Genomic DNA, 57,671 nt, shown 5'->3' with positions numbered 1-57,671 from the left:
GCTCGACAACGTGGTGGTTACTCCGCACCTTGGAGCATCAACGGATGAGGCACAGGAAAAGGCCGGCGTTTCCGTGGCCAAGTCCGTGCGCCTTGCCCTGGCCGGCGAGCTCGTGCCGGACGCCGTGAACGTCGCCGGGGGAGTCATTGCACCGGATGTCCGTCCGGGCATTCCGCTGATCGAAAAGCTGGGCCGCATTTTCACAGCCCTGACCCATGCTTCCCTCACGCAGATCGACGTTGAAGTGGCAGGCGAGATCGCTGCGCTTGACGTCAAGGTCCTTGAACTCGCTGCCCTGAAGGGCGTTTTTGCTGATGTGGTCACCGAGCAGGTTTCCTACGTCAACGCTCCTGTCATCGCGGAGCAGCGCGGCATCAACACCCGCCTCATCACCACACCGGACGCTGAGGACTACCGCAATGTCCTGACGATCCGCGGAGCCCTCAGCGATGGGTCGCAGATCTCTGTTGCCGGAACCCTGACGGGCCCCAAGCAGGTGGAGAAGCTCGTGGGCGTCAACGGATACGACGTTGAAATTCCCATCAGCGAACACCTGGTGGTAGTGGCATACGCCGACCGCCCGGGCGTTATCGGCACCATTGGGCACATCCTGGGCATGAATAACATCAACATCGGCGGCATGCAGGTTGCCCGCCAGACCGAGGGCGGGCAGGTCCTTGCCCTCCTGACCATCGACAGCTCCGTTCCGCAGCAGGTCCTGGAAGCCATCAAGGCCGGTATCGGTGCAGACATGGTCCGGGAAGTGGACCTGGAGGACTAGGACTGATCCGTATCAGCTGATGTTCGCGTGCCTGCGACACACCCTAAGGCACGCAGGAGTGGCCGGTCTGCTTACAATGGCTGGGTCCGGGATTCGGACCCGGCAGCAGGCCGGCCACAAACTTTTTGCACATACAGCCCGGTGTTTCCCGCGTTTTTCGCAAAATGCCGGACCATGTGTGCGCGCCCGCAATCAAGGTCTCAGGGAGCCCAATGAACGCCGTCCAAAGGTTCATCAGAAGCCGTGTGCTGCTGCTGACCGCGGCCATTTTGATCGTCGCCATGTGTTTGTCCGTCCTAGTTCAGAGCCAGTCACAGGCAGCCCTGAACCGTACAGTGGACGAGAACTCGCGGGGACTCTACGACATCCTGGTCCAGGCAAAGCCTGATCAGTCCCGGAACGGGGACGGCGGTGCATTGATCCAGCCGGAGATTGCCAATGGTCAGGGCGGCATCAGCTTTGATCAACTGGACAAGATCCGCGGCATGGGCCAGACGGCCGTAGCGGCTCCCATCAGCCTGGTCTCGCGCGTATCCCAGAACCTCGAAGCCCCCCGGCTTAACGCGATGGACTACCTGGGATACAACGCCGGCCTTGCCGGCGCTATCACTGCGGGCGACCCCTCTGCCATGGATTCAAGCAAATGGCCTGCGGCCGAGTCCGTGCTGTCCGATTCACCGAAGAAGTACCGCCTGACAGCATCGGCAACCAGCTCGGACGGAGTCAACCAGCAGACCCTTTTCAAGACCAGTGCCGAGGGCACCCTGGGTAAGGGCCGCTTGGTGCAGGAGCAGGCAGCTGGCGGCAGCAACGTCCGGATCGCCGGTCCTGAGGGGGAGACCGGCGTCAAGTTCCCGGCCCCGGCCCTCGGGTCCGAGCACAACCTGTTCAACCTTTCTGTCGCGCTTCCCCTGGCGCCTGAGGTGACTGAGTCCGTCGTCGCCGTCGATCCTGCTGCCGAAAGGGCCCTGCTGGGCTCAGCGGGCGACTTCCTGGCGCCGCTTGAAAAGGCACCCCCGGCCGATGCCCGCGACGCGGGAGCCATCGGCCGCCACTTTGAGAGCCTCTTCACCACAGGCCTGAGCATGCAACAGCTCGAGGAGGGCCCCGATTTCCTGGGCGTCAAGCTCAAGTACTGGGCACCGCTCATGACGCAGTACCAGCAAGCCAAGCGCGATGGCCTGCTGACGAACGACTCCAAGGCGATCCCGCTGATCGTGCGCACGGGTACTTCCCTGGACCTGCAGTACTCGGTCAAGATCGAGGAAATTGACGCAAGCGGCAAGGTCGTCAAGGACGTCGGCACGGTCACCCGTTCTTTGGACAAGGACTACCTCCCGTTCGTTTCCAAGTCCCCGTTTGCCCTGGAGTGGCCCGGTTCCACCGACCACAGCCAACTGCTTGGCAGCACGGCCTCGTTCAGCCAGGGTTTGTACAACCCGGCCACGTGGAGCACCGCTTTCGCAGCTGCGCCGAAGTACAAGGACGGCGAGGACGCCGCCAACGGCGCTTCGGACAAGAGCGCCACGCCGGGGGACTGGGTCACTGTGAACCGCTTGCCGGAGAAGTCCTCCTTCGGTGCGCCGGTGGACCAGACCCAGCGCAAGCCGGTCGACGAACGGTCGTACCGGGAAGACCTCGAAACGGGCAAGAAGCCCGCTGCCCCCTTGCCCATGGTTTACGGCACCTTTGATCCGGCCGCCGTCCAAGCAGCAGCCGGTGACGTCAACAAGCTGCCTTTGGGTGGCTACGACCCCGCGCCGATGACACTGAGCAAGGACGCCAACGGCAAGGACGTCCAAGGCACGGCCCTGAAGCCTTCCTTGAGCGCTACAGGCCTGGTCAGCCAGTCTGCCGGCGCCATCACTGACTACTACGGCCTTGCCGCTGCCCGCGGTTACGATTCCAACGCCAACGTGATCGACGCCGTCCGCGTCCGTGCCAACGCCGCGGGCAACTGGAAGACAGCCCAGCCCGAGGTTGAGAAGCTGGCCACCCAGATCCGCGAACTCGGCCTCGAAGCCACCGTGGTGGCTGGATCCGCCCGCGAAGACGCCAACATCTTTGTTCCCGGCTACAGCAAGGACGACGCCGGCAAGGAGTCGCCCCTGGGCACCGTCCAGCAGTCGTGGGTACGCCAGGATGCTGCAGATGCAGTCTCCGGGTCTCTGACGGGAACCAACATCACCCTCCTGTTCCTGACCCTGTTGGGCGCCACGCTCCTGACCGGTGCCTCGACGGTGAGCTACATACGCCAGCGGAGAAGCGAGGCCGGCATCCTGCGGGCCATGGGTTGGACCCAGAAGCGGATCCGGTCCTGGGTCCTTGAAGAGTTCGCCGTGGGTGCCGCTGCACTGACGGTGGCCGGAGTGGTGCTCAGTCTCCTCAGCTGGAACATTGCCACCGTGATCGTCTCGGCGACCATGCTGGTCATCTACATCGGAGCGGCCTTGTTGGCCGCCCAGCAGTTGCGCCACCGCGTCGTGGTTGACCAGGAACCGCAGCATGATGAACGCCTGGTTACCGTGGATTCCCCGTTGACGTTCGCCAACAGGCAGCTCACCACCAACAGGTTCAACTCCATCTCGCTGGCTGTCGCCGTTGGGGTCTTCGGTGCCGCAGTAGGTGCCTTGATCGCCCTGTTGATCGACATTCCCCGTGCGGCAGGGGCCAGCGCGCTGAGTGGCCTTGCGGCTGCCAGCATTGCGGCTCCCAGCGTGATCCTCGCCGTCTTTGGCGTGGTGGTTGGGCTTCTCCTGACGCTTGTCACCGGCCGCTTTGAGCTCCATGCCAAGCGTGAGTACCTGGGCACACTGCGTGCCATGGGCTGGAACCCGGACATGCTGGGACAGGTCCGCTTCTTCGAAAATGCACTGGTGGGCACCGTGGCTCTTCCTTTGGGCGTCCTTGGCGCACTGGGATTGGGTCTGCTCCTTGCCCCCTACGCGGCCCTTTGGGCCGGCCTGGCCGGGTTGCTGGCCGTTATTTGCTGGATTCCGATCGCAACGAAAGTAGTCAAATGACCGAGACTCCCAACCCCGAGCTGGCGGCCACCCCGGAATCCCCCGAAGAGTCGCTGCAGACCCGCGCCAACACGATCGTGCGGGCAGCGGACCACGCCACGCCCCTGGAACTGAGCCGCGTCACCATCCACTACGGTGGCGACAAAGGCGGAGCCGAGGAAGTCGACGTCGTCGACGACTTCAACCTGACGCTGCACGCCGGTGAGATGCACTGCATCGCCGGCCGAAGCGGTTCCGGCAAGACCAGCATCCTGACGGTCAGCGCCGGACTGACGCTGCCGACGTCGGGCAAGGTCTTCTGGGAAGGCGTCCCCCTGGACACGATGGGCGACGACGAAATTGCCGACCGTCGTCGTGCCCTCATCGGTTACGTGGACCAGGGCGGCGCCCTGATCGATGGCATGAGCGCCTTGGAGAACGTCCTGCTTCCTGCCGTTCCTGACGGCGAGGTGGAACAGCGCACGGAAATGGCCAAGGACCTTTTGGACCTGGTGGGACTTGGCCGCCGAATGCGGCACCGTCCGGCCCAGCTCTCGGGTGGTGAGCGCCAGCGCGTGGCCATTGCACGCGCACTGATCCTGGGCACCCGGGTCCTGGTGGTGGACGAGCCCACAGCCAGCCTCGACCGTGCCGCGGCCAACCGCATCATCGGAATCCTGAAGGACACCACCAGCGACGGTATCGCCGTCATGGTGGCTTCCCACGACCACGAGTTGGTACGCCTCAGCGATACGCTGACCGAACTTAACTAAGCTCTTTCATCCGAAATAAAGGTAACTTTTTAGAGTGACGTCTCCAGAGAAATCCCCGTTCTACATCACCACCGCAATCAGCTACCCCAACGGCGTGCCGCACATCGGCCACGCCTATGAGGTCATTGCGACCGATGCCATGGCGCGCTTCAAGCGGCTTGATGGTCATGAAGTCTTCTTCATGACCGGAACGGACGAGCACGGGCTCAAAATGCAGCAGTCCGCGGAGAAGGAAGGCATCACTGCCAAGCAGCTCGCGGACCGGAACTCGGCGGCGTTCAAGCAGATGAGCCAGGACCTGGGCATCTCCCATGACCGCTTCATCCGCACCACGGACCAGGACCACTACGCCGCATCGCAGGCCATCTGGAAGAAGATGGAAGCCAACGGCGACATCTACCTGTCCAAGTACGAGGGCTGGTATTCGGTCCGCGACGAGGCGTACTACGTCGAGGACGACACCGTGGTCAAGGAGGACGGCCTCCGTTACTCCAAGGAGACAGACACGCTTGTGACCTGGACGGCTGAGGAAAGCTACTTCTTCCGGCTCTCCAACTACCAGGACAAGCTCCTGGAGCTCTACGGCGAGCAGCCGGAGTTCGGTGCTCCCCAGTCCCGTTTCAACGAGGTCATCAGCTTCGTCAAACGCGGCCTCGAAGACCTGTCCATCAGCCGCACCACCTTCGACTGGGGTGTTCCGGTCCCGGGCGACGAGAAGCACGTCATGTATGTCTGGGTGGACGCCCTGACCAACTACCTCACGGGTGTGGGGTACCCCGACGTCGAGTCTGAACAGTTCAGGAAGTTCTGGCCAGCCGATGTTCACGTGATCGGCAAGGACATTTCGCGGTTCCACGCCATTTACTGGCCTGCCTTCCTGATGAGCGCAGGGCTTGAATTGCCCAAGCGCGTCATGATCCACGGCTTCCTGACCAACAACGGTGTCAAGATGTCCAAGTCCTTGGGCAACGTTGTGGCACCGCAGGATTTCGTGGCGCAGTACGGCCTTGACCAGTGCCGTTACTTCTTCCTGCGCGAAGTTCCGTTCGGCGCTGACGGCAATTACAACCACGAAGCGATCGTGGGCCGGATGAACTCCGACCTCGCCAACAACTTCGGAAACCTGGCCCAGCGTTCGTTGTCCATGGTGGCAAAGAACTGCGAAGGCAAGGTACCCACGCCCGGTGCGTTCACCGACGAGGACAACGCCCTGCTGGCCCGGGCCGGTGGACTGTTGGACATCGCGCGTTCTGCGTTCGAAAAGCAGGAATTCAGCCGCGCCCTTGAAGCTATTTGGGCTGTGCTCGGTGATACCAACGCCTACTTCGCAGAGCAGGCCCCCTGGGTGCTGCGCAAAACAGACGTGGAACGGATGAACACGGTCCTTTACGTCACGTTGGAAGTGGTCCGAATCGTGGCGATCCTGGCCCAACCCGTGATGCCGTCGTCGTCGGCCAAGCTCCTTGAGGTTCTCGGACAGCCGGAAGGTGACGCGCGCCAGTTTGCTGCGATCGCCACGCCGATTGTCGCTGGCACTGAACTGCCGGCACCTGCCCCTGTCTTCCCGCGCTTCGAGGAACCCGCAGAGGCCTAGCTCTCAAACCATCCCCATCAGCGCAACGCTCCCGCATTTCCACCGGCAGGACCGGAGAAAATGCGGGAGCGTTCGGCTTTAAGCGCTATTTGGTGATGGAGCGTCAGGCAGTGGCGAGTCCTTCCACCGGCGACAGACGCGCGGCTCGACGGGCCGGAATCACCGACGCGAGGAGACCGGCCACCACAGCCACGCCAAAGACTGCCAGCAGCTGGAGCCATGGCACGGCGGGAACCACCGTCGCCATGCCGCCGAGGGTAGCCTGCGCGCCGAGCCAGCCATAGACAATGCCCATGCCTGCGCCCAGGAGGGCTGACACTCCCGCCACCAGCGCAGCTTCGATGGCCAGCATCCCGCGGAGTTGGCCTTTGGTCAGCCCCAGGGCACGGAGCAGCGAGTTTTCGCGGGTCCGTTCAAGAACCGAGAGCGACAGGGTATTGGCCACGCCGATCAAGGCAATGACCACGGCCACGCCCAGCAGCCCTGTGACCACGAGCAGCAGGACATCGATGATGCTGTTGAACGTCACACGTTCGATCGCTGCGCCGCTGACTGTGCGTTCCTGCACGCCGAGGGCCGACGCGATCTCCTTCTGGATGGCCTGGACCCGGTCCGCCGGGACGGAGTCGTCCAACTTCACCCACACCATGCCAGGGGTCTCCGGGAGCGCCGCTGAGGTGATGCTGCTTGCGTTGACGAAGGCAGGGACGTTCCGGGTGCGCAGGACCTTTGCGTCGAGTGAAACATCGCCGGAGGTCGTGCCGATACTTGCGCGCCCGGCGGCGGAGTCTTCGGGCAGGTACAGCACGCCTGGCGCCGGCTTCAGGTTGGCATCGCGCAGCACCGATCCTGCGTCAGCTCCAGGGAGGGCGTACACGGTCTGTCCGCCATCGGGGGTGGACGCGTCCTTCAAGGTTCCCACGGCCTGCAGCAGGACCGCCGCGCTGACGCCGTCGAAGGTTTTGATCCGGGCCACCGCCTGGGAAGGGTCTGCTGTGCCGTCCACGGACGTTGGGGCAGAGAGGTCAACAGGGTAGTTCTCTGCCAGGGTGTCGTTGAACGCCTGCCGGGACGTTGCAGCGCCCGTCATCATGAGGGACACCAAGGTCACGCCAATCAGCAGGGCCGCGGCCGTCGCGGACGTACGCGCCGGGTTGCGGGTGGCATTGACGGCGGCAAGCTTGCCGGGCACGCCGGCCGGTGCCGCGAGCCGGCCTGCCAAGGCGACCACAGAGGGGATGAAAAGGGAGGAGCAGAGCAGGATGCCCACGAACGATGCGGCGCCACCCAGCAAGGCAACGGGCAACGACACGTCTACGCTGCCGTAGACCAGCAGGCCGGCACCACCAAGAAAGGCCAGCAGCCCGATGAGGAGCCGGAGCTTGCCACGCCGGTTCCGGACGGACGCGTCATCGGCGGGACGCAAGGCGGCAAGAGGCGCGACGGCGGTTGCCGCCTTGGCCGGAACCAGCGCCGCAACGACGGTCAACAAGGTGCCTGCCACCAGTCCGGCAACAATGGCCGACGGCGGGACTGCCAAGGTCGCGAAAGCCTGCTCCGGTTGGGACTTGGCCCAGGCGATCAGCGCCGACATCAGGCCAGTGGCGGCAACGACACCCAGCACTGAGGAAACGAACCCGACCACGAGGGCCTCAAGCATGACAGAGCCGCGGATCTGGGAACGCCCGGCGCCCAGACAACGCAGCAGGGCCAATTCCCGGGTCCGTTGGGCCACCAGCACAGAGAACGTATTGGCTACCACCAAGGTTGAAACAAGGATGGCCACCCCGGCGAAGGCGAGCAGGACCACCGTCAACTGGTCCTGCCCGGCGCTGAGCATCGCGACCGTTGAGGTGACCTTCTCCTGGGCCGTTTCAACGACGGGCGACACCACCCCGGCAGCGTCCATTCGGCGGGAGATGTAATCCTTCGCCGCGGACACGTCCTCGCCCGGTTTCAGTGCGAACTGCAAGCCCGTATACCCGGCTCCGGCGTCTTGCACCGCGTTGAGTACCGACTCGGAGGCAAGCAGTTGGGCTGCCGAAGAAGAGAAGGGGTCATTTGTGGCCTGCGTCAGCCCGGTAATGGTCACCTTGGCGTTCTTGACCGGACCGGCCCCGTGCAATTCCAGGGTGCTGCCGACGGTAAGACCCAGGTGCTCTGCGGTCTTGACATCCACGGCCGCTTCCAAAGGCTGCGAGGGCATGGACCCCGATGAAAGGACAGCGCCCTCCAAGGAAGCAGGGGCAGCATTCCGGAGCCGGCCGAATTGCTCACCCCCGCCGGCCTGGAAGGTCACATACGTCGACCGTTCCGCGTAGCTCTCAGCCACAGCGGGCGAAGAAGCAGCAGCGTCCACGGCGGCCTGGGTGAAAGGTTCGCCGTTCTTGGACGTCGCCACGAGGTCCGCTTTACGGTAGGCCTCGCCAATACTCGCACCCAAGGACGCGTTGGTGCTTGCGCCCACCATGAGGGTGGCAGCGAGGAACATCACCGACAACATCACGGCAAGGCCGATCGCCACGAAGCGCCGGTAATGCGTAGTCAGTTGGGACAGTGCAACGCGCAACATGCCTTACGCCCCCAGCTTGCCAAGGGCCGCCAGGACAGAATCTGCCGTGGGATCGTGGATTTCCCCCACCAGGCCGCCGTCGCTCATCAGCACCACACGGTCCGCGTAGCTTGCAGCCACGGGATCATGGGTCACCATGATGATGGTCTGGCCCATTTCCTGGCTGCTCCGGCGAAGCAGAGCAAGAACTTCGCCGCCGGCCTTCGAGTCCAGGTTGCCAGTAGGTTCGTCACCGAACACGACGTCGGGACGGGTCAACAGTGCCCGGGCTACTGCCACGCGTTGCTGCTGGCCCCCGGAGAGCTCATGTGGACGGTGCTTCAGGCGATCCTTCAGTCCAAGCGTGCTGACAACGGTATCCAGCCATCCGGCGTCGGCCGTTGTACCCGCCAACGCAAGCGGAAGCGTGATGTTCTGCTCGGCTGTCAAAGTAGGCACCAGATTGAAAGCCTGGAAGACAAAGCCAATCCGTTCCCGCCTCAGTGCCGTGAGCTGGCGGTCGTTGAGGCCGGTCAGCTCCGTGCCACCCAGGACAATGCGCCCGGAATCCGCCGAGTCCAGGCCCGCCAGGCAATGCATGAGGGTGGACTTGCCGGATCCGGAGGGGCCCATGATGGCCGTGAACTTCCCGGCGTCGAAACTCACGGACACCTTGTTCAGGGCCGTAACGCTTGTATCGGCGCGTCCGTAGCTTTTGGTCAGCTCAAATGCTTCGACGGCGGGACGGGCTTGGGCGGCATCCGATCCCTGCGGCGGGTTCGTTCCTGAAGGGTGGGGGAGAGGCGTGAATGTTGTCATGGTTCCACGCTAGGTTTCGGTGCACCCTTGCCGGATCGGGCCGGGGACCGATTCCCGGGGACACCAACTCATACCGTGGTCTGAGCCTGGCAGGAACCCGGGATGAGGCTAGGCCCCAGGCGCAACCACACCGGTCTCATACGCGATGACCACAACCTGGACGCGGTCCCTGGCGCCGAGCTTTGCCAGGATGTGCCCAACATGCGTTTTCACAGTGGCCTCGGATAAGAACAAGCCCGCCGCGATCTCCGGATTCGACTGCCCCTGGGCGATCAGCTGGAACACTTCGCGCTCGCGGGCGGTGAGGCTCTCGACGGCCGCGGCGTGCTCGCTCTGCTCAGGCGTCTGCGTTCTCAAAAGGGGCGCCACATGGTCCAGCAATCGACGGGTGGTGGACGGTGCGATCACGGCGTCACCACGGTACACGGTGCGGATCGCCTCCAGGAGCTCTTCGGGCGGGGCATCCTTGAGCAGGAACCCGCTCGCGCCGGCCTGGATGGCAGCCAAGGCGTACTCATCAAGATCGAAGGTGGTGAGCACCACGATCTTGACCTCTGCGCGCTGCGATCCCGCGGGTTGGGCTGCTGCCTGCTCAAGGATGCGCCGGGTTGCTTCAATGCCGTCCATCCCGGGCATGCGGACATCCATGAGGACGACGTCGGCCGCTGTGGCCCCTAGAGCCTGCACGGCTTCGATGCCGTTCGCCGCTTCGGCCACGACTTCCAGATCCGGCTGGGAGTTGATCAGCATGCCAAATCCGGAGCGGACCAGGTGTTGGTCATCAACCAGGGCAACCCGGATGGGCGCAGGAACATCGGACATGGTTTTAGGCCTCCGAATAGGGGATGAATGCGGATACGCGGAAACCGCCGCCCTGTTCCGGGCCTGCAGTCAAGGAACCATCGTAGAGGGACACGCGCTCGCCCATGCCACGGAGCCCGTTGCCGCCACCTGCCGTCGGCGGATCAGCGGCGGCGCCACGGCCGTCGTCGAGGATGTCCAGCTGCAGGCCCCTGGCCTGCCACGTCAAGGTGACTCCCGCCGTCGCTTTCGGCCCGGCGTGCTTCATGACGTTGGTGAGGGCCTCCTGAATGATGCGGTAGGCGGTCAGCTCCGCTCCTGCGGGAAGCGCCCTGCGGGGAACACCGCTTTGGTCGAAGGACACCTGCAGTGTCGCGGCGCGGAAACCCAGGAGGAGCTCGTCAAGGTCCGAAAGCCGGGGCTGCGGGCGGGTGGGGGAGTCGTCGTCGGAACGGAGGACTCCCAGCAGGCGTCGCATTTCGCCCAGGGAATCTCTGCCTGTGGCGGCGATGGTGGCCAGCGCTTCGGTGGCGAGCTCGGGCTTCGCAGCGGCCGCGTAGCGTGCTCCGTCCGCCTGGGTGATAATCACGGACAACGAGTGGGCCACGATGTCGTGCATTTCCCGTGCGATGTGGGATCGTTCGTCAGCTGCCGCCAGCTGGCGTTCCTGCTGCTGTTCAACTTCAAGGCGCCGTGTGCGGTCCTCCAGTGCCTGTAGTTGGAGCCGTCGAACGCGGGTGAGGTCACCCAGCGTCCAACTCACCAGCACCAGCATCCAAATCAGGACCGTATAGAGGGCGCCGATGGTCAGGCCCATGATGCCCGACTCCGCAGTGCTGGAGAACTCGCGTGTGGTCAGCATGATGCCGCCGACCATCCCTGCGAGCAGCACTGTCCGACTTGCCCAGGCAGGTCCGTAAGCGGCGGTGGCGTAAATGACGAGCGGAACCGCGATTTGGCCCGCCACGGGTTCCGCGCCCACGGCCCACTGGACCAGGCACACAAGGATGACGACGACGGCCGCCGTGGCGGGGCGGGTGCGTCGCCACGCGAGGGGCAACAGGAGGCTGCAGGAAAGCAGGGCGAGCCAGGGGTGGCCGGCCAGGAGATAGACCGGCCCAAAGAGGAGGATCAGAAGCGACGTGGCCGTCAGGTCCACTTTGAAGCGGTTGACCCGGAACCAGTCGTATATTGCATGCCGTCTATCCACGCATACGACTCTATGCGGAGCCGGAGTGTCAGGGCATCATGCCGTGGTCTGAACCCAGCGCTACGGGGTGTTCGAAGAGTGAGACGATTTTGACCAGCATGTGGATTGCTTGGCTAGATAGACGTATGAGTGCAACGTCCATCAATCTCGCTGTCATCCCTGGCGACGGCATTGGCCCCGAGGTCATCGCCGAAGCCGTCAAGGTCCTCGAAAAGGCCGTCGCCGCCGAAGGCGTCACCCTCGAACAGACCCACTACAAGCTTGGTGCCCAGCACTGGCTTGAGACTGGCGAGACCCTCCCGGACGAGGTCCTGGCCGACCTGCGCACCCGTGATGCCATTCTATTCGGCGCCGTGGGAGCTGCTCCCGGCGATACCCGTATCCCGTCGGGCATCATCGAACGGGAGATGCTGCTCAAGCTCCGCTTCAGCCTCGACCACTACGTGAACCTGCGCCCGTCCCGGCTGTACGGAACCGTCGGCAGCCCCTTGGCAAACCCAGGCACCATTGACTTCGTCGTGGTCCGTGAGGGTACCGAGGGTCCCTACGTGGGCAACGGTGGAACCTTGCGTGGCGGCACTCCGCACGAAGTTGCTACCGAAGTTTCCCTGAACACAGCACACGGCGTGGAGCGAGTTGTCCGCGACGCCTTCCGCCGCGCCAACGAGCGTCCGCGCAAGCACGTCACGCTCGTCCACAAGCACAACGTGCTCGTCTTCGCCGGACACCTGTGGAAGCGGACCGTCGAGGCAGTGGCCAAGGAATTCCCTGAGGTCACCCACGACTACCTGCACATCGACGCCGCCACTATCTTCATGGTGACCGAGCCCTCCCGCTTCGACGTCATCGTCACCGACAACCTCTTCGGCGACATCCTCACCGACCTCGCGGCAGCCGTTACCGGCGGCATTGGCTTGGCGGCATCGGGCAACATCAACATGGACCGCACAGCACCGTCCATGTTCGAACCCGTCCACGGCTCCGCTCCGGATATCGCCGGACAGCAGAAAGCCGACCCCACCGCGGCCATCCTCTCCGCAGTGCTCCTCCTGGACCACCTTGGCTACACCACGGCGGCCCGCAAGATTGAAGCGGCAGTAGTCGCCGACGTCGAAAGCCGCACCGGCGAGCCGCGCAGCACAGCTGCCGTTGGCGACGCCATTGCGGCCGCACTTTAGGCCCAAATCTCAGGCGTAAGCTTGTCTTGAATTATTTACCTGCTTCCCTGGTCCATCGCTGAACCACACCCTTCGGGGCCGCGTTCGCCCTGCCAGGTAGCTGACTGTGGAGGAAACATGACTCAGACTGCCCATGGCGTCGAATTCAGCCAGCAGCTTTCGGAAACACCGAAGTCTGCTGAGGAGCGTGCAGCCATCCTGGCGAACCCGGGATTCGGCGACTACTTCACCGACCACACCGCCGTCGTCGACTACAAAGTCGACGCCGATGGCAATGGCGGTTGGCAGAACGCCCGGATCGAGCCCTACGGACCGATTTCCCTTGATCCGTCGGCTGCGGTCCTGCACTACGGCCAGGAAATCTTCGAGGGCCTCAAGGCATACCGCCACGCTGACGGCTCGGTCTGGACCTTCCGTCCGGAAGCCAACGCCGCCCGCCTCAACAAGTCGGCCCGCCGGCTCGCCCTTCCCGAATTGCCGGAAGAGTACTTCCTCGGAGCGATCCGTGAACTCGTCCAGGCGGACCAGGAATGGGTTCCCTCCGGCGACGGCGAGGCCCTGTACCTGCGTCCGTTCATGATCGCCACCGAGGCTTTCCTTGGCGTCCGTGCTGCGCGCGAGGTCTCCTTCCGCGTCATTGCTTCTCCCGCCGGTAACTACTTCGGTGGCGAACTCAAGCCGGTCTCCATCTGGATCTCCCGTGAATACGCCCGTGCGGGCCGCGGCGGGACCGGAGCGGCCAAGTGCGGCGGTAACTATGCAGCGTCCTTGATCGCCCAGCAGGAAGCCGAAGCGAACGGTTGCAAGCAGGTCCTCTTCCTGGACCACTTCAACGACGACGCCGTGGAAGAACTCGGCGGCATGAACGTCTTCTTCGTGATGAAGGACGGCTCACTTGTCACCCCGGCACTGAGCGGAACCATCCTTGAAGGCGTCACCCGCATGTCCGTCATCCAGGTGGCGAAGGACATGGGCCGCGAAGTCAGCGAGCGCAAGATCACGCTGGATGAATGGCGCGATGGCGTTGCCTCCGGCGAGATCATCGAGGTGTTCGCCTGCGGTACCGCTGCGGTGATCACCCCCATCGGTGTCCTCAAGGACGCCACCGAGTTCATCGGTGCCGAGGACGCCAAGGCCGGCGAGACCACCATGGCCATCCGCGAGCAGCTCCTCGGCATCCAGACCGGAACCGTCGAGGACACCCACGGCTGGCTCACCCGCCTGGTCTAGCCTTCGGAACGTCCCGAAACACCACCGCACGACGGCGGCCCTTCCCCTGATAATCAGGCGGAAGGGCCGCCGTCGTGCTTCCCGCACGCTTGATCCAAACGCTCGGGCACATCCCACCCGATTCCCGTGGACGCTCTCTCACTTCCCACCCGCTTCCCCGGAACGCTCTCTCAGGTCCCGCCTGCTTCTCTCACGTCCCGCCTGCTTCCCGGGAAGCTCTCTTACCTTCAGTGTGCAAGGGGCCAAAGTTGCCACAAACCGTAGGCGTCGAATATCGCCGTCGAGCATACTTCGGCTGTCCTGAAAGTGAGTGAGGGTTGGGGTGACGGGGGTGGGATGTGAGTGAGGGTCGGGCGGAAGGGGGTGGGATGTGAGTGAGGGTTGGGAAGTGCCAAGATGGACTGGTGACTTCTGAATCAATGGCGACTTCCGGCAACTCACCTTCCGGCAACTCACCCTCCAGCAGCTCGACAACCGACGACCCCACACCAGGCAGCGCACCCCAGGGCGGCGGCTCGTCTTCTCTGCAGCGCAGCAGCGGATTGACGCGATTCCGGCTGGCCCCCAACCCGGGTCCGATGAGCTTGGATGGCACCAACTCGTATGTCATTGGTGCATCCGGTTCCGCCCGTGTTGCCGTGGTGGACCCGGGACCCGAGGACGAGCAGCACCTGGCCGAGCTGGCGGCGGCAGGAGGTGTCGACGTCGTACTCATCACGCACCGGCACGCGGACCATACTGAAGCTTCAGCGCGATTCCACCAACTGACCGGCGCACCTGTGCGTGCCTTCCTGCCCGAGTATTGCCATGGTGGAGAACCGCTCGCCGACGGCGAAGTGCTGACAATTGGCGGCGTTGAAATCCGCGTCATCGCTACGCCCGGCCACACCTCCGACTCGGTGTGCTTCCATCTCCCCGCTGATGGCCCTCATGGTTCGGTCCTCACTGGCGACACCATCCTGGGCCGTGGCACCACTGTGCTGGACTATCCGGACGGCAGGCTGGGGGACTACCTGGCCAGTTTGGTTCGGCTGGAGGCGCTCGGGCCCGCGACACTCCTCCCGGCACATGGCCCCATGCTCCCTGCCCTGGACGAGAAGTGCCGGGAGTATCGCAATCACCGTGAGCAGCGGCTGGACCAGATCAGGACAGCCCTTGACCGCCTTGGCCAAGACGCGTCCATCGCGGCAGTCACCGACGCCGTGTATCCAGACGTCGACCCCTCAGTCAGGTGGGCGGCCGAGACGTCCGTGGCTGCCCAGTTGGATTACCTGCGAAGCTGAGCCGGGACGGTAGGCTTGGGCCCATGCGTATCGCCCGGTTTGTAGTTGATTCTGATCCCCTTTACGGCGTTGTTGAAGGCGAGGCCGGCAGTGAGGAAATCACTGTCATCAACGGCGACCCCTTCTTCAATGGCGTCGAACGTACCCACGTAAAGCACAAGCTTGAGGACGTGCGGCTCCTCGCCCCGATCATTCCGCGCAGCAAAGTGATCGGTGTTGGCCGGAACTTCGCTGAGCATGCCGCGGAACTTGGCAACGAAGTTCCCCAGCAGCCGCTGCTGTTCCTCAAGCCCAACACGTCCGTGATCGGCCCGAATGACCCCATCATCCTTCCTGAGTTCTCGGAGGAAGTTTCCTTCGAAGCTGAGCTGTGCGTTGTCATCGGCCGCATCTGCAAGGACGTTCCCGAAGAGCGTGCGGATGACGTGATCTTCGGCTACACCTGCGGCAACGACCTCACTGCCCGCGACGTCCAGAAGACGGACCTTCAGTGGGCACGCGCCAAGGGCTTTGACACCTCTGCGCCGCTTGGGCCGTGGATCGAGACAGAGCTGGATCACGAAGACCTGTCCATCCAGGGGCGCCTCAATGGTGAACTCCGCCAGGACGGCAGCACCAACCAGATGATCCGCGGCGTACGCGAGCTCGTCTCCATCGTCTCGCACGCCTTCACCCTGCTTCCGGGCGACGTCATCATGACCGGCACCCCGGCCGGCGTCGGCCTGGTCAGTGAAGGCGACCGTTTCGAAGTGGAGATCGAAGGCATCGGCCGCCTCTCCAACCCGGTGGTCCGACGCTAGGCATTCAGTCAAAGCCAGACCACGACGGCGGCACCCGCCTTTCGCACGAAAGGCGGGTGCCGCCGTCGAGCCTTTAGGGCCGGGAAACCCAGGCTGCGCCAAGCGGTAAAGTTGGAACCACTATGACTACTGCTTCTGCGTCCAACGCTGCCCCCAGCGTCATCCCTGCCGTCAATGCCGAGACTCCGGTCCGCGTCCGCTTCTGCCCGTCACCGACCGGAACTCCGCATGTTGGCTTGATTCGGACGGCCCTGTTCAACTGGGCCTACGCACGCCACACCGGCGGCAAGCTGATCTTCCGCATCGAGGACACCGACTCTGCCCGCGACAGCGAAGAGAGCTACCACCAGTTGCTGGATGCCCTCAAGTGGCTCGGCATCAACTGGGATGAAGGCGTCGAGGTCGGCGGACCGCACGAACCGTACCGGCAGTCCCAGCGCGGCGACATCTACCAGGACGTCATCGCCAAGCTCAAGGCCGGGGGACACGTATATGAGTCCTACTCCACCCCGGAGGAGATCGAAGCCCGCCACAAGGCAGCCGGCCGCGACCCCAAGCTCGGCTACGACGGCTTTGACCGCCACCTGACGGAGGAGCAGCTCGCCCAGTTCAAGGCTGAAGGCCGGGAGGCTGTCCTGCGCCTGCGCATGCCGGACGAGGACCTGACTTTCAACGACCTGGTCAGGGGGGAAATTACTTTCAAGGCCGGCTCGGTCCCTGACTTTGCAGTGGTCCGCGCCAACGGAGCCCCGCTCTACACCTTGGTCAACCCGGTGGACGATGCCCTGATGGGGATCACCCACGTCCTGCGCGGAGAGGACCTGCTGAGCTCTACTCCGCGCCAGATTGCGCTGTACCGGGCGCTCTACGCCATTGGGGTTGCGGAGTACATGCCGGAGTTCGGGCACCTTCCATACGTTATGGGCCAGGGCAACAAGAAGCTCTCCAAGCGCGATCCCGAGTCGAGCCTGTTCCTGCACCGCGAGCGTGGCTTCATCCCGGAAGGCTTGCTCAACTACTTGTCGCTGCTCGGTTGGTCCCTGAGCGCGGATGAGGACATCTTCACCGTGGAGCAGCTCGTTGCCAACTTCGACATCCATGATGTCCTTGGCAACCCGGCCCGCTTCGACATCAAGAAGGCCGAAGCCATCAACGGAACCCACGTGCGCATGCTCGCTCCGGAAGACTTCAAGCAGCGGCTGGTTCCCTACCTCCGCGCCGCCGGATTCGTTGGTGAAATCCTCACCCCCCGCCAGGAGGAGATCCTCGCAGAGGCAGCTCCCTTGGTCCAGGAACGGATCACCCTCCTGGGCGAGGCTCCGGAAATGCTGGCTTTCCTGTTCAAGGCTGATGACGCGATCGACGTCGCGGACGACGCCCGGAAGGGTCTGCCCCAGAACCTGGAGGAAGTCCTTGATGCGGCCCTGGCGGCACTGGAGCCCATTACCGACTGGACTGCCGAGAACATCCAGGCTGCGCTCAAGCAGGCCCTTGTCGAGGACCTGGGCATCAAGCCCCGCGCCGCGTTCGGCCCGGTGCGCACGGCCATCTCCGGTCGTCGCATTTCCCCGCCGCTGTTCGAGTCCATGGTGATCCTGGGGAAGGATTCCTCACTGGCCCGCGTCCGCGCTTTCCGCGGCCAGTAACGGCGAACGTCATGGCGATAGCAAGCACTTTTGGCACTATCCGTGGTGTCCTGTTCGATATTGATGACACCCTGGTGGACCTTGAGTACGCCATGACGACGGCGTTGCGCGATGTCAGCGAACATCTCCTGCCCGGCCTGGACCAGGCCGGGTGGGCGAAGTTCGGACGCATCTTCACGCACGAAACCACGCATTTCTATGACCGCTACCTGGCAGGGGAGCTGACGTTCAACGAGCAGCGGCTGCTCCGCGGCAGGGCTGCCCTGGGCCACTTTGGCGTGGAACTGGGGGACGGCGAGGAGTCACAGGCATGGGTGGCCGAGTATCACCAGCGCCAGACGTCATACGTGCGGGCTTTCGACGACGTTGAAGAAGTCCTGGACGCCCTGGATGCAGCGGGGATTCCCTACGGTGCGGTCAGTAACAACGTCCACGACTACCAGCGCGCGAAGCTGGACAGTGCCGGTTTGGCCAGGATCGCGACACTGGTGGGAACGGACACCGTTGGCGTGCCCAAGCCGGACCCTGCCATATACCTCGAAGGTGTACGCCTACTGGGGACTTCGCCGGCGGAGACCCTCTACGTTGGCGATAACCGACTTCTCGATGCGGACGGAGCAACCGCGGCGGGGCTGGTAGGCGTGTGGTTGAACAGGACCGGGGAAGTGGTGGAGGAGTTCACCGGACGACAGGTGGATTCCCTGACCCGCCTGCTGATGACGGCTCCGACGGCAGCCTGAGATCCGTGTGATGCAGGTAACGGCTTTACGATTTGTGCAGGTGGCGAGACTCCGGTAGAGTCATTACTCGTGCTGAGGGGCACGGAGGGAAAAGCCAAGGGAAACCGCGGTGAGAACTCCGGTCCAAAAGTCACTTTGGGATATGGTGTAATTGGCAACACTACGGTTTCTGGTACCGTCATTCTAGGTTCGAGTCCTGGTATCCCAGCTCTGAAAATCCGCGTGAATACGCGGAAAATCGGAACCTTCCACTTCGCTGAAGCGATTTGGAGCGGAGCTGAAAGTATGAAATACTCATTCAGCTTGATCGCCGGAAACGGTGATAAAAAGTGCAAGGCCCCATCGTATAGCGGCCTAGTACGCCGCCCTCTCACGGCGGTAACGCGGGTTCGAATCCCGCTGGGGTCACAGTCGAATCCCCCGGAACTTCACGGTTCCGGGGGATTTCTTTTTGCCCGGGCGCCTGCCCCGAGCGTTCTATAGTGATCGGGCTGGCATGATGATGCTGTGATCGCAAACCAAGACCCATCAGCATCCGGGGCCAGTCCAGTTCCCAGGGGAGCGGCGGCCGCCGTCGAAACCCTGGAAGCCGCACGCGCCGAACTCGCGGCCACCACCTTGCCGCTGGCGGTGCCTGAGGCGCAGGAAGCCCGCCAGTGGATCCGTGAGTCGCTGGCCCAGCTCGACGATTACGTCATTCCCCGATACCGGAGCCTGGACGCACCGCTGCTGGCCGTCGTCGGCGGTTCAACCGGAGCCGGTAAATCCACCTTGGTCAACGCGCTGGTCGGCTTTCCGGTGACGCGCGCCGGGGCCATCCGGCCCACGACGCGCCAGCCCATCCTGTTGCACCACCCGCAGGACGCCGAGTGGTTCGAAGGGAACCGCATCCTGCCAAACCTGCACCGGATCCGCGGCACGGTGTCGGCAAACCCTGTGCCGGCCAACCAAGCAGGAGCTGCCCCTGACGCCCAGGCGATCACGTCGCTGGTACTGGTGGGCCATGACAACGTGCCCCAAGGCATCGCACTGCTGGACGCGCCCGACGTCGACTCCATCTCCGATGACAACCGCAGGCTGGCCGGGCAGCTCCTGGCCGCTGCGGACCTTTGGGTGTTTGTCACCACCGCAAACCGATACGCCGACGCCGTCCCCTGGCGTCTGCTTCTGGATGCGGCTTCACGGGACATCACCGTCGCTGTGGTGCTGGACCGGGTACCGGCCGCCGCCGAGGATGAGGTGAGGGCCGATCTGCAGGCGATGCTTGACCGGCAGGGCCTTGGCGAAGCGAAGCTCTTCGTGGTTCCGGAGAGCGAGCTGGACGCGCTTGGCATGCTGCCCCACGAGGCGGTGGTCCCGTTGCGTCAATGGCTGGGCGCCTTGGCTGCCAACGCAGCAGGACGTGCTGACGTCGCCCGCCGCACACTCAACGGAGCCGTCAAGGCGGTGAGTACCCGCCTGAACGGCATAGCCGGCGCAGCGGCAGCGCAGGACACCGTGGCGCACGAGCTGGAGGAAAGTTGCGTGGAGGAATATGAGCTGGCACTTTCGCGCATTCTCGCCGCTACCAAAGACGGAGCGCTCCTGCGGGGTGAAGTCCTGGCACGCTGGCAGGACTTTGTGGGCACGGGTGAGTTCTTCAGGACCCTCGAGCAAAACATAGGTCGCATGCGCGACCGCATGGGGGCCTTCTTCCGGGGCGAACCCGCCCCCGCCGTGAAGGTGGAGACGGCCATCGAAACCGGGCTGCAGGCAGTGATCCTGGACGAGGCTGCCAACGCCGCGGAGAACGTGGACAGGCGATGGCGTTCGGATCCCGCGGGGCGCCAGCTGCTGGGCCCCGATGACCTGTCCGGCACCAGCGAAGGATTCGATGCCAGGTCTGCCGCCGCCATCCGCGCGTGGCAGGAAGGCCTCATGGAGATGATTCGGACGCAGGGACAGGGCAAGCGGACCCAGGCGCGTTGGCTGTCTTTCGGCATCAACGGGCTGGGTGCCGCGCTCATGGTGGTGGTGTTTTCGATGACCGCCGGATTGACAGGCCTTGAGATCGGGATCGCGGGTGGAACGGCAGTAGTGGGGCAGAAACTCTTGGAAGCTGTGTTTGGGGAGGATGCGGTCAGGCGCTTGGCGCAACAGGCCACGGAAGACCTGCACACACAATGTCAACGGCTCCTGGACGATGAAAAGCAACGCTTCCTGGGCCGCCTTGAAGCAGCGCATCCACGGTCCGGCAACGACCTCGCCCGGCACGCCACCGCACTTCGCCGCATGGCGGAAGCCGCATGAGCCGCCACAGCCAGGTCCGTGAATCCTCCCGCCTGCAGCGCAGGCTTGAATCGCTCAACGAAGCCCGGGAACTTGCCGAAGGAGTGCTTCCTGACGAAGAGCTTCAATCGGTTTACGACGTCCTGGAGCGGGCAGCGTCCCGGCGTTCGTTATCAGCAGGACACACGGTGGTGGGCTTTTTTGGTGCCACAGGCAGCGGCAAGTCCTCGTTGTTCAACGCAGTCTCCGGCAGTGACCTGGCGACAGCGACAGCGCGGCGTCCCACGACCTCAGAGCCTTTGGCAGGGGTTTGGGGAGAAGAGGGCAGCGGACCACTCCTGGACTGGTTGGACGTCAAGGAGCGCCACACCCTGCCACCGGTGGCCGGGCTTGCGGACGAAGATACAGGCCTGGTCCTCCTCGACCTGCCGGACTTCGACTCCACCCGCGCAGAGAACAGGGAGATCGCCCAGCGCATGGTGGGCATGGTGGACGTTCTGGTGTGGGTCCTTGATCCCCAGAAGTATGCAGACGCGGCGGTCCATAATGATTTCCTGAGGCCCATGGCCTCCCATGGCGCCGTCACGCTGGTGGTCCTGAACCAGGTGGACAGACTCAGCCCCACGGACGCCTCCGCCGTCCTGCAGTCCTTGGAAGGCATCCTGGCCCGCGATGGCCTGGGTAAGGTGCGCGTGCTCAGTGCCTCCGCACTGACGGGCGACGGCGTAACGGCCGTCCGCGCTGCGATCAGGAACGTCGTGGTCCAGCGGGAGGCAACGACGCAACGTCTGGCGGCCGACGTCGCCAAGGCGGCCACGGAACTGGCCAGAGCCTCCGGAGAGGGCGAAGCGCGCGGGATCAAGGCAAATGCCAAGGCGCGGCTCGCGTCGGATTTGGCTGCCGCAGCTAACGTGCCCGTTGTGGTGGACGCGGTCCAGCGCTCGTTCATGAGGGAGTCGGCCCGGAGGACAGGGTGGCCCGTGACGCGGTGGCTGCTGCGCTTCCGACCGGACCCCTTGCGCCGGCTGAACCTGGGCCGGGGTGATACTAAGCCGGAGCTGAGCCGGACCTCCCTTCCTCCGGCAGGCGCGCCCGAGCGGGCGCGGACGGATGCCGCTGTCCGGGACTTCGTGGATGACGCCTCCACAGGTGCTCCGGGACCGTGGCGCGCCGCTATCCGCGCTGTCGCCAGGGACGGCCGCGAACAACTGCCCGATGCCCTGGACCAGGCCATCGCCGGAACCGACCTGAAGACCACCAAGAGGCCTGTGTGGTGGGCGATGTTCAACGCCCTGCAATGGTTGGCATTTGTGGTGGCTGTGGGTGGACTTGGCTGGCTCGGAGTCCTGGCCGCGCTGGGTTACTTCCAGATGCCGGTGCCGGACGTTCCGCGAACGGAGGGCTGGCCCTGGCCCACTTTGATGGTGGCCGGGGGAGTGGCGTTAGGAATCCTCTTGGCGATTGTTGGCCGCTTCCTGGGTGGCTGGGCAGCTAAGTTACGGGCTTCCGGAGCTGCGAAAAGGTTGAAGGTGTCCGTGGCCGCAGTGGCCGAGAAGCGGATCGTTGAGCCCGTCGAGGTGGAGATGACACGCCTGAAGGCCTTTAACGCGGCGTTGAAGGATGCCCGTTCGACCTAGAGTGCTGCCGCCGCGTCCCTGACTTTGATCAGGGTCCGCAGGTTCCGGGTGGTGGTGCTGGCTTTATAGCGCGCTTTCGAAGAGAGCTTGCTGAAAGGGCTGTCCAGCGTGCCGCCCGCGGGCGCCAACCAGGCGGACGCTTCGGGGCCAAGCCGTACTTGTTCAACGCCGTCCAGTGCCTGGCCTGCGTCGAAAAGTTCGTCGAGCATGGCGGTATCGGATGCCAGTGTCACATAACTGTGGGTGGACTTGTCGTCGGCAGGGTAGGGACAAGCCTCGACGAGTTCGGCAACCCGCTCGGCGGAGAGAACCACCACCCAGGCGTCGTAGGCGAAGGCATCCCTGAGGCACTTCTCGAATTGGTCCTTGACATCCTTGGCGCTGAGTTCGGTTTGCAGCACGACGTTTCCGCTGGCCAGTAACGTCTTGACCTTGGTGAACGGGTAGTCCTGGAGCGCATTCTTGAGGTCGGCCATTTTGATGTTGATCCCGCCGACGTTGATGCCCCGGAGGAATATCGCGTAGTTGTTCATGCCGGGCTCCCGTCCGGAGGGGTGGATGCTGGAACAGCGTAGAGCAGTGGGGGACTAGTCGTTGTTCTTCCGCAGTGCTTCGGTCAGGACACGGGCAGCGTTACAGACCACTTCGGCGTGCAGGCGGCCCGGTTGGCGGGTGAGGCGCTCAATGGGACCCGAGATGGAGACGGCCGCGATCACCCTTCCGGAAGGCCCACGGACGGGGGCCGAAACCGAGGCGACCCCAGGTTCGCGTTCGCCGAGGCTCTGACCCCAGCCCCGGCGTCGTACTCCTGCCAGGACGGTGGGCGTAAAGCGGGCATTTTGCAGCCCCTCCAGCAGGCGGTCGTGATCTTCCCATGCCAGGAGTACCTGGGCGGCGGAGCCGGCCTTCATGGACAACTGGGTACCAACGGGAATGGTGTCGCGCAGGCCGATGGGGCGTTCCGCGGAAGCCACGCAAACGCGCCAGTCGCCCTGCCGGCGGAAGATCTGGGCACTTTCGCCGGTGGCATCGCGAAGCTGGATGAGGACGGGGCCCGCCGAAGCGATCAGCCGGTCTTCTCCGGCAGCCGATGCCAACTCCACGAGCCTGCTGCCGAGGACGAACCGGCCCTGGATGTCGCGGCTCACCAAACGGTGGTGAACCAGCGCCAAAGCCAGCCGGTGAACCGTGGGCCGGGCGAGGCCCGTGGCAGCTACAAGTTGCGCGAGCGTCGTTGGTCCGGCCTCGAGGGCATCGAGGACCTGGGCCGCTTTATCAATGACACCGACTCCACTAGAATTGTCCATGTAATGATATTGCCGTCTCAATATCTGAGATGCAAGTTGTTTCGCTGGCCTATTTCGCAGCGGTGCTGCTTCAGTGGTCTAGGAACAACCAAACCGCAGTGAAGGGAGCAGGCCGTGGGAAAGACACTGGCCGAGAAAGTCTGGGATGCGCACATCGTGCGCAAAGGTGAGGGCGAAGGAGCCAATGCCCAGCCCGACCTTCTCTTCATCGACCTGCACCTCGTTCACGAAGTGACGTCTCCGCAGGCCTTCGAAGGCCTGCGCCTGGCGGGCAGGAAGCTGCGCCGCGTGGACCTCACTATTGCCACGGAGGACCATAACACTCCAACGTTGGACATCGACAAGCCGATCGCCGACCTGACTAGCCGCACCCAGATTGAAACGCTGCGTGCCAACTGCAAGGAATTCGGCGTCCGCCTGCACTCCCTGGGTGACAAAGAGCAGGGCATCGTCCACGTGGTCGGTCCGCAGTTGGGCCTCACACAGCCCGGCATGACAGTGGTCTGCGGCGACTCGCACACCTCCACGCACGGCGCCTTTGGTGCGCTGGCCATGGGCATTGGCACGTCCGAGGTTGAGCACGTCATGGCCACCCAGACGTTGTCGCTCAAGCCGTTCAAAACCATGGCCATCAACGTTGAGGGAACCCTGCGCCCCGGCGTCACAGCCAAGGACATCATCCTGGCTGTGATCGCCAAGATCGGCACAGGCGGCGGACAGGGCTACGTCCTGGAATACCGCGGCTCGGCCATCCGGTCCCTGTCCATGGATGCGCGCATGACCATCTGCAACATGTCCATCGAAGCTGGTGCACGTGCCGGCATGGTGGCTCCGGACCAGACCACCTACGACTACATGCAGGGTCGCCCCCACGCGCCCGAAGGTGCCGACTGGGATGCCGCCGTCGAGTACTGGAACACGCTGCACACGGACGCTGACGCGACCTTCGACGTCGAAGTCGATTTGGACGCCGACACGCTGGAGCCCTTTGTGACCTGGGGTACCAACCCCGGCCAGGGCGTCTCGCTCTCCGCCAAGGTTCCTTCCCCGGAAGACTTTGGCGATGAGAACGCAAAGGCTGCCGCCGAACGCGCCCTGCAGTACATGGGCCTGGAAGCAGGCACGCCCATGAAGGACATCCGCGTGGACACCGTCTTCCTGGGCTCCTGCACGAACTCCCGCATTGAGGACCTCCGTATCGCCGCGGACATCATTCGCGGCCGGGCCAAAGACCCCAACGTCCGCATGCTGGTCGTCCCGGGATCCGCACGGGTCCGCCTGGAAGCCGAAGCTGAGGGCCTGGACAAGGTCTTCAAGGAATTCGGAGCAGAATGGCGCTTCGCCGGTTGCTCCATGTGCCTGGGCATGAACCCGGACCAGCTGGAGCCGGGGGAGCGTTGCGCGTCCACGTCCAACCGGAACTTTGAAGGCCGCCAGGGCAAGGGCGGGCGCACGCACCTGGTCTCGCCCGTGGTGGCAGCAGCCACAGCCGTCCGGGGAACACTGAGCTCGCCGTCGGACCTCGAGTCCGTTTCCGCGGGCACACTGACCGGAACCGCAGTCTAGGAGGATCCCATGGAAGCATTCACAACCCACACAGGCATTGGTGTACCGCTGCGACAGAGCAACGTTGACACCGACCAGATCATCCCTGCGGTCTACCTCAAGCGCATCACGCGGACCGGCTTCGAAGACGCCCTGTTCGCTGCCTGGCGCAAGGACGAGTCCTTCATCCTCAACCAGGCGCCGTTCAATGCCGGTTCCGTACTGGTGGCCGGGCCTGACTTCGGCACGGGGTCATCCCGTGAGCACGCAGTCTGGGCCCTGAAGGACTACGGCTTCAAGGCCGTGCTCTCCTCGAGGTTCGCCGATATTTTCCGCGGTAACTCCGGGAAGCAAGGCCTGCTGGCAGCCCAGGTTGCCCAGGACGACATCGAGCTGATCTGGAAGGTCCTGGAGAACCAGCCCGGCACCGAGGTAAAGGTGGACCTTGTCAGCAAGACGGTGGAGTGCGGCAACGTCGTAGCTCCGTTTGAGATCGACGACTACACCCGCTGGCGCCTCCTGGAAGGCCTGGATGACATCGGGCTGACCCTCCAGCACGAGGAAGACATCACGGCATACGAAGCAACGCGGCCGTCGTTCAAACCCAAGACGCTGCCGGCGAAGGTTCAGTAGCCATACTGATGGCGCCAGAATTGCGCTGAGAGAGGACCGTCGGAGCCCTATTTGGGGGCCCGGGGGTCCTTTTTCGTGGGCCAATGACCGCCTTGTCACTGGACTTCGGCGCGACGGCAATCCTTGTATCGCCGGGTGCGTCCATTTCGGTTCGGTAACGCGAGCTTCTATGCTTAGCTGGAGCCTTTGTAAGTTTGGGGGGCGAGTAGTCGTGAGGAAACCGGTATAGATGAGTAGTGTTCTGACAATCCGCGGTGGCGTCCCGTTAACCGGGCGAGTGACCGTTCGCGGTGCCAAGAACCTGGTGCCCAAAGCCATGGTGGCGGCGTTGCTGGGCAGTGAACCATCGGTGCTGAGGAACGTGCCGGAAATCAAGGATGTAGAGGTTGTCACCAGCCTGCTGCAGCTCCACGGCGTGACTGTCGTGAAGGACCCCGTGACGGGTGACCTGACGCTGGATCCCCAGGGCGCTAAAACTGCTTCAAGTACCGCTATTGACGCACACGCGGGCGACTCTCGGATTCCCATCCTTTTGTGTGGGCCGTTGATCCATGCCATCGGCGAGGCCTTCATTCCTGATCTCGGCGGATGCAAAATCGGCGACAGGCCGATCGATTACCACCTGAATGTGCTCCGCCAGTTCGGCGCAGTGGTGGAAAAGCGTCCGGGCGGGATCCACATTTCTGCTCCCCATGGCCTGCATGGCGCCAAGATTTCCCTGCCGTACCCGTCTGTGGGAGCCACCGAGCAGGTACTGCTCAGTGCTACCCGGGCCGAGGGCATCACCGAACTCATCGGGGCGGCGACGGAACCGGAGATCATTGACCTCATTGCGGTGCTGCAGAAAATGGGCGCGATCATCAGCGTCCAGACGGACCGCACTATCCGCATCGAAGGCGTCAAGGACCTTGGGGGCTACAACCACCGCGCGCTCCCGGACCGCAACGAATCCGCTTCCTGGGCTTCTGCTGCGCTGGTTACCCGTGGCGACATTTTCGTCGAGGGCGCTTCCCAACGCGACATGATGACCTTCCTGAACACCTACCGCAAGGTCGGTGGCGGCATGGACATCGGCGACGACGGCATCCGCTTCTACCACCCGGGCGGCAAGCTCACCCCGCTGGTCCTGGAAACCGACGTTCACCCCGGCTTCATGACTGACTGGCAGCAGCCCCTCGTGGTTGCGCTGACCCAGGCCGAAGGCGTTTCGATCGTCCACGAGACCGTTTACGAGAACCGTTTCGGGTTCACCGAAGCCCTGGCGCGGATGGGTGCGAACATCCAGGTACACCGCGAATGCCTGGGCAGCGTCCCCTGCCGCTTCGGACAGCGGAACTTCCTGCACTCGGCTGTCATCTCCGGACCCACTCCCTTGCGGGGAACGGACATCGACATCCCGGACCTGCGCGGCGGTTTCAGCCACCTCATCGCAGCCCTTGCTGCGACGGGCACCTCCAAGGTGACCGGCATTGACATCATCAACCGCGGATACGAGCGCTTCACCGAGAAACTGGCTGGCCTGGGCGCCGATTTCGACATCACTACCACCAAGTAGCGGGAGATCCTGTGAAGGAATCGGCCAAGAGCCGTGCCACGTTCATCTTGCTGGCGGGCCTGGCACGCCCCTTGATGAACATCCTGATGAACAAAAAATGGGAGGGGCTGGAGAAACTGCCGCAGGGCGGTTTCATCGCGGTACCCAACCATTGCACCGAGATCGATCCCATCGTCGTGGGGCATATGGTCTACAACCAGAAGCGGCCACCGCACTTCCTGGCGAAGGCCGGACTGTTCAAAGTCCCGGTTTTGGGTGCACTGCTCCAGGCCACCAAACAGATTCCGGTCGAACGCTCGACGGCGGGTGCCAACCGCTCGCTGCAGGTCGCCAAGGAGGTGGTGGACGCCGGTGGCGCCATCATCATCTATCCCGAAGGAACACTGACCCGTGACCCGGACCTGTGGCCCATGAAGGGGCACACTGGTGCTGCCAGGCTGGCGCTGCAGACCGGGGCCCCCGTGGTGCCGATAGCCCACTGGGGTGCCCATGAAGTCTTTCCCAGGTACGCAAAGCGTTTCCACGTCTTCCCGCGCAAGACTGTGCGGGTGCTCGTGGGAGAACCCGTGGACTTGAGCGCCTTCGCAGACCGGCCGCTGGATCGGGCCACGCTGTCCGAGGCCACGGACGTCATCATGGATGCCATCACCACGCTCCTTGAAACACTTCGGGGCGAGACTGCTCCCAAGGAACGGTGGGACCCGGCGATGCACAAGCAGTCCAAGCACGGCCGCTTTGTCGAACGTGGATCCACGGGCACTCCGGAACCGGAGGACGGCGAATGACCCTCGTGGAGAGCCCTGCCGGGATTCCGGAGACCATCGCTGTCCTGGGGGCAGGATCATGGGGGACCACCTTCGCCAAGATCCTGGCTGACGCGGCTGCCGCGTCCGGTGACACACGCAGCATCCGGATCTGGGGGCGGCGCGCAGAGGTCGTGGCTGAGATCAACTCGCTTCACCGTAACGGGCAGTACCTCAAGGACATCGAACTGCCTGCGTCCATTACGGCTTCCACCGACGTCGCCGAAGTGCTGAAGGACGCAACGCTGGTGGTCCTGGCCGTCCCCGCGCAGTCCCTGCGACCGCAACTGGGGGAGTGGAAAGCCCTCCTGGCACCCGACGCCGTGGTGGTGTCCCTGATGAAGGGCCTGGAACTGGGCACGGATGCGCGCATGAGCGAAGTCATTGCGCAGGAACTGGGGCTCCCCGATTCACGGGTAGCCGTGGTGTCCGGACCAAACCTGGCCATGGAAATCGCCAGGGAGCAGCCCACCGCCTCAGTTGTTGCCTGCAGCGACAACGAAACAGCGGCTGCCATTGCGCTTTGTTGCACCGCGCCGTATTTCCGCCCTTACACCAGCACCGATGTGGTTGGTGTGGAGATCGGCGGAATCGTCAAGAACGTCATTGCCCTGGCGGTGGGTATTTGCGAGGGACGCCAGATGGGGGACAACACCAAGGCATCGGTCATCACCCGTGGGCTGGCGGAGACCTCCCGTCTTGCCCTGGCTTTGGGTGGAGAGGCCCTGACCATGGCCGGGCTTGCCGGTCTCGGTGACCTCGTGGCTACCTGCTCGTCGGCGCTTTCCCGTAACCACACTGCCGGCCGGCTGCTCGGCGAAGGGCTCAGCCTGGAACAAGTGACAGAACAGATGACCCAGACTGCCGAGGGCATCAAATCAGGCCCGGCCGTCCACGAGCTCGCCGGCAAATTGAATGTCGAAATGCCCATCACGGCAGCCGTTGTGGCTGTGCTTGAAGGCAGAATGTCCGTTGATGACCTGGGGCCGCGACTGCTGGCCCGGGCGCTGAAGTCCGAAGGCGACTACTGATGGTGACTGAAGATTCCACTCCTGCTACACACCGCCCCCGGGTCGCGATCCTCTTTGGTGGGCGCTCAAGTGAGCATGCGGTCAGCTGCGTCACGGCGGCCGGTGTCATGGGTGCCATCGACAGGGAAAAGTATGAGGTCATTCCCATCGGTATCGCGAAGTCGGGACAATGGGTCCTGGCGTCAGGCGACACCAGCCAATGGTCGTTGAGCTCGGCAGCGCTTCCCGAGGTGACGCCGTCGGGCCGGACTGTGACCCTGGCGGAGGTCGGCGGCGAACACCAGCTGATCGTCACCGAGCCCAATGCGGTTCCCCAGGAGCTGGGTTCGGTCGACGTCGTCTTCCCGCTGCTGCACGGGCCGTGGGGCGAGGACGGAACTGTCCAGGGTCTCCTTGAATTGTCCGATACACGCTACGTTGGCGCCGGTGTACTGGCCTCCGCAGTGGGCATGGACAAACACTTCATGAAGGTGGTTTTCGAAGCCGCCGGATTGACCGTGGGGCCGTATGTGGCCGTGACTGACCGTGACTGGCTCACTGATGCGGAGGCTGTCCGGAAGCGCGTCGACAAGTTGGGGTTCCCGGTGTTCGTCAAACCGGCCCGGGCAGGTTCCTCCATGGGCATTTCCAAAGTGGATTCACTGGAGGGGCTCGACGCCGCCATCGAGGAAGCCCGCCGGCACGATCTCAAGCTGGTCATCGAAGCAGGAATCGTTGGCCGGGAGATTGAGTGCGCCGTTCTCCAAGGACGGGGCACCGACGTTCCCCGCACCTCCATGCCCGGCGAAATTGCGGTGGCAGCCGGAGAGCACCAGTTCTACGACTTTGCTGCCAAATATGTGGAGGACGGCGCTGCGGCCCTCAGTTGCCCGGCCGACATGCCGGACGAGGCCATCGCCCGCGTACGGGAGCTGGCCGCCGTCGCTTTCGACGCCGTTGGTGCCGAAGGACTCAGCCGCGTCGACTTTTTCTACACCCCGGCCGGCGAGCTGATCATCAATGAGATCAACACCATGCCGGGCTTCACCCCCAAGAGCATGTACCCGCAAATGTGGGCGGCATCGGGGCTGGGCTATGCCGAACTGATCGATGAACTGATCCAGCTGGCGCTGACCCGCAAGACTGGCCTGCGCTAACTCACGACTGGCCTGCGCTAACTCAGAACTGGCCTGCGCAAACTACTTGCCGGTCGGCAGGTTCTGGAGGTCTTCCTGGCCGACGCACTTGCCGGTTGCCTTGATCTTGCCGACTGCCGCGGTGAGTTCGGTCAGGACCGTGGCGGAGCTGATGTTGGCCGCTTCCAGCTTGACGGGGTCGATCAGGATTTCCGTGGCCGGTTCCCGGCCGAACGTTGTCAAGGTGTAAACGGGGTCGCCTTCCTTGATGACCCAGTCGACGCCGTTGACGCTCACGCAGCGGTCTGTGGTGGGGCCGGGAACATTCACGCCGCACCGGAGGATCACCTGCGACGGGTCACCCCATGCTGCGGTGGCCTGGCTGTTGGTCTTGCGGAGCGCGGCGTCCCCGATCCGGTCCGGGAGGGCCACCATCATCGGGGCACAGGCAGGATTGGCCGCATCCGAAGCTGCCGTGACGTCCACGGCCGGTGAGCAGGCCGTGATTGCGAGGGTTGAAGCAACGGCCAGTGACGCGGACATGGCAGTCCGTCGGAGGGTCTTGTGGTGCATGAATCAAGCCTATCCCGCGTGTGCTGGCCCGCAGATTAGCGTTGTCCGGGTCACAATCCGGTATGACCCATGGAAACGACCCCGACGCTATCCTGTCGGTGGATCGCGATAGCGTAGAGCCGTGCCAGCAGAACAATTGATCGTCCAAGACCTTTCGGAGTCCGAGCTCCTTGCCCGGATCTTTCCGCGCCTGAACCGCAGTCCAGGCATATTGTTGGGGCCCGGGGACGATGCTGCCCTGGTTGCCGCTCCGGATGGCCGCACCTTGATCTCCATCGACACCCAGACCCAGGACCAGGACTTCCGGCTGCAATGGAACAACGGTTACCGGACCACAGGGTTTGATGTCGGGTGGAAAGCTGCGGCCCAGAACCTCAGCGATATCAACGCCATGGGGGGTACGGCTACTTCGCTGGTGGTCAGCTTGACCATGCCCCCGAGCACTCCGGTGGAATGGGTCGAGTCCTTTGCCGATGGCCTGACTGCGGCCATCACCGCGTTGGGCCCGATCGACTGCTCCGTTGCAGGGGGAGACCTTGGCCGTGGCAGCGAGATCGCGGTGACGGTCGCCGTCGTCGGTTCGCTGGACGGTCTTGCACCGGTGGTGCGTTCGGGCGCGAAACCGGGCCACCAACTCGCCGTGGCCGGCACGCTGGGCCGGGCCGCGGCCGGCTGGGCACTCCTTGAAAGCGACGTTCCGCTGGGCAGCCTGGCAGCAGAACTCCGCGCCCTGGTGGACAACCAGTGCCGCCCCCTGCCTCCTCTGGCGGCGGGCCCTGCCGCCGCGCGGGCTGGCGCCTCCGCCATGTTGGATATCTCGGACGGCCTTTTACGCGACGGCAACCGGCTCGCCTCGGCCAGCGGGGTAATCCTGGACTTCGACCCCACGGCCCTGAAGGCGTACGCGGTACCCTTGGAGCCGGCAGCAACACTTCTGGGCGCCGATGCCATGTCCTGGGTCCTGGGTGGCGGGGAGGACCACGGCCTCCTGGCTACGTTCCCAGCTGGAATTCAGCTACCGGAGGGCTTCACTGCGATAGGCTCGGTTCAAGCCGTTGTCGAGCCGCCAGGCAGCGGTATCCGGATTGCCGGGCACGCCGCTGACACCGTTGGATGGGATCACTTTGCAGACTAAGATCGCCGCGAATGCGCACGCCATGAAACGCTGGCTCGGCAAAGCGGAAGTAGTCCTGGGGAACCATAGTGACCGCCTCAACGCGATCAACATCTTTCCTGTAGCCGACGGCGATACCGGCACCAACCTTTACCTCACGGTTCGGGCTGCGGTCACGGCCCTGGGTGGCACCACGCCGGATTCCACCGAAACGGGCAACGACGTGGGAGCGGTTCTTTCCCGGGCCGGCCAAGCTGCCATGGAGCAGGCACGCGGCAACTCCGGTACCCTCTTCGCCGTCTTTCTCTGCGCAGCAGCTGAGCCCCTGAACGGCAAGTCGCGCCTGAGCGCGCCGCTGCTCGCAACTGCCTTGAACAGGGCACAAATCAGGGCGTGGTCGGCGTTGAGTGAACCTGTTGCCGGCACCATGCTCTCGGTCCTGGAAGCGGCCGCCAATGCGGCCCAGGCCGTGGAAGCGGCCCAGAACGGTGATGACAGCAACCATGCCTTGGGCCTTTCGCTTGATGCCGTGGTGGATGCCGCCTACCAGGCCGTTGTCCGCACCGAAGACGAACTCGCGCAACTCCACGAAGCCCGCGTGGTCGACGCCGGGGGCGTTGGCATGCTGCTGGTGCTCGACTGCCTCCGCTCGGCTGTCCTCGGCGAAGAGCTCCAGGATGAGCTGTTGGACGGACTGCACGGCTACAAACTGCAGGATCCCCATATCCATGAGCACATGCCTGCCGACGACGGTGTGGAAGTCATGTGCACCATCAGCCTGTCTCCCTTGAACGCGGCCATCCTTCGGCAACGCCTGGACGAAATGGGCGACTCCGTGATCATGAGCCAGGTTGGCGGAGCGCAGGGCCCGGAGGACGACGACGAGCCAGCCGTGGAGCCCAGCTACCGTTGGCGGGTACATGTGCACGTCCCCGATCCTGAGCCCGCCGTGGCCCTGATCCGTTCGTTGGGGGAACCCACGGACATCGCTGTCAGCCAGCTTGCGGTTCCGTCCGGCGCCGCCCAGGACACCGCTGCCCAGGACAAGGAAGTACCCGGTGACCCGGGCCAGCCACGGCATGAATTCTGAACTCGAACTGCCCCTGGAACGCCGAATCGGCAAGCGATCCGCTTCCGTCATCGACAAACACCTGGGCCTGAAGACCGTCGGTTCCTTGCTGAACTATTTTCCGCGCCGCTACCTGAGCCGCGGTGAGCTGACGCCCATCAGCAACCTTCCCTTGGACGAGGAAGTCACGCTGATTGCCCGGGTACTGTCCAACACCACCCGGCAAATGCGTGCCCGGCGAGGTTCCATTACCGATGTCGTGGTCACCGATGAAGCCGGCGGAACCAGCGTGCCTGGCACCTTGAAGGTCAGTTTCTTCAACGGTTTCAGGGCCAAGTCGGAGCTTCTCGCGGGCCGCCGGGCAATGTTCTCGGGCAAGGTGACCCGCTACGGTGGTGCCCTGGGCCTGACCAACCCTGACTTCCTGCTACTTGACGAGGATCCCGGGGCTGAAGGCTCCATGGACCCCGAAAAGCTCGCCGCGATGCCCATCCCGGTGTATCCGGCCACCGCGAAACTCACCAGCTGGTCCATCCACAAAGTCATCAGCGCCCTCTTGGAGACCATGGACCTGGATGCGATGAGCGATCCCCTTCCGGAGCGTATCGTTCATCGCGACGGGCACCTCAGTGTGGCCGAGGCATATCGCCTGATCCATTCGCCGGAGACCCCCAAGGACTGGCAGCGGGCACAGGAGCGCTTCCGTTACCAGGAAGCCCTTGTCCTGCAGACAGCCTTGGCGCGCCGACGGGCCCAGCTTGCGGCGGAGGAAGCAACGGCCCGGCGGCCGATCAGCGGTGGTTTGCTGGGCAAGTTCGACCAAAACCTGCCGTTTACCCTCACAGCCGGACAATCCGCCGTCGGAAAGACGCTTGCGGAAGAACTCGCCCGGGACACGCCCATGAACAGGTTGCTGCAGGGTGAGGTGGGATCCGGCAAGACGATCGTTGCCCTCCGCGCGATGCTTCAGGTGGTGGACGCCGGTGGCCAGGCCGCCCTGCTTGCCCCCACTGAGGTGCTGGCCGCCCAGCATTTCCACTCCATCCGGCGGACATTGGGGGAGCTTGCGCGGGACCACGTCTTTGGCGGCGCTGGGATGCTCGGTGGCGATCCCGCTCAGGGTACCGTCCAGGTGACGCTGCTGACGGGCTCCATGCCCACCGCCGCGAAGAAACAGGCCATGCTGGATGCCGCGTCCGGGAATGCAGGCATCGTGATCGGCACGCACGCTTTGCTGAGCGACAAAACGAGCTTCCAGGATCTCGGCTTGATTGTGGTGGATGAGCAGCACCGCTTCGGCGTGGAGCAACGTGATGCCCTGAGGGCAAAGGCACAACGGCCCCCGCACTTGCTGGTCATGACGGCCACGCCTATCCCGCGGACTGTTGCCATGACGGTGTTTGGCGACCTTGAAACGTCCATCCTTGACGAGCTTCCGGCGGGGCGCGCCCCCATTTCAACCCACGTGGTGGGCCTTGCTGAGAACCCCGGCTGGGTGGACCGGATTTGGAAGCGGTCCCGTGAAGAAGTCGAATCGGGCCACCAGGTGTACGTCGTCTGCCCCAAGATCGGATCGGACGACGACGGGGACTTCAGTCCCGGTGAAGCGGAACCAAGTGACGCCGACCTCGCGGACGACGGTGCGTCGCGGGAGCTCGCGTCGGTGACTGCCGTCGTCGAAAGCCTCCTGGATGAGCCGTCCTTGTCCGGAGTTCCGGTGGCACCGCTCCACGGCCGGCAGGACCCGCAGCTCAAGTCCGACACCATGGCCTCGTTCGCGGCCAACCAAACCAAGGTGTTGGTGTCCACCACCGTCATTGAAGTGGGTGTGGACGTCCACAATGCCACCCTCATGGTGATCTTGGACGCGGACCGCTTTGGGATTTCGCAGCTCCACCAGCTGCGTGGGCGGGTGGGCCGCGGAGGACTGCCCGGCACATGCCTGTTGGTGACCACCTTGGAACCAGGTCACCCGAGCCGGCGGCGCCTGGAAGCCGTTGCCTCAACCACTGACGGCTTTGAGCTCTCCCAAGAGGACCTGAAGCTTCGCAGGGAGGGCGACATCCTTGGCGCTTCCCAATCCGGCGGCCGCTCCACACTGAAACTGCTTCGTGTCCTTGACCACGAGGACATTATTGCGCGGGCACGCACTGACGCCCAGGCCCTCGTGTCAGAGGACCCTGTCTTGGGTAACCAGCCGGCCCTCGCTGCGGCGATCGACGACTATTTGAATCCCGAAAAGGAGGCGTTCCTTGAACGCGGTTAAGAGTCCAGGGACGCTTTGTGACCTGAAAGCTACCACCCTATGAGCCGCATCATCGCCGGTGTCGCCGGCGGCAATCCCTTGGCGAGCGTGCCCGGAACAGCGACGCGGCCCACGACGGACCGGGTCAAGGAGGCGCTCTTCTCCCGCTTGGAGTCATTGGCGGTTATTGACGGGTTCCGGGTCCTGGACCTCTACGCCGGTTCGGGTTCGCTGGGAGTTGAGAGCGCCAGCCGAGGCGCCCGCAGTGTTGATTTGGTGGAGTTTGACGCCAAGGCCAGCGATATCTGCCAGCGCAATGCCGACCTGGTGAACCAGGTGCTTGGAGGCAAGAGGGTATCGGTCCACAGGTCAAAGGTGGAATCGTTCCTTGAACGTGCCGGCGAAGCTGATGTGTGGGACCTGGTCTTCCTGGATCCGCCGTACCCGTTGGACGAAGAGGCCCTCAGCGCTGTGCTTGCCAAACTGGCACCGCACCTGGACGAGGCTGCCGTGGTAGTTGTGGAGCGAAGTTCGCGAAGTCCCGAACCCGCGTGGCCGCAGTCCTTGGAATGCTTCGCGGACAAGAAATACGGCGAGACCAAACTGTGGTTCGCGGAGCCGTCCTGAGGCGTGTCCGTGCCTAGCCTGTAATGCGATCGAGGTCGACGCCTGTGAGTACGGCGGCCGGATGCGGTCCGCGGGCAAGGAGCTCAGCGGTCCAACCGGGCGGCCATGGCTTTTGGGTGCCCACCAGGACGATGTTGCCCGGGTACCGCCCCTCGAACATGCCTGATTCGGCAAAGGCGGCGACGTCCGTCATCGCTTCCCGCAGCGCAGCTACCTGGCTGCGTACCAAGGTCAGTGCGGGCTCATCGCCCACGTTGATGATCAGGACGCCGTTCGGGCTTAACCTTGCGGCTGCCTCTTCGTAGAACTCCTGGCAGGCGATATGGGCTGGTGCCTCGGGTCCGGAGAAGATGTCAAGGATAACGACGTCGAACCTCAGGTGGGCGGGCAGCTCACCCAGCGCGTCGCGGGCGTCGCCGATATGGGTGCTCAGCGCCGTGCCGTCGGGCATGGGCAGCTTTTGGAGGACGAAATCCAGGAGTTCGCGCTCGAGCTCAACGGCGTACTGGTCCGAACCCGGACGGGTGGCCTGGATGTAGCGGGCCAAGGTGAGGGCGCCGGCACCGAGGTGCAACGCGGTGATGGGCTTGCCCGGTTCTGCTGCAAGGTCCACCACGTGTCCGATCCTGCGCAGGTACTCGTAGAAGATCTCTGCCGGGTCCTGGAGGTTGACGTGGGATTGTTCTGCTCCGCCGATGCTGAGGACGAAGCTGCCGTTTATCAGGGTGTCGGCCTCGATGGTGGCGTGTTGGCCCGTGGTCCGCAGGAAGCGGGTGGCATGGGGCTGGGCGGGGTTCAGAGCCGGTCCTTGAGCGTGGCCAGGCGTTCGGCAGCTTCTTCCAGAACCCCGGTTTTCTTGCAGAACGCGAAGCGCAGCAGGGAGCGGGTCCGCTCGGCGCCTTCAGGGTGGCAGAACACTGGAACCGGGATTGCTGCCACTCCCACCAGGCCGGGCAACCGCCGTGCCAGGTCTACGGAATCGCTGATGCCCAGGGGGGCGGTATCGACATTGACGAAGTACGTTCCGCTGGGGGAGTACACCCCAAATCCAGCGGCACGCAGGCCCGCGGCGAGGATATCGCGCTTGTGCTTAAGGGTCGTTGCGATGCCGGTGTAGAACTCGTCCGGTAGCGCGAGGCCCACCGCGATGGCGCTCTGGAATGGAGTGCCGGAACTGTAGGTCAGGAATTGCTTCACAGTGCGCACAGCCGCCACGAGGTGTTCCGGGCCGCTCAGCCACCCGATCTTCCAGCCGGTGAAGGAAAACGTCTTTCCGGCGGAGGAGATGGTGATGGTCCGCCCGGCCGCCCCCGGCAGGGACGTGACGGGGATGTGGGCAGGGCCGAATGTCAGGTGCTCGTACACTTCATCGCTGACGATGATGGCGTCGTGCTTTGCCGCCAACTCAACGACCTTTGCCAGGACCTGCTGGGGGAAGACAGCACCTGTGGGGTTGTGCGGGTTGTTGAGGAGCACAACCTTGGTGCTGCTGCTGAACGCGTCTTCCAAGGCATTGAGGTCCGGCATGAAGTCCGGTGCCAGCAGGGGAGCAGTGACGTGTTTGGCGCCCGCCATGCCAATAATGGCACCGTAAGAGTCGTAGAACGGTTCGAAGGTCAGGACTTCATCGCCGGGTTGCACGAAGGCCAGCAGGGCCGCGGCGATGGCCTCGGTAGCGCCGGTAGTGACCAGCACTTCCGAGTCGGGATTCGGGTCCAGTCCGTAAAACCGTTTCTGGTGGGCCGCGATTGCTTCCCTCAGCGCGGGGATGCCCTTGCCCGGAGCGTACTGGTTGGCTCCGGATGCAATGGCATCCTGGGCGGCGGCCTTGATCTCCGACGGGCCGTCCTCGTCGGGGAAGCCTTGGCCCAGGTTGATGGCGCCCGTGGATACCGCCAGCGTGGTCATTTCCTCGAAGATGGTGACTCCGAGCCCTCCATTGGGCGACAACAGGTTCGCTCCGAGGGCTGCCCGCTGCCACGGGGCGGCGCTGCCCGTACCCTGGGGGGATCCGTTGCCGGCGTGGGTATCAAGGGGGCTGATGCCTGCGGATGCCATGGGAGCCATGGTATCCCGGCAGAGCCATGGGGTAGGTTCGTCTCATGAGACGCGCGGTATGCCCTGGATCTTTTGACCCTATCCACAACGGACATCTCGAAGTCATCGCCCGGGCTGCCGGCTTGTTTGACGAAGTTATCGTGGCGGTATCGACGAACTACGCCAAGAAGTACCGGTTCAGCCTCGAAGACCGCATGGAGATGGCACGCGAAACGCTGGCGTCGTTGCGCGGAATCATCGTGGAGCCCATGGGCGAAGGGCTCCTCGCCGAGTACTGCAGGAACCGGGGTGTGTCCGCAATCGTCAAGGGCCTTCGGTCCTCTTCGGACTTTGACTACGAGCTGCCCATGGCCACCATGAACCGTCAGCTGACCGGCGTCGAGACCGTCTTCCTGCCGGCAGAAGCGCATTACGTCCACCTGTCTTCCACCCTGATCAAGGAAATCAGCGTCCTGGGGGGCGATATCTCCGATTTTGTTCCCAAGTCCGTGCTGAAACGGCTCCTCGCTGGCGAGCCGCCCACCGAACCGCCGCGCAAAGGGTAAGCTTGCCGGGTACCTTGCGCCTTCACGCAGAGTCCCCAGCTGAAACCACCGCGCCTTTGCGTGCGCCCGGCGTCGGTTTGAGTCCTCCAGCGAGATCAGGCTAAGATGGTACGTCGGTCATATGTTCTACAGGAGTTCTCATTAAGCGAGATGCAAGTTCGCCCTTGGCGCTGGTAGTCAAGGACCTTGGACGCAGTCCAGGGACCATGCGGACACTCAACGAGCATGTACCTGCGCCAAGTGACCTTGGTGTGGCGCTCATTGGCGTGAAGGAAGGCTCGGATATCGAGCTGGATCTTCGCTTGGAGGCCGTACACGAAGGAATTCTGGTATCTGGCTCCGCCGTCGTCGAAGTAACCGGCGAGTGCGGGCGATGCCTGGATCCCCTTGCGTATGACCTTGAGGTCAATGTGCAAGAACTTTTCTTCTACGAAGGCGCTGAGCTTTCCGACGAGGAAGACGATGAAGAGCAACGTCGAGTCGAGTACGATCTGATCGATCTTGAGCCGGTGTTGCGGGACGCAGTTGTCACTATGCTGCCGTTCCAGCCGGTGTGCCGGGAAGACTGCCAGGGTCTGTGCTCCGAATGTGGAGCGCGCCTGGAAGACGAGCCGGGGCACCACCACGAGGTCATTGACCCTCGCTGGGCTGCCCTAGCTGATCTGGCTAAGACTGACCGGCAAACCGATTAGTAAGTGTTCGTCTAAGAGAGAAATGAGATAGCCGTGGCTGTTCCCAAGCGGAAAATGTCTCGCGCAAATACACGCGCCCGCCGTGCCCAGTGGAAGGCAACTGCCCCCAACTTGGTCAAGACCATCGAAAACGGTCAGGTTACCTACAGCCTGCCGCACCAGGCAAAGGTCGTCACTGACTCTGCCGGCACCGCGCTGTTCCTTGAATACAAGGGCCGCAAGGTCGCAGACGCCTAATCTGCCGTACAGGCTGACTAAGGATGTCTTCAACTGAAGAGCTTCTGAAGCGTCTCGGTGTCTCCATTGACACCGAGACGCTTCGTCTTGCTCTCACACATCGCTCATACGCGTATGAGAACGGCGGGATCCCCACCAACGAGCGCCTCGAATTCCTCGGCGACTCCATCCTGGGCTTCTCGGTCACCGATTCCTTGTACCGTGAGAACCCCTCGCTGCCTGAAGGCGAACTAGCCAAGCGGCGTTCCGCCGTCGTCAGTACGCGGGCTTTGGCCGGCATTGGGCGCTCCATCGGCGTCGGCGAGTTCATTTACCTCGGGCAAGGCGAGAAGCTGACCGACGGCAAGAACAAGGCGTCCATCCTGGCTGACACCATGGAAGCCCTGATCGGTGCCACGTACCTTTCGAACGATATCGAAACCGCCCGCCAACTGGTCATGCGCCTCGTAGGTCCGCTCCTGAAGGACGCAGGCGCCCTTGGTGCCGGCACGGACTGGAAAACGAGCATCCAGGAGCTGACGGCCAGCCGCCAGCTTGGGGCCATCCACTACGCCGTGGAGGGCTCCGGTCCCGATCACGCCAGGACTTTCGAAGCCGTCCTGAACATCGGTGGGACCCCCTATGGTCGCGGCTCTGGCCATTCCAAGAAAGAGGCGGAGCAGGAAGCTGCTGCCGATGCCTGGCGTGCACTCACCGCCATGGACTCATCAGCTGCCGGTCCGGCCCAAGCCTGACGGATGCCGGAACTCCCCGAAGTAGAGGTAGTACGCCGAGGTCTGGCCCGCTGGGTGCGTGGCCGGACCATCACCGGCGTGGACGTCATTGATCCCCGCTCCATCCGGCGGCATGCCTTGGGTACCGAGGATTTCGTGGGGAACCTCGAACATGCAACCGTCCTGGATGTCGTTCGACGCGGGAAGTTCCTGTGGATGCCCTTGGCCATGGAGAACCCTGCTGGCACCACGCACGCGGCCCCCGCTTTGGAGATGCCGCGCGTGGCGCTGATGGCCCATCTGGGAATGAGCGGCCAACTGTTGATGCAGGATCCGGCGGTGCCGGATGAGAAGCACCTCAAGGTCCGGATCCAGCTCAGCCCGGTGGACGGCATGCCGGAGCAGCTGCGGTTTGTCGACCAACGCATTTTCGGTGGACTCTTCGTCACGTCGTTGATCCCAACCGTCGACGGCGGCCCTGGCGGCCTTGGCGAAACGCCCCTGCCCGAGATCGCAGAAGAAGCATCGCACATCGCCCGGGACCCGCTCGACCCTCACTTTTCCTTCGATGCGTTCTACCGAAAGATCAAGAACCGCAAGACGGGCCTCAAGAGGGCGCTCCTGGACCAGGGTGTCATCTCGGGAATTGGCAATATCTACGCCGATGAAGCACTGTGGCGCGCCCGCCTCCACTACGCCCGGGCCACGGACACCCTTCGCCGTTCCGATGCCGAGCGCCTTGTAGTGGCCGCGCAAGAGGTCATGAACGCTGCGTTGGCTGCAGGAGGGACGAGTTTTGATTCCCTCTACGTGAATGTGAACGGTGATTCGGGGTACTTTTCCCGTTCCCTTAACGCCTATGGGCGGGCTGGTGAGCTGTGCCCGCGCTGCGAAGCAACCGGGCTCAGGAGTGTCATCAAACGGGAGCAGTTCATGAACCGCTCCTCCTACACCTGCCCTGTGTGCCAACCGCGCCCGCGGAATGGGCGTTGGTAGCGCCAAAACTGTTCCGGAATCCGGGTCGCGATGGCAGACTGTCCCCATGAAACGCGTGGCCCCGAATCAGCCGCTCTGCGGCGTACCCAGCCCGGCCAAACCATGATGGCGCGGCGGCTGGTCATCGCAGGCATTTGCCTTGCCCTGCTGGTCGCCGCCGTGGCAGTCATTTTCGATCAGATGGCTGGAAGGACCGGCTCCACCACTGCGCAGGATTCCTCCACTTCACGCCCAGCCCCCAGCTCCAGCGGCACCCAGGGTGCTCCGGCCGGCGCAAGCCCGGGCGAGGGCACCCCGGTGTCCGGCAGTCCGTCGCCGGGCCAGGCTGGCGCCGGCCCGGAGACCGGCGGCGACGGCCAGTCCACCGCCAAACCCCTGGAAGTCCTTCCACCGGTGACCGCGACCCCTTCCGGCTTGCCCGAACCATCCGCGCCCGCCCCCTTGATCTCGGGTGCCTTGCCTGCGCCGGGTACGGCTGCCGGCAAGGTGGTGGACGGGTGGCCGGCTGACATTCTCACCCTGCCTGCCGGAACAACCATAGGTTCCACCTCAGTGTCGACCTCGGGCAATGCCCTTCAAGTGGCAGCGGATGGGATCGTGGCCAAACCCCAAAGCGAAGTGCTGGGCTCCTTCAGCCAGTCCCTGGTGTCCCGTGGGTTCTGGTCTGAACAAGCTCCCGCCGCTGACGGTGCTGTGGCCACGCGGTTCGTTCGTGGCAGCGATACCGTGACAGTTTCCGTGACGACGACGGGTACCGGCGCTTCGCGGTTCCAACTCCTGGGCACCCTGCATACGACGGCGGGCTAGGGGCGGCCATGTACATTTCGCTTTCAGACCGGGGCGGCAAACGGGCCAAGCCGCAAGGTATGGAAACGGCACTGCCGAGTGGAGTGTCGTTCCGGTTGTCACCGGTGATCATCTGGCTGGGCATCGTCAGCATGGTCACGGATGTCTCCTCGGAGTCGGTCACAGCCATTCTCCCGTTGTACGTGACCGGCTTCCTGGGGTTGTCCACGATCGCATTTGGTTTCATTGACGGGATCAATCAAGGCGCCAGCGCGATCGTCAGGATTGCCGCGGGCTGGGCAGCGGACCGGAGTGGCCATCCAAAACGAATTGCGTTGGCCGGGTATGGCCTGTCCATGGTTGCAAGGATAGGTTTCCTGTTCGCCGGGGGATTCTGGGCGATTGCCGCGATTGTCACGGGGGACAGGATCGGCAAAGGTATACGCACTGCCCCCAGGGATGCGCTCATTTCAGTGTCCGCGCAGCCTGAGCATCTTGCCAGGTCCTTCGGGGTGCACCGGATGCTTGACAATATCGGGGCAGCAGCCGGACCGTTGATCGCGTTTTTTGTACTGCTGATGATTCCCAATGGTTTCAGCACGGTTTTTGTCGTCTCGCTTGCTTTCGCTGTGATTGGCGTTGCCGTCCTGGGGCTGATTGTGCCGGACGTCCGGGCGGATGGGCTGCCGGACGCAGCGGAACGCGAGGGGCGCCGGCTGTTCGCTTTTTCGTGGAGCCACCTGAAGGAGCCGGGCCTGGGAAAGGTGCTGATCGCTGCAGGGCTCCTGGGCCTGGTGACCATTGGCGACGGCTTTATCTACCTGGTCCTGCAGGCCAGGGACTCTTTTGCTGTCCAGTGGTTCCCGCTGTTGTTCGTGGGCACCAACGTGGTCTTCCTGGCGTTTGCGGTTCCCCTGGGACGATTGGCTGACCGCCTAGGCAAGATCCCGGTATTTGTCGGCGGCCACGTGGCGCTCCTGGCCACCTATCTCCTTGCGGCTTCGCCCATCGGTGGACTTGGTACCACAGTGGGTTGCCTGGTTCTGCTGGGTGCGTTTTACGCGGCAACCGACGGCGTATTGGCCGCATTGGCCAGCCAACTGACCCCGCCCGGCAAACTGGCCACGGGTATCGCTTCGGCCCAGACAGTTGTGGCGCTCACCAGGATGATCGCTTCAGCCGGGTTCGGTGTGCTCTGGTACGCGGTGGGTGCATCGGCAGCCATGCTGATTGCGGGCGCGTTGCTTGGGTGCGTGGTTGTGGCCGTCATTTTCATCCTGCGGGGCACTTCGCCAGCCAATGTCGTTGACGCCGACGCATGAGTGAAGCGCTGGGCCTGGGAAAGGTTAGATGGGGCCTTCTGCTGGCCGTGACTGCCTTGGTCCTGGCAGGGGCGGGAATCTACGCGGTGGGGGCCTACCAGCGGTTTGAGGAGAGCCGCTCTGCGGCCTCGACGGTGGGTGTCACGGCAGCGCAACCGCTGCCAAGTGTTCCCTTTGTCCTCTTCCGGAACACAGCTTCCGGGCAGGGATACGGCCACGCAGCAACCGTTCCCCTCTCGGCTCCGGCGGGAACCAGGTCCGTCAGCGAACGGGAATGCGACCGTGTTTATGGAACAAAGGAGTCTTCCGTCTGCCTGAAGACCAACCGCGGGCTGGTGACCGCGTTCGAAGCTTCGCTCTTGAACCGGGACTGGGAACCCCAAAGCTCGTGGCCCATCAAGGGCATACCCAGCAGGACCCGGATCAGTCCTGATGGCTCACTGATCGCCACCACCGTGTTTGTCACGGGCCACTCGTATGCGACCGCCGGGTTCTCGACGGCCACGGAGATCACACAGTCGGGAGGAACGCCGGAAAACCTGGAGGACTACGCCCTCCTGGTCAACGGACAACGGCTGGTGGCCACGGACAGGAACATCTGGGGAGTGACGTTCGTGCCGGGACAAAAGGATGCCTTCTACGCCACGGCGGCGTCGTCGGGGCGTATATGGTTGGTCCGCGGAAGTATCTCAGCAAAGACGCTGACCGCTGTGCACGACAATGTGGAGTGCCCATCGATTTCGCCCGACGGGACCAAGATTGCCTTCAAGAAGAACGACGGCGGTGCTTTGGCTGCGCATTGGAAGGTGGCTGTGCTTGACCTCGCCACCGGGCAGGAGACGGTCCTTTCCGAGAAGCGAAGCGTCGATGACCAGATTGAATGGCTGGACAACCAGAACCTTCTTTACGGGTTGGCGGATGAGGCCGTGGAAGGGGACAGCAACATCTGGCAGCTGGGCACCAATCCCGGTTCGCAACCGGCTATGTTCATTGCCCACGCGTGGTCGCCCAGCGTCATCCGTTGAGCAAGCCACCCGTTAACTAGGTCCTCTGCTGTGTGGTCAGCAGAGCGGCAACAGCCCGCAGAGCAAACCACCGGACTGCGTCGGGCTCGGTGTCGCAGTAGGCGTTGCCGTAGCTGTCGGGGTAGGCGTTGCCGTAGCTGTCGCGGTAGGCGACGGGGACGGTGCCGCCGCCGCTTGCTGGGCGGGTGCGGCACTTGAGTAGACAACGTCCACGAAGTAGTTCGTCGCCCCGAACGAGCTGGCCGGCATGACGCCTCCTGAGCCGTACCTGTACAGCCCGTTATTGGGTCCGGAAGCGGTAAACACACCGCTCGTCCAGGTCTGGTTGAAGAAGCCTTGCGTATACGAGTACCGGCCGACGGGGGCACGGTAGGAAACCACGTAGGTCTGGCCGGTCGACAACGCCACGGGCGTGGCCAGTGTGGCGGTCTGCCATCCTGTTGCCGTCTCATTGGTGAAGGTCACCTGTGCCAGCCGCGTGCCCGCCGAGTTCCAGAGCGAGCCGACGTGGGTTCCTGTGTTTCCGGTCCCCTTGTAGAAACGGATGCCGGTGACGTTGCCCGCCTGGGAAACGGTGAAGGCCGTGCCCAACTCCACAGACAGGGCATCCGAGGCGGACGCTGTCTGGGGGCTCAGTGAACCGAAGATGGTGGACACCTGGACGGTCGGGGCTGCAGTTGTGAACTGCCAGTTGGTGGTGGGGTAAGCCTGCCCCTGTTGGGAGACCACGTTGGCCACGCTGGCTGAGATGACCGTGCTGTTGGGAAGGGGTCCGGCCGGCGTGAACGTGACCGTCCGGCTATCGGAGGAGAGAGCCGCCGTCCCTGCAATGGATGAGCCGTTCGCCGTCAGGGTAAAGGACGAACCGGCGTTGATCCCGGAGGAGAAGGTGATGGACGGTTTCACGTCGGTGGGGATGTCCGTGGCGCCCGGTGCCGGAACCTGCTCCGTTACAGTGAGGGGTGCTGTTGGCATAGCGAAGACCAGGTCCACCAGGTAACTGGCAGTGGTGGACGCATTGGGGAAGTCGCTGTTGTAGGCATATTCTCCAGAATCTGTGTCCGTGCGCAGCGGTCCACTGGTGAAGCCCGGACCGAATCCGCCCGCAGAGTAGGAGTAACTGCCGGTGGGGGACTTGTACGCGGCCACGTATTCCGTGTTGGCCTCGATGTTCACCGGTTGACTGAACACGGCTGTCTGCCATCCGCTGCTGGATTCATTGGTGAATGTGACGGTAGCGAGCAGTTGTCCGCTGACGGTGTAGAGCGAACCGGTGTGCGTGCCGGTGTTGCCGGCCGCCTTGTAGAAGCGCACGCCGGTGACTTGCCCGGCTGTGTCGCTCGCGAACCTGACGCCCAGGGACAATGGCACGCCGTCGTTGGCATCCGGCGTCGTTGGCGTCACCGTGTCCTGGTACAGAGTGCATGGGCACACACCAGGGGTCCTCGGTGCCGGAACCGTGGTGAAGGTCCAGGTCCCGCCACCCGACATCGGCTGTCCGGACTGCGCCGTAGCTGTCACCGTGGCCGTATAACCCGTCCCTGCTGCGAGGGCGGCTGTGGGAGTGAACGTGGCTTTACGCGTTGCTGGATCGTAGGTGGACGTCCCGGCTACGGCGGCTCCACCGGTTACTTTCAACGTCGTGCTCACGCTCGACGCTACGGCGGCCTCGGAGAGCACGGCGCTGACCGTGGTGTTCAGGGGGACACTGGACGCGTTGGGCAACGGCGATTGGGAACCCACAGTGAATGGAGTGTTCGGCACTGTGACCACGACGTCCACCAAGTAGCTGGTTGTGGACCTGGAGGAAGCAAAATCTCCGCTGTACGTGTAAGCGCCAGCGTCAGAAGCTGCCCGCAGTGGTCCTACGCTCATACCCGAACCGAATCCGTTGGTCGTGGCCGAATACGTCCCGGTCAGGGACTTGTAGGACACGATGTAGTCCGTATTCGCAGCCATCTGGATGGGTTGGCTGAACATGGCCGTCTGCCATCCGGAACTGCTTTCGTTGGTGAACGCGACCGTGGCCAGCTGCTGGCCGGTTGCCGTGTACAGGGCGCCGTTGTGGGTGCCCGTGTTGCCGGCGGACTTGTAGAAGCGGACACCAAGCACCTGGCCTGCCGAAACACTCGAGAACCTCACACCAAGGGTTACGGGTACGCCTTCCCGCAGTTCCGCTATCCCTGGTGTGACAGAGTCATCGAAAAGGCTGCAGGGGCACGCACCGGGAACCGGGAGGGTCGCCGCCGTCGTGAAGGACCAGGTCCCACCCGCCGTCACTGGACCACCGGTTGAGTCAGTGCCGGCCAAGGTCGCCGTGAACTGGGTACTGAACGCCAACGCGCTCGACGGCGTAAAAGTAGCCCGCCGCGTGGCGGCGTCATATGCGGTAGTGCCCGCTACTGGCCCGGACGGCGACTGCAACGTCAGTTGGACGCTGGCCGGGGTGACCGGCTTGGAGAATACCGCGCTCACCTTGGTGTCGACCGGTACGCTCGACGACGACGGGATAGGTGTCTGGCCCGAAACTGTCATGGGGGAGGTATCTACGGTGCTGAAGATGGCGTCTGCGAAGTAGTTGCCACCGTTGTAGCTGGTGGTCGGGAAACTTTGCGATGTGCTGTAAACGCCGGCCGGCTCCGCCCCGAATCCTCCCGCTACCTTCAACGGGGCGTCAGTGAAGCCAAAGCTGGCCCACTGATAGTCCTTGGTGGCGTAGTGTCCGTTGGGTGCCCAGAACGAGGCTGTGTACTTCTGGCCTGCAGCCACGGGGACTGCTTGGGCGAACAGGACTGATTGCCACCCCGAAGCGGTCTCATTGGTGAATGTGGCCGTGGCCAGGCGCTCGCCGGTGGAGCTCCACAAGGAGCCTGTGTGGGTTCCGGTGTTGGCGGTGCTCTTGTAGAAACGGACGCCTGTGATGAAGCCATCCACGGAGGGCGTGAAGCGCAAGCCCATTTCATAAGCCCCGCCGTCACCGGAGTCCTGGACAGTGGGAACTGTTTGGCCGAAGACACTGTAGGGGCCGTTGAGGGTGAGGTTGCGGCTCACGGCAGCACCCACGTTGGCGCTGTCGTCGATGGCCCGTGCCTGGACGGTTGCCGTGGCAAGGCCCTTCTGTACGTAGGTGTAACTCCAACTCGTCTTGCCCTGGGCTGGGTGCCAGGTTGTGCCCCCGTCGGTGGAGACTTCGACGCCGGCCACGACGCCTCCAACATCGCTGGCAGTTCCCGTAACGGTGACGCTGCTGCCTTGTGCCACCGTGGCACCGTTGGCCGGAGCAGAGATGGTTGCTGTGGGTTTGGTGGTGTCAGTGCTCGCAACTGCGGCAACAAGGCCGGCCGCCCGGGTGGCGGGTTGTGCGCCCATGTCGGCAAGCAGGTTGACCTGCGCCTGGCGCATCCTGGCATCGGCAGGTGCGCCGGCGCCGTCGTGCTCCTGGTCCAGCCCCCACGTCCACTGGACGCTGCCGGCTGAGAAGACCAGGGCGCCACTTGCTGCCCGGTAGAGGGTCACGTTATGGGTGGTATTGCCTGGCTTGACGGTATTACCGAAGTCCTGGAGGTACTCGGGAACACTTCCCACGGTGGTTGACAACCGGACCAGGCCGGCTGGCCGGAAGCCGTTGTCCAGGTCCTCGTCGGATTCGTAACCCACTGTGTGGGCTGCCAGCGCCGTGGAAGAACCTGCAGGCATCGATGCCAGGGACGTATTCCGCCAAAGCCTTGTCTTGCCTTCGTCCGAACTCACGGTAATAGGCAAGTCGGAGTGGTTGGACATGTACATGGTCCCGGTCACCGCGTTCTCGGGCAGGCCACCACCGTTGGCTTGCGAGGCGAAACGGGGGTCGCGCCAGGTGCCGGTCCACTGGGTGCTGGGGTCGATCTTGGCATTTCCCCAGGTTTCCTTGTAGCAGGTCAGGGTGCGGTTCGCTGTGCCGTCCACTATTGAGGGTTCGAACCGGGTCCGCCAATACATCTCATTCCCCGAAAGGAACTGAAGATTCACGCCGGCGTCCCTGGCGGCGGTGACGTTGGCCCGTTGCGGACCGGACCAGTACTCATCGTGCCCCACCGAAAGGAACACCTTGTGGTTCAGCAGCTCCGCGCCGCTGCGGTCCGCGTCCAGGCCGCTGATGTAGCTGACGTCGTAGCCGTTCTGTTCAAGGAAACGGACCATGGGGTATTCGTTGGCGAAGTAAAAGTCCCGTCCGTTCGGACCATCACGGGTTGCCATCGGACGGTTGTAGCTGACCTTGTAGGCCCGTCCGTTCGCGGCACCTTGATAGAAGTCCGAGCCGCCGTACGTGTTGTAGGCCTGCCAGGTCTCGTCCGCGGTTTGGAAGACGACGGCGGAACGGTTGCCGTCATTGCGGACAATGAACGTGATGTGGCTCTTTGCGCCGGTATCAGGGCGTGTGAGGAGCGCGATGTAGACACCGGACACAGCTGTCGCCGGAACCTGCCACGTTGCCGAAACGGCCCAGGTACCGCAATCGTAAAGCTCGGTGGTGACATCGCTGCGGCAGGCCGGCTGGGTCTGGCGCAATACGGACGGTGTCACATCGGCGATCTTGCGGGCCCCGTTGCCCCCGTACCAGCCGGTCCGGTAAATCGCGATGGTGTAGGTGGGCGCCTTGGTGTCGACCTTGAACCGAATGGGCTGGCCGGCATTAACGCTGATGTCCGTGGCGAAGCCCTGGATGGTGTCATCGCCCGCGCCATTGATGTCCCACTCCGAGGGCGGGCTGCCGGGCTTCGAATTTTCACAGGCCACCGCGTTCACCACGGGGTCGCAGGGTCCCACAGCCATCGCCGTCGTTGCGCTGAGGGGCAAAAGGGCCCCCACCAGGGCGATCACCACGGGCAAAAGGAGACCCTTGAAGATTCGCTGTGGTCGGGAAGCTGAAGGACCGGGCATCAGAACTCCTGGAGTGGTACGCCGATAGCTAAGACGGGCCCGCGGGGTAATGCGCAGGTCCCGGCTTGTCACTCCCCAGCCAGGGTCAAACCTAGATCTTCAGTTGTGGAACACGGGTTCGCCACATGGGCGCGTCGTTCCGAAAAACGGGACCGGATCCGGTGCAGGCCAACAACAGTTCGAGCCTGGGCCGGATCACCGGAACGAAAAGTCCATGTAACCCTTGGCAGGAGTGTAGGGGTGCGGCTGGCCGCCCGCAAGGCATTCCGGCATCAGATCCCTGTATTTCGCCCTATCGGCAGTAGATTTGGGGATACAACCAACGGTCCATCCAGGAGAACCGAAGCGCCTTGCATTTGAAAAGTCTGACTGTCCGCGGATTCAAGTCCTTTGCGTCGGCCACGACGTTCGACTTCGAACCCGGCGTCACCGCCGTCGTCGGCCCCAACGGCTCGGGCAAATCCAACGTGGTGGACGCGTTGGCCTGGGTCATGGGCGAGCAGGGCGCAAAAACGCTGCGTGGCGGCAAGATGGAAGACGTGATTTTCGCCGGGACGTCAGGCCGCCCTCCCTTGGGGCGGGCACATGTGTCCCTCACCATTGACAACGCTGACAACGCCCTCCCTATCGAGTACAGCGAAGTCACGATCTCCCGCACCCTTTTCCGCACGGGTGGGTCCGAATACGCCATCAATGGTGCGCCATGCCGGCTCCTGGACATTCAGGAGCTGCTGTCCGACTCAGGCCTCGGCCGGGAAATGCATGTCATCGTCGGGCAAGGGCAGTTGGACCGTGTCCTGCATGCCACCCCTGAAGACCGTCGGGGCTTCATCGAGGAAGCAGCCGGGATCCTCAAGCACCGCCGCCGGAAGGAAAAGACGGTCCGGAAGCTCGAGGCCATGCAGGCCAACCTTGCCCGGCTTGGCGACCTGACTGCGGAAATCCGACGGCAGCTCACACCGTTGGGCAAGCAGGCGGAGATCGCACGACGGGCACAGACGGTCCAGTTCGACGTCCGGGACGCCCGCGCCCGGCTCCTCGCGGACGACCTCGTGCAACTGACAACCTCCCTCGAACAGGACGTCGCCGACGAAGCTGCACTCAAGGAACGGCGCCAGGTGGTCGAGGCCGGCCTGCTGGTGGGCCGTCAACGTCAGGCGGCCCTGGAGCAGCAGGCCGCAGAGGCGACCCCGCGGCTCAACGCGGCCCGCGACCATTGGTATCAGCTCTCCGCCGGGCGGGAGCGCCTGCGGTCCCTTGGCTCCCTGGCTACCGAACGCCGTCGGCTCCTCGGTTCTTCCGAAGCGGCCGTGGACTCCGGGCGCGATCCGGACCAGCTTGAACGGCAAGCGGCTCGCGTCCGTGAGGAACAAGCGGCCCTGGAACATGACATTCTCGCCAAACAAGCGGCGCTCCTCGAAGCCACCGTCGCCAAGGACGGGGCGGAAGCGCTCGCGGCCGCGGAGGACAAGCGGCTTACGGCAATGCTGAGGGCCGCCGCAGACCGCAGGGAGGGCCTGGCCAGGTTGGCTGGCCAGGTTGCCGCGGCACGTTCCCGTGCAGAAGCTGCCGAAGCTGAGCGCGGCCGCCTCAGGGAGTCCCTCGCATCGGGCGACGAGCGGCGCCGGAAGGCCCAAAGCGAGTTCACGGCACTGGAAACCCAGGTGGCCGGTGTCGAGGATGGGGAAGAGAGCCTCGACGCAGAGTATGAGGAAGCCATCGGGGTCCTTGACGCAGTCCTCGCGGAAATCGAAGAGCTCAAAGCCGCCGAGAGGGACGCTGTTCGCGAGCGTGATTCGTTGACGGCCCGTCGTGACGCGCTGCAGTTGGGACTCAGGCGCAAGGACGGCTCCGGCCGGCTCCTCACAGCGGAGGGGATCCTTGGTCCGCTGCCAGCCATGATCAGTGTCGAGCCGGGATATGAGGCCGCCGTTGCCGCCGCCTTGGGAAGCGCTTCCGATGCGGTAGTGGTTGGCGGTGCCGCCGACGCTGTTGCCGCCATCGGGTTGTTGAAGCAGGACGACGCCGGACGTGCGACGCTGCTCTTGGCCGTCGGTGGAACCGACGTTCAGGCCCTTCAGAGCGGCGACGCGCTTCCGGCCGGTTGTCGCTGGGTTGCCGACGTCGTGAAAATCGGCGATCCCGCTGCCCACGGTACGTTGGCGCTCCTGGCCGGGACCGTCGTCGTCGATGACGTCCAGGCGGCAGCCTCGCTGGTCGCGGAACGGCCGGACCTTACGGCCGTCACCTTGGAGGGGGATGTCCTGACCACCCTCACCGTCGTGGGCGGCTCAACCAATGCACCGTCGCTGCTGGAAGTCCAGGCCGCAGTGGACGACGCCGGGGCCCGCCTACAGGAGGTTACTGCCCGTTTGGAGCGTGGACGCTTTGCCCTGGCCGGCGCCCAGGCCCGGCGCGCCGAAGCGCAGGACCGCGCCGACGCCGCGCTGGAACGGCTGCACGAATCGGATGCCCGCCTGGCCGCCGTCGCGGAGAGGTTGGGGCACCTGAACTCCATCCTGCGCAGCGCCGTTGGCGAAAGCGACCGCCTTGCCGCGTCCATGGCAAAGGCCGAGGCCAATATTGCCGAGGCCCAACTGGACCTTGAAGTCGCCGCGGAACGCCTTGCAGCGGCCCAGGAAGCTCCCGAGGAAGAGCCGTCCACAGACCAGCGTGACGAGCTCGGAGCGCAGGCCAGGACTGCCCGTGCGCTGGAGACCGAAGCCCGGCTGGCCCTCCGGACTGCGGAAGAACAACTCGGCGCCATCAGTAACAGGGCGGCATCCCTGGAGCGTGCTGCCGCTACCGAGCGACGCGCCCGTGAAGAGGCCGCGCGCAGGGCACAGCGTCGACGTGCCCAGGCTCAACGAGCGGCCGCCGTCGCGTCGGCTGTGGAGCAGACCCTGCGGTTCGTGGACATATCAGTTGACCTTGCCGGGCGTGAGCGGGATCTTGCGGAGCAAACCCGGGAGCAGTTGGAGCGGGAACTTGCAGGGGTCCGCTCTGCAAACGATGCCCTGGCCAAGGAACTCGCTGAGCTGACCGACTCCGTGCACCGTGACGAAATGGCGCGCACACAGCAGCGGTTGCGTATCGAAGCCCTCGAATCGCGCTCCATTGAAGAACTGGGGCTATCTGCGGAACAGTTGATTGCCGATTACGGTCCGGACCAGCCCGTGCCCGTGCCCGCCGGAACAAGCAACGACAAGTGGGCCGAGCTGCGGGCACCGGTGGATGAGAATGGTGAACCAGTGGTTCAGGGCGTCCCGTTCGTCCGCGCGGAGCAGGAGAAACGTCTCAGGAAGGCCGAGCGTGACCTCGCATCCCTGGGAAAGGTGAACCCCTTGGCGCTTGAGGAATTTGCCGCACTGGAAGAACGCCACCAATTCCTCAGCTCCCAACTGGAGGACCTTAAGGCCAGCCGCAAGGATCTGCTGGACATCATCAAGGAAGTGGACAACCGCGTCCAACAGGTCTTCACCGAAGCTTTTGCTGACACGTCCGCCCAGTTCGACCACGTCTTCGCGCGCCTGTTCCCAGGGGGCGAAGGCAAGCTTGTCCTGACCGATCCCGACGACATGCTCACCACAGGAATTGAAGTGGAAGCACGGCCTGCCGGTAAGAAGATCAAAAGGTTGTCGCTGCTTTCCGGCGGCGAGCGTTCCCTGACGGCCGTTGCGCTGCTGGTGGCAATCTTCAAGGCGCGGCCCTCGCCCTTCTACGTCATGGATGAGGTTGAAGCCGCATTGGACGACACCAACCTGGGCCGGCTGATCACCATTTTCGAGGAACTGCGTGAGTCCAGCCAGCTGATCGTGATCACCCACCAAAAGCGCACCATGGAAGTAGCGGACGCCCTTTACGGGGTGACCATGCGCGGCGACGGAGTCTCCACCGTCATCAGCCAGAGGCTCGGTGCCGGGGCTTAGCAATATGAGAAGGTAGGGGAGTGAACGATTTCCTTCCCATAATTCTGTCCATTGTCGCTGCGCTCGTAGTGGTCGGCGGACTCGTGCCGGTATTGCTGAAGGCCCGGAAATCCGGGGCCAAATACCCTGGGCCGCGGGACGCTAACGACCCCGTCCAGTCCTCGGCAGCAGGCGGCGGAACTCTGGTGGAGGACCACCCGGACGCCGTCAAAGCACCGGCACCCACCTTTGACGGAACGGTTGCCGGCACCGATGTTCCCGACGACGCCGCCGGGCTCGAAACCATCGCCATTGATACACCGGACCCCGTCGAGGGCCGCCTGAACCGGCTCCGTGCCCGCCTGGTCAAATCCAACAACATCCTGGGTAAAGGCCTCCTGGCGCTTCTGTCCGGGGACAAAATCGACGAAAACGTGTGGGACGAGGTTGAAGAGACCCTCCTGCTCGCCGACCTCGGCACCGAACCCACCATGCAGTTGGTTGACGCGCTTCGTGAACGTGTCAAGGTTCTGGGTACCCGCAGCCCGGAAGAGGTCAAGGCCATGCTGCGCGAAGAGCTCGTCAAGCTGGTGGACCCCGGCATGGACCGTTCCCTGAACGTCGAACGCAAGGGCGACCGACCCGCCGTCGTGCTTGTTGTCGGTGTCAACGGCGTGGGCAAGACCACCACGGTCGGAAAGCTTGCACGTGTGCTGGTGGCTGAGGACAAGGACGTTCTGCTCGGCGCCGCTGATACGTTCCGTGCAGCCGCAGCTGAGCAGCTCGCAACCTGGGGGCAGCGCGTGGGCGTGCCCACCGTGAAGTCGGACATTGACGGCGCGGACCCTGCCTCGGTTGCCTATGAGGCCGTCAAGGCCGGCATCGACCAGGAAGTCGACGTCGTCATGGTGGACACCGCCGGACGACTCCAGAACAAGACCGGCCTCATGGACGAACTGGGCAAGGTCAAGCGGGTCATCGAGAAGCTCGCCGACGTCGACGAGGTCCTGCTGGTCCTGGACGCCACAACGGGCCAGAACGGCCTCAACCAGGCCCGCGTTTTCGCTGAGGTGGTCAACATCTCCGGCATCGTACTGACCAAGCTGGACGGTACGGCAAAGGGCGGCATTGTGGTGGCCATCCAGAAGTCCCTCGGTGTTCCGGTGAAGCTCATTGGCTTGGGCGAAGGCCCGGATGACCTGGCACCGTTCGATGCGGAAAGCTTCGTGGACGCGCTGCTCAACTAGCAGCCCAGCCACACAACACGGTTAACTGGCCGGCAGCAGGGGTGTCCCACACCTCTTGCTGTCGGTCAGTTTTTGTTTCCCAGGGGTTCACGCGCGGGGAGCCACGCGATGGCAGTCACCAGCAGCACCGCACCCGTAATGCCGAATGCCCAGCCGTAGCCCAGAACATCGGCCAAAAGCCCGGCGACGATGGGGCCGATAATGGCGCCGGTGTCCGCCGCCATCTGGAACACTGCGAGGACCTTGCCGCCGGAACGTCCCCGGCCAATGACATCGGCGACGGCGGCCTGTTGCGCCGGCCCCAGCAAACCTGAGCCGAACCCCGCCACAGCCGAAGCGGCAAGAAATGCCGGCAAATCTGTGGTCAATCCGATCACGGCGGTAGCCAACCCTGTGATGACGAGTCCGGGCACCACCAGGGGTTTCCGTCCCCAGGCATCCGCCAGCCGCCCGGAGAATGTCAGGGCGCTGGCATTGCCCACCGCGAAGATGGCCAGTGCCCAGGCAGCCGTCTCCGGCTTCGACTGCAGCACCGCCACCGCAAACAGCGGGATGGTGGCCATACGAACGCCGAAAGTCACCCAGCCGTTGCCGAAACTGGAGAACACTGCGGCGCGGTAGGCCGAGTCTGCAAGTGCTTCCTTCAGGGTCATGGCAGGAGCAGGGTTTGCATTGGTCGCGGCCTGTCCCTCGCCGCTCAGCATGGTGCGGACCACCGCAGCGGCCACGAGCAGCGCTCCTGCGTAGGCAAGGAATGGAACGCGGAGTCCGAAGCCTGCAAGCAAGCCGCCCACCACCGGACCCAACACGCTGCCGATCAGGAATGCCGAGGCATACGCCCCCGATACCCGCCCGCGGCGTTCGGGCGGGGCCAGCCGGATCAGCAGGCCCATGGCCGCGACGGTGAACATCACAGAGCCCGCACCACCGAGCCCACGGAAGATCAGCAGTTGCCAATAGTCCTGGGCGAAGGCGCATGCCGCTGTGGACACGGCAACAATCAGAAGACCTGAAACGTAGACGTTTCGCTCACCGAACCTGCCGATCAAAGCACCGCCGGCCGGGGCGAAGACCAAGCGCATGAAAGCGAAGATGCTCACGATCACGGCGGCTGCAGTTGCACCAACGTCAAAAGTGGTGGCGAACTGCGGCAGTACGGGTGCCACCAGGCCGAAGCCCAACGCAATCAGGAACGCCGCGGCCAACATCACCTTGATATCGCGTGGCAGGGGAGTCTTCTCAGGCCGGATCCTTGGTGCTTTGACGGATCGGGGCGGCTGGGTCATGCGGTTGGGGTCCTTCGGTTTGGTTTTCGGGTGAAGTCTGACGCCTGAAACATATCCGTAACAGCGGGGATATGCACCATTTACGTTGGGGAGGTTGTTGTAACCGGCCCGCAATATAAAACCTGCGCAGGTGAAACACAGCGGCACAAAACTCTTAAGCAGGACGCAAAAGGCGTCAGGACAGCGGTAGAACCGCAGAACCAAAGCAAGAGAGGAACGTGCACCATGGAACTTACCGCAGGTCACGTATGGGTCATGGTGGCGGCGGCACTCGTGCTGTTCATGACACCTGGTCTGGCATTTTTCTACGGCGGCATGACACGCGCCAAGGCTGCCTTGAACATGATGATGATGAGCTTCATCTCCATCGGCATCGTCGGAGTTGTCTGGGTGCTGTGGGGCGCTTCCATGAGCTCAGGCGAAGGCTTCCTTGAAATCGTGGGCAACCCGTTCGCCACTTTCGGCCTCGAAGGCATTTCCACCCCTGATGGCCTGATCAAGGTCGGTTACGCAGCCACCTTCGCCATCATTACTGTCGCGCTCATCAGTGGCGCGATCGCAGACCGCGCCAAGTTCGGCGCGTGGACCATCTTCGTCCCGGTCTGGGTCACGCTGGTCTACTGCCCCCTGGCCTACATGGTGTGGGGTGGCGGCCTGTTCGGCCCGGAGGGTGCAATCGGAAAGGCCCTCGGCCCGGCCATCGACTTCGCCGGCGGCACCGTGGTGCACATCAATGCCGGTGTGGCAGCACTTGTCCTGGTCCTGATCATCGGTAACCGTCGCGGCTTCGGTAAAGACCCGAACCACCGCCCCCACAACATCCCGTTCGTCATGCTCGGTGCGGCCATCCTGTGGTTTGGCTGGTTCGGTTTCAACGGCGGCGCAGCAACCACTGCTGAGCAGGGTGGGTTGATCTGGGTCAACACCCTCGCAGCTCCCGCAGCGGCAATGATCGGCTGGCTCATCACCGAACGCATCCGCGACGGACACCCCACCTCCCTGGGCGCAGCATCCGGTGTGGTCGCCGGCCTGGTGGCCATCACTCCCGCCTGTGCCAACGTCAGCCCGGTCGGTGCACTGGGACTGGGCGTAGTGGCCGGTGTCGCCTCCGCCCTGGCGGTTGGACTGAAGTTCCGTTGGGGCTTTGACGACTCCCTGGACGTCGTGGGTGTCCACCTCGTATCCGGCATCATCGGCACGGTGGCTCTGGGCTTCATTGCAGTTCCAAGCGAAGGCGTCACCGCCGGCGGCCTCTTCTACGGCGGCGGCCTGACCCAACTGTGGGCACAGCTCGCAGCGGCCGGCATCGCAATCGTCTTCTCGGCCATCATGACGGCAATCATCGCCCTCGCCATCCACAAGACCATGGGCTTCCGGGTCTCCACGGAGCAGGAGAACGTGGGCGTCGACCTCAGCCTGCACGCTGAGACGGCGTACGAGTTCGGCGTCAACGGCCACGGGGGCAGCTTCCAGCCGCTCCACGAGGCCATGATCGGAAAGTCCGAAGAGAAGGCTCCCGCAGAAGGCAAGGAGAGTGTCCAGGCATGAAGCTCATCACAGCCATCGTCCGTCCCGAAAAGCTCGAAGCAGTCCGGGAAGGCCTCGAAGCATACGGGGTCCAGGGCCTGACGGTCAGTGCAGCCAGCGGCTACGGCCGGCAGCGGGGTTACACCGAGGTGTATCGCGGAGCCGAGTACAACGTGGACCTGCTGCCAAAGATCCGGATCGAGGTCCTGGCTACGGACGAACAGGCGGACGACATCCTGGATGTCCTCATCGCCAGCTCGAATACCGGCAGGGCCGGCGACGGCAAGGTATGGACCGTGGATGTCTATGAAGCAGTCCGGGTCCGGACGGGTGAACGGGGCGCGGCGGCCATCTAGGTGTACTGTCCCGGCAGGTTGATGACACGGGGCTGGAATTGACGAAGTAAAGAGGACCTCCGGGTGTTATGTGGAGCTTGTCGAGAGCAAACACAGATACCAGGAGGTCCTCGTGTCCCACTC

45 protein-coding genes and 2 tRNA genes (1 of these 47 running past the window's edge) are annotated in these 57,671 nt (G+C 63.8%); 36 read left to right on the top strand and 11 right to left on the bottom strand.

What is annotated here, in order from left to right:
- The 4 genes from serA to metG all read left to right on the top strand — a co-directional run.
- On the top strand, positions 1 to 781 hold the 3' end of the coding sequence (serA, locus tag LRQ04_RS17230) for a phosphoglycerate dehydrogenase (protein WP_235521539.1). The gene continues 815 nt to the left of window position 1, outside the view; 781 of the gene's 1,596 nt are visible here — the last part of the coding sequence; its start codon lies beyond the left edge, outside the window; its stop codon occupies positions 779 to 781.
- A gap of 212 nt (positions 782 to 993) precedes the next feature.
- Positions 994 to 3,804, top strand: a complete 2,811-nt coding sequence (locus LRQ04_RS17225) for an ABC transporter permease (protein WP_235521538.1) — start codon at positions 994 to 996, stop codon at positions 3,802 to 3,804.
- Positions 3,801 to 4,556, top strand: coding sequence for an ABC transporter ATP-binding protein (locus LRQ04_RS17220; protein ID WP_235521537.1), 756 nt, complete (start codon positions 3,801 to 3,803; stop codon positions 4,554 to 4,556). Before LRQ04_RS17225 ends, LRQ04_RS17220 begins: the two co-directional genes overlap by 4 nt.
- A gap of 34 nt (positions 4,557 to 4,590) precedes the next feature.
- On the top strand, positions 4,591 to 6,150 hold the full coding sequence (metG, locus tag LRQ04_RS17215; RefSeq protein WP_235521536.1) for a methionine--tRNA ligase: 1,560 nt from the start codon (positions 4,591 to 4,593) through the stop codon (positions 6,148 to 6,150).
- Between the two features lie 103 nt (positions 6,151 to 6,253).
- Here metG and LRQ04_RS17210 read toward each other — a convergent pair whose 3' ends face one another.
- The 4 genes from LRQ04_RS17210 to LRQ04_RS17195 all read right to left on the bottom strand — a co-directional run bounded on the left by LRQ04_RS17210 (position 6,254) and on the right by LRQ04_RS17195 (position 11,531).
- Positions 6,254 to 8,722, bottom strand: a complete 2,469-nt coding sequence (locus LRQ04_RS17210) for an ABC transporter permease (protein WP_235521535.1) — start codon at positions 8,720 to 8,722, stop codon at positions 6,254 to 6,256.
- Between the two features lie 3 nt (positions 8,723 to 8,725).
- Positions 8,726 to 9,520, bottom strand: a complete 795-nt coding sequence (locus tag LRQ04_RS17205; protein WP_235521534.1) for an ABC transporter ATP-binding protein — start codon at positions 9,518 to 9,520, stop codon at positions 8,726 to 8,728.
- Between the two features lie 108 nt (positions 9,521 to 9,628).
- Complete coding sequence (locus LRQ04_RS17200) at positions 9,629 to 10,342, bottom strand: response regulator transcription factor (protein WP_235521533.1); 714 nt, start codon at positions 10,340 to 10,342, stop codon at positions 9,629 to 9,631.
- Positions 10,343 to 10,346: 4 nt separating this feature from the next.
- Positions 10,347 to 11,531: a sensor histidine kinase gene (locus LRQ04_RS17195; protein ID WP_235521532.1), complete on the bottom strand. Its 1,185-nt coding sequence runs from the start codon at positions 11,529 to 11,531 to the stop codon at positions 10,347 to 10,349.
- 125 nt (positions 11,532 to 11,656) lie between these two features.
- Here LRQ04_RS17195 and LRQ04_RS17190 point away from each other — a divergent pair, with 125 nt between their 5' ends.
- The 10 genes from LRQ04_RS17190 to LRQ04_RS17145 all read left to right on the top strand — a co-directional run bounded on the left by LRQ04_RS17190 (position 11,657) and on the right by LRQ04_RS17145 (position 22,313).
- A complete protein-coding gene (locus LRQ04_RS17190; protein WP_235521531.1) occupies positions 11,657 to 12,709 on the top strand; it encodes a 3-isopropylmalate dehydrogenase in 1,053 nt (350 codons plus the stop codon).
- A 117-nt stretch (positions 12,710 to 12,826) separates the two neighbouring features.
- Positions 12,827 to 13,939, top strand: coding sequence for a branched-chain amino acid aminotransferase (locus tag LRQ04_RS17185; RefSeq protein WP_235521530.1), 1,113 nt, complete (start codon positions 12,827 to 12,829; stop codon positions 13,937 to 13,939).
- 404 nt (positions 13,940 to 14,343) lie between these two features.
- Positions 14,344 to 15,222, top strand: a complete 879-nt coding sequence (locus LRQ04_RS17180) for an MBL fold metallo-hydrolase (RefSeq protein WP_235521529.1) — start codon at positions 14,344 to 14,346, stop codon at positions 15,220 to 15,222.
- 23 nt (positions 15,223 to 15,245) lie between these two features.
- Complete coding sequence (locus LRQ04_RS17175; RefSeq protein ID WP_235521528.1) at positions 15,246 to 16,022, top strand: fumarylacetoacetate hydrolase family protein; 777 nt, start codon at positions 15,246 to 15,248, stop codon at positions 16,020 to 16,022.
- Positions 16,023 to 16,144: 122 nt separating this feature from the next.
- Entirely contained in the window at positions 16,145 to 17,668 is a 1,524-nt protein-coding gene (gene gltX / locus LRQ04_RS17170) for a glutamate--tRNA ligase (RefSeq protein ID WP_235521527.1), read from the top strand.
- Between the two features lie 11 nt (positions 17,669 to 17,679).
- Positions 17,680 to 18,408 carry an HAD family hydrolase gene (locus LRQ04_RS17165; protein ID WP_235521526.1) on the top strand — a complete coding sequence of 243 codons (729 nt, stop codon included), beginning with the start codon at positions 17,680 to 17,682 and terminating at the stop codon, positions 18,406 to 18,408.
- Between the two features lie 136 nt (positions 18,409 to 18,544).
- Positions 18,545 to 18,616, top strand: a tRNA-Gln gene (locus LRQ04_RS17160).
- 127 nt (positions 18,617 to 18,743) lie between these two features.
- A tRNA-Glu gene (locus LRQ04_RS17155) sits at positions 18,744 to 18,816 on the top strand.
- A gap of 102 nt (positions 18,817 to 18,918) precedes the next feature.
- On the top strand, positions 18,919 to 20,697 hold the full coding sequence (locus LRQ04_RS17150) for a dynamin family protein (RefSeq protein ID WP_374198975.1): 1,779 nt from the start codon (positions 18,919 to 18,921) through the stop codon (positions 20,695 to 20,697).
- The gene (locus tag LRQ04_RS17145; protein ID WP_235521524.1) at positions 20,694 to 22,313 is read left to right on the top strand and encodes a GTPase; all 1,620 of its coding nucleotides are present in this window, start codon (positions 20,694 to 20,696) and stop codon (positions 22,311 to 22,313) included. The genes LRQ04_RS17150 and LRQ04_RS17145 overlap by 4 nt, the downstream gene beginning before the upstream one ends.
- Here LRQ04_RS17145 and LRQ04_RS17140 read toward each other — a convergent pair.
- Both LRQ04_RS17140 and LRQ04_RS17135 read right to left on the bottom strand, forming a co-directional pair.
- Positions 22,310 to 22,846 (bottom strand): DUF1697 domain-containing protein, encoded by a 537-nt coding sequence (locus LRQ04_RS17140; protein ID WP_235521523.1) that lies wholly within the window; start codon positions 22,844 to 22,846, stop codon positions 22,310 to 22,312. The two genes, LRQ04_RS17145 and LRQ04_RS17140, sit on opposite strands and share 4 nt — an antisense overlap.
- 54 nt (positions 22,847 to 22,900) lie before the next feature.
- Positions 22,901 to 23,620, bottom strand: a complete 720-nt coding sequence (locus LRQ04_RS17135; protein WP_014922101.1) for an IclR family transcriptional regulator — start codon at positions 23,618 to 23,620, stop codon at positions 22,901 to 22,903.
- Between the two features lie 114 nt (positions 23,621 to 23,734).
- On the opposite strand from LRQ04_RS17135, the gene leuC reads away from it, so the two are divergent.
- From leuC to LRQ04_RS17105, 6 genes are all read left to right on the top strand, one after another.
- Positions 23,735 to 25,186, top strand: a complete 1,452-nt coding sequence (gene leuC, locus LRQ04_RS17130) for a 3-isopropylmalate dehydratase large subunit (protein ID WP_235521522.1) — start codon at positions 23,735 to 23,737, stop codon at positions 25,184 to 25,186.
- A gap of 9 nt (positions 25,187 to 25,195) precedes the next feature.
- The gene (leuD, locus tag LRQ04_RS17125) at positions 25,196 to 25,798 is read left to right on the top strand and encodes a 3-isopropylmalate dehydratase small subunit (RefSeq protein WP_235521521.1); all 603 of its coding nucleotides are present in this window, start codon (positions 25,196 to 25,198) and stop codon (positions 25,796 to 25,798) included.
- Positions 25,799 to 26,027: 229 nt separating this feature from the next.
- Positions 26,028 to 27,353: a UDP-N-acetylglucosamine 1-carboxyvinyltransferase gene (gene murA, locus LRQ04_RS17120; protein WP_235521520.1), complete on the top strand. Its 1,326-nt coding sequence runs from the start codon at positions 26,028 to 26,030 to the stop codon at positions 27,351 to 27,353.
- Between the two features lie 11 nt (positions 27,354 to 27,364).
- Positions 27,365 to 28,138 (top strand): 1-acyl-sn-glycerol-3-phosphate acyltransferase, encoded by a 774-nt coding sequence (locus tag LRQ04_RS17115; protein WP_235521519.1) that lies wholly within the window; start codon positions 27,365 to 27,367, stop codon positions 28,136 to 28,138.
- Positions 28,135 to 29,187, top strand: coding sequence for an NAD(P)H-dependent glycerol-3-phosphate dehydrogenase (locus tag LRQ04_RS17110; RefSeq protein ID WP_235521518.1), 1,053 nt, complete (start codon positions 28,135 to 28,137; stop codon positions 29,185 to 29,187). Before LRQ04_RS17115 ends, LRQ04_RS17110 begins: the two co-directional genes overlap by 4 nt.
- On the top strand, positions 29,187 to 30,323 hold the full coding sequence (locus LRQ04_RS17105; RefSeq protein ID WP_235521517.1) for a D-alanine--D-alanine ligase family protein: 1,137 nt from the start codon (positions 29,187 to 29,189) through the stop codon (positions 30,321 to 30,323). Before LRQ04_RS17110 ends, LRQ04_RS17105 begins: the two co-directional genes overlap by 1 nt.
- A gap of 42 nt (positions 30,324 to 30,365) precedes the next feature.
- On the opposite strand, the gene LRQ04_RS17100 is transcribed toward LRQ04_RS17105, so the two are convergent.
- Positions 30,366 to 30,875: a DUF3515 domain-containing protein gene (locus tag LRQ04_RS17100; RefSeq protein WP_235521516.1), complete on the bottom strand. Its 510-nt coding sequence runs from the start codon at positions 30,873 to 30,875 to the stop codon at positions 30,366 to 30,368.
- Between the two features lie 121 nt (positions 30,876 to 30,996).
- Here LRQ04_RS17100 and thiL point away from each other — a divergent pair, with 121 nt between their 5' ends.
- Genes thiL through rsmD form a run of 4 tightly spaced genes read left to right on the top strand, consistent with a single transcriptional unit; the run spans position 30,997 to position 35,930 of the window.
- A complete protein-coding gene (gene thiL, locus LRQ04_RS17095) occupies positions 30,997 to 32,010 on the top strand; it encodes a thiamine-phosphate kinase (protein WP_235521515.1) in 1,014 nt (337 codons plus the stop codon).
- Between the two features lie 22 nt (positions 32,011 to 32,032).
- The gene (locus tag LRQ04_RS17090; RefSeq protein WP_235521514.1) at positions 32,033 to 33,079 is read left to right on the top strand and encodes a DAK2 domain-containing protein; all 1,047 of its coding nucleotides are present in this window, start codon (positions 32,033 to 32,035) and stop codon (positions 33,077 to 33,079) included.
- Entirely contained in the window at positions 33,069 to 35,324 is a 2,256-nt protein-coding gene (locus tag LRQ04_RS17085) for an ATP-dependent DNA helicase RecG (RefSeq protein ID WP_235521626.1), read from the top strand. Before LRQ04_RS17090 ends, LRQ04_RS17085 begins: the two co-directional genes overlap by 11 nt.
- 39 nt (positions 35,325 to 35,363) lie before the next feature.
- Positions 35,364 to 35,930: a 16S rRNA (guanine(966)-N(2))-methyltransferase RsmD gene (gene rsmD, locus LRQ04_RS17080; protein ID WP_235521513.1), complete on the top strand. Its 567-nt coding sequence runs from the start codon at positions 35,364 to 35,366 to the stop codon at positions 35,928 to 35,930.
- Between the two features lie 13 nt (positions 35,931 to 35,943).
- Here rsmD and LRQ04_RS17075 read toward each other — a convergent pair whose 3' ends face one another.
- Together LRQ04_RS17075 and LRQ04_RS17070 are read right to left on the bottom strand one after the other, a co-directional pair.
- Positions 35,944 to 36,729 (bottom strand): spermidine synthase, encoded by a 786-nt coding sequence (locus LRQ04_RS17075; protein WP_235521625.1) that lies wholly within the window; start codon positions 36,727 to 36,729, stop codon positions 35,944 to 35,946.
- A complete protein-coding gene (locus tag LRQ04_RS17070) occupies positions 36,726 to 37,997 on the bottom strand; it encodes an aminotransferase class I/II-fold pyridoxal phosphate-dependent enzyme (protein WP_235521512.1) in 1,272 nt (423 codons plus the stop codon). The genes LRQ04_RS17075 and LRQ04_RS17070 overlap by 4 nt, the downstream gene beginning before the upstream one ends.
- Before the next feature lie 35 nt (positions 37,998 to 38,032).
- Between LRQ04_RS17070 and coaD the strand changes: the two genes are divergently transcribed.
- The 8 genes from coaD (at position 38,033) to LRQ04_RS17030 (ending at position 44,304) form a co-directional block, all read left to right on the top strand.
- The gene (gene coaD, locus LRQ04_RS17065) at positions 38,033 to 38,533 is read left to right on the top strand and encodes a pantetheine-phosphate adenylyltransferase (RefSeq protein ID WP_211713506.1); all 501 of its coding nucleotides are present in this window, start codon (positions 38,033 to 38,035) and stop codon (positions 38,531 to 38,533) included.
- A 164-nt stretch (positions 38,534 to 38,697) separates the two neighbouring features.
- The gene (locus LRQ04_RS17060; protein WP_235521511.1) at positions 38,698 to 39,225 is read left to right on the top strand and encodes a DUF177 domain-containing protein; all 528 of its coding nucleotides are present in this window, start codon (positions 38,698 to 38,700) and stop codon (positions 39,223 to 39,225) included.
- 33 nt (positions 39,226 to 39,258) lie between these two features.
- Positions 39,259 to 39,462, top strand: a complete 204-nt coding sequence (rpmF, locus tag LRQ04_RS17055) for a 50S ribosomal protein L32 (protein WP_011775139.1) — start codon at positions 39,259 to 39,261, stop codon at positions 39,460 to 39,462.
- A gap of 23 nt (positions 39,463 to 39,485) precedes the next feature.
- Positions 39,486 to 40,196, top strand: a complete 711-nt coding sequence (rnc, locus tag LRQ04_RS17050; RefSeq protein ID WP_235521510.1) for a ribonuclease III — start codon at positions 39,486 to 39,488, stop codon at positions 40,194 to 40,196.
- 3 nt (positions 40,197 to 40,199) lie between these two features.
- A complete protein-coding gene (gene mutM / locus LRQ04_RS17045) occupies positions 40,200 to 41,171 on the top strand; it encodes a bifunctional DNA-formamidopyrimidine glycosylase/DNA-(apurinic or apyrimidinic site) lyase (protein ID WP_235521509.1) in 972 nt (323 codons plus the stop codon).
- Positions 41,172 to 41,201: 30 nt separating this feature from the next.
- Entirely contained in the window at positions 41,202 to 41,978 is a 777-nt protein-coding gene (locus tag LRQ04_RS17040; protein ID WP_235521508.1) for a hypothetical protein, read from the top strand.
- A gap of 8 nt (positions 41,979 to 41,986) precedes the next feature.
- Entirely contained in the window at positions 41,987 to 43,279 is a 1,293-nt protein-coding gene (locus LRQ04_RS17035) for an MFS transporter (protein ID WP_235521507.1), read from the top strand.
- Positions 43,276 to 44,304: a hypothetical protein gene (locus LRQ04_RS17030; protein ID WP_235521506.1), complete on the top strand. Its 1,029-nt coding sequence runs from the start codon at positions 43,276 to 43,278 to the stop codon at positions 44,302 to 44,304. The genes LRQ04_RS17035 and LRQ04_RS17030 overlap by 4 nt, the downstream gene beginning before the upstream one ends.
- A 36-nt stretch (positions 44,305 to 44,340) precedes the next feature.
- On the opposite strand, the gene LRQ04_RS17025 is transcribed toward LRQ04_RS17030, so the two are convergent.
- Positions 44,341 to 49,224, bottom strand: coding sequence for a DUF4082 domain-containing protein (locus LRQ04_RS17025; RefSeq protein ID WP_235521505.1), 4,884 nt, complete (start codon positions 49,222 to 49,224; stop codon positions 44,341 to 44,343).
- Between the two features lie 350 nt (positions 49,225 to 49,574).
- On the opposite strand from LRQ04_RS17025, the gene smc reads away from it, so the two are divergent.
- Together smc and ftsY are read left to right on the top strand one after the other, a co-directional pair.
- Positions 49,575 to 53,153 (top strand): chromosome segregation protein SMC, encoded by a 3,579-nt coding sequence (gene smc / locus LRQ04_RS17020; RefSeq protein ID WP_235521504.1) that lies wholly within the window; start codon positions 49,575 to 49,577, stop codon positions 53,151 to 53,153.
- Between the two features lie 20 nt (positions 53,154 to 53,173).
- Positions 53,174 to 54,379 (top strand): signal recognition particle-docking protein FtsY, encoded by a 1,206-nt coding sequence (ftsY, locus tag LRQ04_RS17015; RefSeq protein WP_235521503.1) that lies wholly within the window; start codon positions 53,174 to 53,176, stop codon positions 54,377 to 54,379.
- A gap of 65 nt (positions 54,380 to 54,444) precedes the next feature.
- Here the strand turns inward: ftsY and LRQ04_RS17010 are convergent, their stop codons facing one another.
- On the bottom strand, positions 54,445 to 55,665 hold the full coding sequence (locus tag LRQ04_RS17010) for an MFS transporter (RefSeq protein ID WP_235521502.1): 1,221 nt from the start codon (positions 55,663 to 55,665) through the stop codon (positions 54,445 to 54,447).
- A gap of 225 nt (positions 55,666 to 55,890) precedes the next feature.
- Between LRQ04_RS17010 and LRQ04_RS17005 the strand changes: the two genes are divergently transcribed.
- The gene (locus tag LRQ04_RS17005) at positions 55,891 to 57,213 is read left to right on the top strand and encodes an ammonium transporter (protein WP_235521501.1); all 1,323 of its coding nucleotides are present in this window, start codon (positions 55,891 to 55,893) and stop codon (positions 57,211 to 57,213) included.
- Complete coding sequence (locus LRQ04_RS17000; protein ID WP_017199639.1) at positions 57,210 to 57,548, top strand: P-II family nitrogen regulator; 339 nt, start codon at positions 57,210 to 57,212, stop codon at positions 57,546 to 57,548. Before LRQ04_RS17005 ends, LRQ04_RS17000 begins: the two co-directional genes overlap by 4 nt.
- Positions 57,549 to 57,671: the final 123 nt, after the last annotated feature.

The sequence above is a fragment of the Paenarthrobacter sp. AR 02 genome (genome assembly GCF_021538675.1).
Classification (GTDB): Bacteria; Actinomycetota; Actinomycetes; order Actinomycetales; family Micrococcaceae; genus Arthrobacter.
The sequence above is the reverse complement of the archived record's forward strand: the minus strand, read 5'-3'. Positions and strand labels throughout refer to the sequence as shown.

Bases quoted from the DNA above. Each gene is read 5' to 3' on its own strand.
- gltX (WP_235521527.1), top strand. From the start codon at position 16,145: ATGACTACTGCTTCTGCGTCCAACGCTGCCCCCAGCGTCATCCCTGCC.
- LRQ04_RS17110 (WP_235521518.1), top strand. From the start codon at position 28,135: ATGACCCTCGTGGAGAGCCCTGCCGGGATTCCGGAGACCATCGCTGTC.
- LRQ04_RS17175 (WP_235521528.1), top strand. From the start codon at position 15,246: ATGCGTATCGCCCGGTTTGTAGTTGATTCTGATCCCCTTTACGGCGTT.
- LRQ04_RS17070 (WP_235521512.1), bottom strand. From the start codon at position 37,997: ATGGCTCCCATGGCATCCGCAGGCATCAGCCCCCTTGATACCCACGCC.
- LRQ04_RS17040 (WP_235521508.1), top strand. From the start codon at position 41,202: ATGGCAGACTGTCCCCATGAAACGCGTGGCCCCGAATCAGCCGCTCTG.
- LRQ04_RS17225 (WP_235521538.1), top strand. From the start codon at position 994: ATGAACGCCGTCCAAAGGTTCATCAGAAGCCGTGTGCTGCTGCTGACC.
- LRQ04_RS17200 (WP_235521533.1), bottom strand. From the start codon at position 10,342: ATGTCCGATGTTCCTGCGCCCATCCGGGTTGCCCTGGTTGATGACCAA.
- LRQ04_RS17090 (WP_235521514.1), top strand. From the start codon at position 32,033: ATGAAACGCTGGCTCGGCAAAGCGGAAGTAGTCCTGGGGAACCATAGT.
- LRQ04_RS17105 (WP_235521517.1), top strand. From the start codon at position 29,187: ATGGTGACTGAAGATTCCACTCCTGCTACACACCGCCCCCGGGTCGCG.
- LRQ04_RS17000 (WP_017199639.1), top strand. From the start codon at position 57,210: ATGAAGCTCATCACAGCCATCGTCCGTCCCGAAAAGCTCGAAGCAGTC.
- coaD (WP_211713506.1), top strand. From the start codon at position 38,033: ATGAGACGCGCGGTATGCCCTGGATCTTTTGACCCTATCCACAACGGA.
- LRQ04_RS17035 (WP_235521507.1), top strand. From the start codon at position 41,987: ATGTACATTTCGCTTTCAGACCGGGGCGGCAAACGGGCCAAGCCGCAA.
- rsmD (WP_235521513.1), top strand. From the start codon at position 35,364: ATGAGCCGCATCATCGCCGGTGTCGCCGGCGGCAATCCCTTGGCGAGC.
- leuD (WP_235521521.1), top strand. From the start codon at position 25,196: ATGGAAGCATTCACAACCCACACAGGCATTGGTGTACCGCTGCGACAG.
- LRQ04_RS17165 (WP_235521526.1), top strand. From the start codon at position 17,680: ATGGCGATAGCAAGCACTTTTGGCACTATCCGTGGTGTCCTGTTCGAT.
- LRQ04_RS17190 (WP_235521531.1), top strand. From the start codon at position 11,657: ATGAGTGCAACGTCCATCAATCTCGCTGTCATCCCTGGCGACGGCATT.
- mutM (WP_235521509.1), top strand. From the start codon at position 40,200: ATGCCGGAACTCCCCGAAGTAGAGGTAGTACGCCGAGGTCTGGCCCGC.
- LRQ04_RS17220 (WP_235521537.1), top strand. From the start codon at position 3,801: ATGACCGAGACTCCCAACCCCGAGCTGGCGGCCACCCCGGAATCCCCC.
- LRQ04_RS17100 (WP_235521516.1), bottom strand. From the start codon at position 30,875: ATGCACCACAAGACCCTCCGACGGACTGCCATGTCCGCGTCACTGGCC.
- murA (WP_235521520.1), top strand. From the start codon at position 26,028: ATGAGTAGTGTTCTGACAATCCGCGGTGGCGTCCCGTTAACCGGGCGA.
- LRQ04_RS17085 (WP_235521626.1), top strand. From the start codon at position 33,069: ATGAATTCTGAACTCGAACTGCCCCTGGAACGCCGAATCGGCAAGCGA.
- LRQ04_RS17135 (WP_014922101.1), bottom strand. From the start codon at position 23,620: ATGGACAATTCTAGTGGAGTCGGTGTCATTGATAAAGCGGCCCAGGTC.
- LRQ04_RS17140 (WP_235521523.1), bottom strand. From the start codon at position 22,846: ATGAACAACTACGCGATATTCCTCCGGGGCATCAACGTCGGCGGGATC.
- LRQ04_RS17210 (WP_235521535.1), bottom strand. From the start codon at position 8,722: ATGTTGCGCGTTGCACTGTCCCAACTGACTACGCATTACCGGCGCTTC.
- rnc (WP_235521510.1), top strand. From the start codon at position 39,486: ATGTCTTCAACTGAAGAGCTTCTGAAGCGTCTCGGTGTCTCCATTGAC.
- LRQ04_RS17185 (WP_235521530.1), top strand. From the start codon at position 12,827: ATGACTCAGACTGCCCATGGCGTCGAATTCAGCCAGCAGCTTTCGGAA.
- LRQ04_RS17205 (WP_235521534.1), bottom strand. From the start codon at position 9,520: ATGACAACATTCACGCCTCTCCCCCACCCTTCAGGAACGAACCCGCCG.
- LRQ04_RS17025 (WP_235521505.1), bottom strand. From the start codon at position 49,224: ATGCCCGGTCCTTCAGCTTCCCGACCACAGCGAATCTTCAAGGGTCTC.
- LRQ04_RS17030 (WP_235521506.1), top strand. From the start codon at position 43,276: ATGAGTGAAGCGCTGGGCCTGGGAAAGGTTAGATGGGGCCTTCTGCTG.
- LRQ04_RS17145 (WP_235521524.1), top strand. From the start codon at position 20,694: ATGAGCCGCCACAGCCAGGTCCGTGAATCCTCCCGCCTGCAGCGCAGG.
- LRQ04_RS17005 (WP_235521501.1), top strand. From the start codon at position 55,891: ATGGAACTTACCGCAGGTCACGTATGGGTCATGGTGGCGGCGGCACTC.
- LRQ04_RS17010 (WP_235521502.1), bottom strand. From the start codon at position 55,665: ATGACCCAGCCGCCCCGATCCGTCAAAGCACCAAGGATCCGGCCTGAG.